The organism is Enterobacter sp. V89_11 (assembly GCF_029967775.1).
In the GTDB taxonomy this organism is placed as follows: domain Bacteria; phylum Pseudomonadota; class Gammaproteobacteria; order Enterobacterales; family Enterobacteriaceae; genus Enterobacter; species Enterobacter ludwigii.
Window position 1 is genome coordinate 1 of record NZ_JASCAN010000005.1, and the last position, 57,671, is coordinate 57,671.

Genomic DNA, 57,671 nt, shown 5'->3' on the forward strand with positions numbered 1-57,671 from the left:
ACGCTTAGTCGCTTAACCTCACAACCCGAAGATGTTTCTTTCGATTCATCACCGGTTTGCGAAAATTTGAGAGACTCGAACACACATTAACTGTGTGTCGTTTCAATTTTCAGCTTGATCCAGATTTTTAAAGAGCAAAATTTCACAATGCACTTCGCAGTACATTTTGAAATTTATCATTCATCAGACAATCTGTGTGAGCACTACAAAGGCAGGTTCTTTAAGGTAAGGAGGTGATCCAACCGCAGGTTCCCCTACGGTTACCTTGTTACGACTTCACCCCAGTCATGAATCACAAAGTGGTAAGCGCCCTCCCGAAGGTTAAGCTACCTACTTCTTTTGCAACCCACTCCCATGGTGTGACGGGCGGTGTGTACAAGGCCCGGGAACGTATTCACCGTAGCATTCTGATCTACGATTACTAGCGATTCCGACTTCATGGAGTCGAGTTGCAGACTCCAATCCGGACTACGACGCACTTTATGAGGTCCGCTTGCTCTCGCGAGTTCGCTTCTCTTTGTATGCGCCATTGTAGCACGTGTGTAGCCCTACTCGTAAGGGCCATGATGACTTGACGTCATCCCCACCTTCCTCCAGTTTATCACTGGCAGTCTCCTTTGAGTTCCCGGCCGGACCGCTGGCAACAAAGGATAAGGGTTGCGCTCGTTGCGGGACTTAACCCAACATTTCACAACACGAGCTGACGACAGCCATGCAGCACCTGTCTCAGAGTTCCCGAAGGCACCAATCCATCTCTGGAAAGTTCTCTGGATGTCAAGAGTAGGTAAGGTTCTTCGCGTTGCATCGAATTAAACCACATGCTCCACCGCTTGTGCGGGCCCCCGTCAATTCATTTGAGTTTTAACCTTGCGGCCGTACTCCCCAGGCGGTCGACTTAACGCGTTAGCTCCGGAAGCCACGCCTCAAGGGCACAACCTCCAAGTCGACATCGTTTACGGCGTGGACTACCAGGGTATCTAATCCTGTTTGCTCCCCACGCTTTCGCACCTGAGCGTCAGTCTTTGTCCAGGGGGCCGCCTTCGCCACCGGTATTCCTCCAGATCTCTACGCATTTCACCGCTACACCTGGAATTCTACCCCCCTCTACAAGACTCTAGCCTGCCAGTTTCGAATGCAGTTCCCAGGTTGAGCCCGGGGATTTCACATCCGACTTGACAGACCGCCTGCGTGCGCTTTACGCCCAGTAATTCCGATTAACGCTTGCACCCTCCGTATTACCGCGGCTGCTGGCACGGAGTTAGCCGGTGCTTCTTCTGCGGGTAACGTCAATTGCTGTGGTTATTAACCACAACACCTTCCTCCCCGCTGAAAGTACTTTACAACCCGAAGGCCTTCTTCATACACGCGGCATGGCTGCATCAGGCTTGCGCCCATTGTGCAATATTCCCCACTGCTGCCTCCCGTAGGAGTCTGGACCGTGTCTCAGTTCCAGTGTGGCTGGTCATCCTCTCAGACCAGCTAGGGATCGTCGCCTAGGTGAGCCGTTACCCCACCTACTAGCTAATCCCATCTGGGCACATCTGATGGCAAGAGGCCCGAAGGTCCCCCTCTTTGGTCTTGCGACGTTATGCGGTATTAGCTACCGTTTCCAGTAGTTATCCCCCTCCATCAGGCAGTTTCCCAGACATTACTCACCCGTCCGCCACTCGTCACCCGAGAGCAAGCTCTCTGTGCTACCGTTCGACTTGCATGTGTTAGGCCTGCCGCCAGCGTTCAATCTGAGCCATGATCAAACTCTTCAATTTAAGTTTGATGCTCGTGAATTAAACTTCGTAATGAATTACGTATGTTCACTCAGAGACTTGGTATTCATTTTTTGTCCGAAGACATTAAGAATCCATGTCACTTTGAGTGCCCACACAGATTGTCTGATAAATTGTTAAAGAGCAGTTGCGACGCGGCTTACAGCTCACCGTCGCGAGGTGGCGTATATTACGCTTTCCTCTTTCAGAGTCAACCCTGAAGTTCAGGATTTTTTCTCTTCAACCGACCGGGTTAACTGTGAAGTGATTCACATCTGCCGTGTCGATGGAGGCGCATTATAGGGTGCCGCCGAGGAATGACAAGCGGAAATATGCATTTTTATTTCGACCGCTCACCTTTTCACCAAAAAGGCTATTTTTGGTGCTTTTTAATCTCTTTTGGCAGCTCTGCCAGGCTATTAATCACCCAATCCGCGGCACTCTCTGCTTCAGGGGTCACAGGTTTGCCGGTGCGCACAAGTATTTTAGTCCCCACACCTGCGGCGGTTGCTGCCTGCATATCTTCCAGTTTATCGCCCACCATATAAGAAGCAGCCATATCGATATGCAGGAATTCCTGCGCAGAGATAAACATTCCCGGATGCGGCTTGCGGCAATCACACGTCTGGCGAAACTCTTCTACAGTTCCCTGCGGGTGGTGCGGGCAATAGTAAATGCCATCAAGTTCGACACCGCGGTCAGCCAGCGACCAGTCCATCCATTCCGTCAGCGTCTCGAATTGCGCCTCGGTGAATTTTCCACGTGCGATACCGGACTGGTTGGTCACGACCACCAGCGCATAGCCCATCTCTTTCAGCTGGCGCATGGCATCGATAACGCCCTCGATAAACTCGAACTCATCAATCTCGTGGACATAACCGTGATCCACATTAATAGTGCCATCACGATCGAGAAAAATTGCGGGTACTGATTTTGCCACCGGTTTGCTCCTGAAAAAGGCATGTACAGCTAGTATCTCATGAATCGCAGCGCAATAAAGTGCTCATCGTACAGAGTTGGATTGATTTAGACGTCTGGATGCCTTAACATCCGTTTTGTTTACGGTCATCACCCGTATCTGGCAGAAGAAAATGCCACGGCTAACTTACATACGATAAAAATAATCTAATGATTAAACTTTCCAATATCACCAAAGTGTTCCAGCAGGGGAACCGAACCATTCAGGCGCTGAACAATGTCAGCCTGCATGTTCCTGCTGGTCAAATTTATGGCGTCATTGGCGCATCGGGTGCAGGTAAAAGTACGCTGATCCGTTGTGTTAACCTGCTTGAGCGCCCAACCCAGGGTCGTGTAGAAGTAGGCGGGCAGGAACTGACCGCCCTTTCAGAGAAAGAACTGACGAAAGCACGCCGCCAGATTGGCATGATCTTCCAGCACTTTAACCTGCTGGCCTCCCGTACGGTATTTGGCAACGTTGCCTTGCCGCTGGAACTGGACAACACGCCAAAAGAAGAAGTTAAGCGTCGCGTAACCGAACTGCTGGATCTCGTCGGTCTGGGTGATAAACACGATAGCTACCCGGCAAACCTGTCCGGTGGACAAAAACAGCGTGTGGCCATTGCCCGCGCGCTGGCAAGTAACCCGAAAGTGCTGCTGTGCGATGAAGCCACCAGCGCATTAGATCCCGCCACTACGCGTTCCATTCTGGAGCTGCTGAAGGACATCAACCGTCGCCTCGGCCTGACCATTCTCCTTATTACACATGAAATGGACGTGGTGAAACGCATCTGTGATTGCGTCGCGGTAATCAGTAACGGTGAGTTGATTGAGCAAGACACGGTCAGCGAAGTGTTTTCCCATCCGAAAACCCCACTGGCACAACAGTTTATTCAGTCCACGCTGCACCTGGATATTCCGGAAGATTATCTGGAGCGTTTAAAAACAGAATCGACCGCGGACAGCGTCCCGATGCTGCGTATGGAGTTCACTGGCCAGTCCGTCGATGCGCCACTGCTGTCCGAAACCGCGCGCCGCTTTAATGTGAATAACAATATCATCAGCGCGCAAATGGATTACGCCGGTGGCGTGAAGTTCGGCATCATGCTGACGGAAATGCACGGCACACAAGCAGAAACCCAGGCGGCAATTGCCTGGCTGCAAGAACATCACGTAAAAGTAGAGGTACTGGGTTATGTCTGAGCCGATGATGTGGCTGCTGGTTCGCGGCGTTTGGGAAACGCTGGCAATGACCTTTGTATCAGGCTTCTTTGGTTTTGTGATTGGTCTGCCGGTCGGCGTGCTGTTGTATGTGACGCGCCCGGGACAAATCATTGAGAACGCGAAGCTGTATCGCACCCTGTCTGCACTGGTGAATATCTTCCGTTCTATCCCGTTCATTATTCTGCTGGTGTGGATGATTCCATTTACCCGTGTGATCGTGGGAACGTCTATCGGTTTGCAGGCAGCCATCGTTCCGCTGACCGTGGGAGCTGCGCCGTTTATCGCCCGTATGGTGGAAAACGCCCTGCTGGAAATCCCGACCGGTTTGATCGAGGCTTCCCGCGCGATGGGGGCAACGCCAATGCAGATCGTGCGTAAAGTCCTGCTGCCTGAAGCGCTGCCAGGGCTGGTGAATGCGGCAACCATTACGTTGATTACTCTGGTGGGTTATTCCGCGATGGGCGGTGCCGTTGGCGCCGGCGGTTTAGGCCAGATTGGCTACCAGTACGGCTATATTGGTTATAACGCTACCGTAATGAATACCGTTCTGGTATTGCTGGTTGTGCTGGTTTACTTAATCCAGTTCTCTGGCGATCGCATCGTCCGGACTGTTACTCACAAATAACGTTACACACAACACAAACTCGACGAGTTAAGGATATAACATGGCGTTTAAATTAAAGACCTTTGCAGCGGTAGGCGCGCTGATCGGCTCTCTGGCACTGGTGGGTTGCGGTCAGGACGAAAAAGATCCAAACCACATCAAAGTGGGCGTTATCGTGGGTGCAGAACAGCAGGTTGCTGAAGTCGCGCAGAAAGTCGCGAAAGAGAAGTATGGTCTGGACGTTGAGCTGGTGACCTTTAACGATTACGTTCTGCCGAACGAAGCGCTGAGCAAAGGCGATATCGACGCCAATGCCTTCCAGCACAAACCTTACCTGGATCAGCAGATCAAGGATCGCGGCTATAAACTGGTGGGTGTGGGTAACACCTTTGTTTACCCTATTGCCGGTTACTCCAAGAAAATTAAATCTCTGGACGAACTGCAGCCAGGCTCTCAGGTTGCCGTCCCTAACGACCCAACCAACCTTGGCCGTTCCCTGCTGCTGCTGCAGAAAGTGGGCCTGATTAAACTGAAAGACGGTGTTGGCCTGCTGCCAACCGTTCTGGATGTCACCGAGAATCCGAAAAATCTGAAAATTGTTGAGCTGGAAGCCCCACAGCTGCCACGTTCTCTCGACGACGCGCAGATTGCCCTGGCCGTTATCAACACCACGTACGCCAGCCAGATTGGCCTGACGCCAGCAAAAGACGGTATCTTCGTTGAAGACAAAGATTCCCCGTATGTAAACCTGATCGTGACTCGCGAAGACAACAAAGATGCGGAAAACGTGAAGAAGTTTGTACAGGCTTATCAGTCTGACGAAGTTTACCAGGAAGCCAACAAAGTGTTTAACGGCGGCGCTGTTAAGGGCTGGTAATCTCACCTCAGTGTAATATCATCAAGACGGGCTTATGCCCGTCTTGTCATTTGTGCAGTCAACTGATTCAATATCTGACGTTTTGATTATCCATTGAGGAATTATTATGCGTGCTTTACCGATCTGTCTTTTAGCACTCATGCTGAGCGGCTGTTCTATGCTAAGCAGATCTCCTGTTGAACCTGTCCAAAGCACGGAAACCCCGCCAAAAGCAGAACCCGTAAAACCGAAAGCGCCTCGCCCTGCGCCGGTTCGCATTATTACCAAAGCTGACGAACTCGTGGGTAAACCTTTCCGTGAACTGGGTGAAGTAAGCGGCGAATCCTGTCAGGCTACCAATCAGGACTCTCCACCGAATATCCCAACAGCGCGTAAACGCATGCAGATCAACGCGGCAAAAATGAAAGCCAACGCGGTTCTGCTGCATAGCTGCGAAGTGACCAGTGGAACACCGGGTTGCTACCGTCAGGCGGTTTGCATCGGCTCGGCGCTGAACATTACGGCGAAATGAGTTCATTTCAGTTCGAACAGATAGGCGTTATTCGCTCTCCCTATAAAGAGAAGTTCGCCGTGCCACGCCAGCCAGGTCTGGTCACCAGCGGTGGCGAGCTTCACTTGATCGCGCCCTACAATCAGGCCGATGCCGTACGCGGGCTCGAAGCATTCAGCCACTTATGGGTTGTGTTTGTGTTTCACCAGACGATGGAAGGTGGCTGGCGTCCGACCGTACGCCCTCCTCGCCTGGGAGGCAACGCCAGGATGGGCGTGTTTGCGACGCGCTCAACCTTCCGTCCAAACCCTGTCGGGATGTCGCTGGTCGAACTGAAAGGTATACGCTGTCAGAAGGATCAGGTCATACTGGAGTTAGGCAGCCTTGACCTGGTTGATGGCACGCCAGTTATCGATATCAAGCCGTATCTCCCCTTTGCCGAAGCGTTACCCGACGCCCGCGCAAGCTATGCCCAGGAAGCACCGCAGGCAGATATGCCTGTTCACTTCACGGCTGAGATAACCACGCAGCTTCAGCAGCTGGAAACACGCTATCCCCGCCTTCGTGACTTTATCACCGAAGTGCTGGCTCAGGACCCCCGTCCGGCCTATCGTAAAGAAGAGGACGCCGGGAAAACCTACGCCGTCTGGCTGCTGGATTTTAACGTTCGCTGGCGCGTGACCGGGGCAGGTTTTGAAGTGTTTGCCCTTGAACCCAGGTAATTTTGTCCTCCTCTCTTTTGGCATCTTTGCCACACTGGTAAACTAAACCACTTTTTTTGTCTCAGGCTGGTGTTTCAGCCTGTTCCAATCGTCGAAATGGAACCGTAACAACATGCGTACTAGCCAATATCTGCTCTCCACTCTGAAGGAGACGCCTGCCGACGCCGAAGTGATCAGCCATCAGCTGATGCTGCGCGCCGGGATGATCCGCAAGCTGGCCTCCGGGTTATATACCTGGCTGCCGACCGGCGTGCGCGTCCTGAAAAAAGTCGAAAACATCGTGCGTGAAGAGATGAACAACGCCGGTGCTATCGAGGTGTCCATGCCTGTGGTTCAGCCCGCTGACCTGTGGCAGGAGAGCGGCCGTTGGGAGCAATATGGCCCTGAGCTGCTGCGTTTCGTTGATCGTGGCGAGCGTCCATTCGTCCTCGGCCCAACGCATGAAGAAGTCATTACCGACCTGATTCGTAATGAGCTGAGCTCTTACAAACAGCTGCCGCTGAACTTCTTCCAGATCCAGACCAAGTTCCGTGATGAAGTTCGCCCACGTTTCGGCGTCATGCGCTCACGCGAATTCCTGATGAAAGATGCTTACTCTTTCCATACGTCTCAGGAATCGCTGCAAGAGACCTACGACAAAATGTACGAGGCTTACAGCAAAATCTTCTCCCGTATGGGTCTGGATTTCCGTGCTGTGCAGGCTGATACCGGTTCTATCGGCGGAAGCGCGTCTCATGAGTTCCAGGTTCTGGCTCAGAGCGGTGAAGACGATGTCATCTTCTCTGACTCTTCTGATTACGCCGCGAACATCGAGTTTGCAGAAGCGCTGGCCCCTAAAGCGCCACGTGCTGCTGCAACCGAAGAGATGACGCTGGTTGATACACCTCACGCAAAAACCATTGCCGAGCTGGTTGAGCAGTTCAACCTGCCCGTCGAAAAAACGGTAAAAACCCTGCTGGTGAAATCCACCGAAGGTAGCGCGTACCCGCTGGTTGCCCTGCTGGTGCGTGGCGATCACGAACTGAACGAAGTGAAAGCTGAGAAGCTGCCTCAGGTTGCCAGCCCGCTGACGTTCGCAACGGAAGCGGAAATCCGTGCCGTCGTGAACGCAGGTCCTGGCTCTCTGGGCCCGGTGAATATGCCGGTTCCGGTGGTTATTGACCGTACGGTAGCCGCAATGAGCGACTTCGCCGCTGGCGCTAACATCGACGGTAAACATTACTTCGGCATCAACTGGGATCGCGATGTCGCGACGCCGGAAGTGGCTGATATCCGTAACGTGGTGGCAGGCGATCCAAGCCCGGACGGCCAGGGCACCCTGATGATCAAACGCGGTATCGAAGTGGGCCACATCTTCCAGCTGGGGGATAAATATTCCCGCGCGCTGAATGCCGCCGTTCAGGGGGAAGATGGCCGCAACCAGATCCTGACCATGGGTTGCTACGGTATCGGTGTGACGCGTGTGGTTGCAGCCGCCATTGAGCAAAACTACGATGAACGTGGCATCGTCTGGCCAGACAATATCGCCCCGTTCCAGGTGGCTATTCTGCCAATGAACATGCACAAGTCTTACCGTGTGCAGGAGCTGGCCGAAAAACTTTACTCCGAGCTCCGCGCTCAGGGTATCGAAGTGCTGATGGATGACCGTAAAGAGCGTCCAGGCGTGATGTTTGCCGATATGGAACTGATCGGTATCCCGCACACCGTAGTCATCGGCGACCGTAACCTCGACAGCGACGACATTGAATACAAATACCGTCGCAGTGGTGAAAAGCAGATGATCAAGACTGGCGACATTCTTGATTACCTGGTGAAAGCCATCAAAGGTTAACGTTCAACAAAAAACCCCGCTCAGGCGGGGTTTTTTAATGGGTCGATATCGGCTTATTTGCTGTTACAGTCTTTGCCCGCAACAAACTTCGCGTCTTTATCTGCCACCAGCGTTTTCACCAGCTCTCCGCTATCCGGATTCGGCTCCAGCGTAAAGTGACCATCTACCGTCAGCAGGACAGGCTTGCTGTCATTGCCACGCGCAACAGCGTAATCACGCTCCAGCTGCGCATTGTTCGCCACGCTGATTTTCTTGCCGGTGGCGCAGTCGGTAAAGATCGCCGCATCCGCCATATAGAAATACATCCCACGCATTGGCATTGGCGTTGCAGGCAGGGCCGCTTTCACCGGGGCCAGCGTATAGTTGAACTGGGACTCAATCGGATTGCCTTCGCGGTCGAGCATCTCCATCCCTTCACCTTTGGCGCGGAAATAGGTTTTCTCACCGGTGGTATCCGTCAGTACCAGCTTCTCAGCCGTACGCGCCCATGTCCCGTAGCTCGCAAAGGAAGATGGTTCTTTCGCGCCCTGATAACGCTGGTTCATAACCCAGGTACCATCTTTCTGCAGGAACAGTGACGTTTCAATGCCCTCGCAGTCGGCACACGGTAAAACGCCGCGCCAGCTCTGCTGCATTGGTTTTAACTCTTCATTCTGCGCAGGCTGCACGACCTGCGTTTCAGAACGGTTGTTACACCCGAAAAGCGCAAACAGCGTACTCACTGCCAGCGCTGACAATAATGCTTTTTTCACAATGAATTCCTTATGAAATTGTGTTCCTTTTCGTCACTCCGTAGGGCGACGAACTTTACCGCGTAGTGCTTTCACTGTGGATTTTTGGGCCTTCGACGATAGCCGACGCTCTTTCGATGCGCGGGTCGGTCGCGTTGCCCGACGGCTTTTTTGCACTGCTGTTAATTCTTTAATCATCGACACCAGTCTGGCAATCGCCGCTTCGCGGTTCAACTCCTGGCTGCGGTACTCCTGCGCTTTAATCACAATCACGCCATCACTGGTGATCAGGTGATGGCTGGCAGCGAGCAGGCTTTCTTTGTAATACTCTGGCAGGCTGGAGGCCCGAATGTCAAAGCGCAAATGGATAGCCGTTGAAGCCTTGTTAACGTGCTGTCCACCCGCCCCCTGAGCACGGATGGCGGTGATCTCCAGCTCATTGTCAGGGATGCTAACGTTTCGGGACAAGACAATCATGGCGCTGGCTGCCACGCCGTCAAATGAATTTCCAGATTATTCTGAGAATCAGAAAGCCAGATAGCACCGTCCTGAATTGTGGCCTGCAGGACCATCGTCCGGCTGGCAAACTCGCTCAGCTTCGCCAGTTGCTCATCGTCCAGATACCAGACGGTAAGGTTGGCAAACTGCCCGCACTTGCTCTTGCTTTGCTGCCACCAGATTTCCGCAGCACGTTGATTATACGCGAATAACGCCACGTTAGCGGACTGCGTGCAGGCCTTTTTAATGCGGCGCTCATCCGGCAGGCCGAGTTCAATCCATAAATCGATACCCAGATGATCGTTGTGCAGCCAGGCCTCTGGCTCGTCCTCAGCGCTTAAGCCACGGCTAAATTGCAGACGCTCGTCAGCATACTTTATCCACGCCAGCAGGCGCAGCATCATGCGCTCCTGGGTTTCAGAGGGGTGGCGTGCCAGAGTGAGTGACGCATCCAGGAACTGGTTGCGGTCAAGATCTGCCACATTGACCACAGCTTTATAAATTGTCGCTTTCAGCGCCATGAGAGAACTCCTTTCGAATCAGGCGCACATTGTAGCGAAAAAGGAATAAAAAGGCTGTTCCCGGGTGAACATTCACCGGCTATCAAGGCGCTGATATTGCTTAAATGAGTATGGTATAGTCACCTTGCTAAACCGAGTTTATCTTCGTAGGCTTAATGATATCTCACAGTAAGTCAGTGCGCTGGCGGGAGGGGATGTGAATAATTATTGTGAGTTAATTCGCAAACGGTATGCGGAAATCGCCAGCGGAGATCTGGGGTATGTCCCGGACGCGTTGGGCTGTGTATTGAAAGTGCTTAATGAAGTGGCCTCTGATGAGGGCCTTTCAGAATCGGTCAGGGAAAAAGCAGCGTATGCTGCGGCGAATTTACTGGTGAGCGATTATGTCAATGAATGAAACTTATCAACCCATCAATTGTGATGACTATGACAACCTCGAACTCGCCTGCCAGCATCATTTAATACTGACGCTGGAGCTAAAAGATGGCGAAGTGTTGAGGGCAAAAGCCAGCGACCTGGTTTCGCGAAAGAATGTGGAATATCTGATAGTGGAAGATGCCGGGGCGACGCGTGAGCTACGTCTGGACAAAATTGCCAGCTTCAGCCACCCGCAAATCGGCACCGTTGTGGTGAGCGAATCCTGATGACACTAACGGGCAGCCCGGCTGCCCGTTACGCTTTCCACTCAAACTGCACGCCCGTTTCTGCCCACCCCTCTTGCGTAATGAATACCCCCGCAGCAGCAATCAGCGTTTCACCGTAGAAAAGTAGCGGCGTGGTATCGCGTCGCCAGGGCGGCACATTGCTCTCCTGCCAGATTTTCTTCAGCTTCCGCCCTCCGTTGCGCCCGACAATATGCAGCAGACCACCCGCCTTAAAGCGCACGGTTACCGGCTCCCCAGGTTCAGGCAGACGTACATGGCCGGTTGGCACCAAAGACACACGACCGGCATCACAGGGCAACAGCAGCGGTTCCGCAAGCGACGGCCAGTCGAGTACCCTGTCGGCGAGCGAGGGGGATGATTTAACCCACCAGAGCGCCCCTTTATAGCGTCTGACATCGAAACCGTTCAGGTGCACACACGGCGTAGCATCTTCCCGTGCCAGGGCGACTTCATCCCAGAGACGAGCCAGCATTGCCCGCGACGGCATAGCGGCACCGTGAGAGGCCAGCCAGCGTCGTAACAATGCGGCCCGACGCGCCGGGCTCATCGCTTCCAGCGGTGCGATGGTAAGCGATCCCTGCTCGGTAATCAGTTCCGCCAGCACTTCGCTCAGCAGCTCATCCAGCAGACTCTCCTGTTCAGCGCACAGCATGGCGCTGCGTGCTGCCGCTTCTGCAAAGTGCGGCCAGCGCTCGCTCAGAAGCGGTACGACACGCAGACGCAGGAAGTTACGGTCATAGCGGTCATCCTGGTTGCTTTCATCTTCAATCCAGCTCAGCCCGTGTTCCCGTGCCCACGTTTCCAGCGAGGCTCGCGTCTCGCCAAGCAGTGGGCGAAGGAGGTGCGATCCGGCGAAATCAGCCCGTTCTGGCATCGCGGATAATCCCGCCGGGCCGCTTCCTCGTTTGAGGGCCAGTAATAACGTCTCGCACTGGTCATCGAGATGCTGCGCCGTGACCAGCGCTTCGTCAGGCTGTAATTCAGCGGCAAAAGCGGCATAGCGTGCTTTACGCGCCTGCGCCTCAATGCCCAGCCCCTCATCATGGAGATGTACACGTTCAACAGTCAGCGGGATCGCCCATGCTGCACACACCGCCTCGCAGTGTGCCACCCACGCATCCGCGTGCGGGCTTAACCCGTGATGAATGTGCATCGCCCGAAGCTGAATATCAGGCTCGTTGTCACGCCAGAGTTTGAGACGGTGGAGCAGAACGGTGGAATCCAGGCCACCGCTAAACCCCACCAGCAGCTGGCGGTACGGTGAAACGGCTTGAGCAATCGCGGGTAGGGTCATAGAAAATCACACATAAAAATGCCCGAACTGAGCGGGCATTATCACACAGGGTGGAAATTACTGCTGGTAAAGCTCCAGCGGAAGGCCATCCGGATCGCTGAAAAAGGTAAAACGCTTGTCGGTGAACGGATCGATACGAATCGCTTCGCACTTCACGCCGTGGGTCTCCAGATGTTTTACGGCGCGATCAATGTCGTCGACGCTAAAGGCAAGGTGGCGCAGGCCGCAAGCTTCCGGACGGGACGGACGTGCTGGCGGAAAAGGAAAAGAGAACAGCTCAATCACATATTGCCCGTTTAAAGCGAGATCGCCTTTCCAGGAGTCACGCTCCTCACGGTAAGCCTCGCTTAACAACGTAAAGCCCAGAATATCGCAGTAGAAGGCCTTACTTTTTGCGTAATCGGTGGCAATGATCGCAATATGGTGAACCTGTTTTAAACCCAGCATAGCTTCTCCTTTTTATGATGCCTGAACGTTACAACCGAAAACCCGGGCCTGGCAAGCTGTCGCCCTTATTTTAGGACTCGCACCCAGTAACCCCCTTGCTCATCACGCTTCGCCCCGTGAATATCGGTCTCAAAGCCCGGATAGTGGCGCCCCACTGAGCAGAGCATCAGCAGAAAATCGAGCACCGCCCGACTCTCTTCGGTGATCATCTCCCCCGGCATCAATAACGGTACGCCCGGCGGATAAGGCAGGATCATGTTAGCCGACACGCGCCCGACCAGATTTTCCAGCTCAACGGTTTCAACCTCCCCTTTCACCTGACGTTGCCAGGCCTTGTGTGGGGTCAACTTCATCTCTGGTAGCACGTCAAACGCCTGCAGCATCAGGCGCGGCAGATCGTGCTGACGAATCAGCCGATGGATCCCCTGGGCCAGATCCTGAATGCGCATATTGCGGTAGAAGTCAGGATCTTCAGCATAAAGATCCGGCAGCATATTTTTCACCCGCAGGTTGAGATCGTAAGCGCGCTTAAACTCCATCAGTCCGCGCAATAAACCCATCGCACGGGTTTTATCAATCCCGATACTGAACAGGAACAAGAGGTTATACGGGCCGGTTTTCTCCACCACTACGCCACGTTCATCAAGGAATTTTGCCACCAGAGCAGCAGGAATGCCTTCGTCACTCATCGTGCCCTGTTCGTCCATCCCCGGCGTCAGGATCGTTACCTTCACCGGGTCGAGGAACATATGGTCGGCGTCGGCATCGCGAAAACCGTGCCAGCTCTCGCCGGGTGAGACAGGCCAGCACTCGGCCTCATCAATCTCTTCGGGTTGCCAGATATCGAAGAACCAGCCGTCCGCTTCATCTTTAAGCCGCTGAACTTCTTTACGGAAATGCAGCGCCCGCTCTACAGACCGATTGATCAGACGCTTGCCCGGATTCCCGCGCAGCATTGCCGCCGCCGTTTCAATAGAGGCCACCAGCGGATAGCTTGGCGAGGTGGTGGTGTGCATCATAAAGGCTTCGTTAAACGTCTCTTCGTCGTACTCGCCTTTGATGTGAATAAGCGAGGCCTGAGAAAACGCGGCCAGCATTTTGTGCGTCGACTGCGTTTCGAAAAACACTTTGCCCGGCACGCGCTCACCGCTCATGCCGCTTTTTCCCGCGTAAATCGGGTGAAAGTTGGTGTATGGCACCCACGCGGAGTCAAAGTGGATCGACGGCACATCCAGCGTCTGCTTAATCCAGTTGGTGTTATAGAGCAGACCGTCATAGGTGGAGTTAGTGATGACCGCATGGATCGGCCAGCTTGCCCCCGGGATCGCCGCGACCTTATGTTCAATCGCGGCGTGGCTAAATTCACGACGCGGGATCCCGCCGAGGATCCCAAGCGCGTTTCGCGTCGGGGAGAGCCATAACGGCACGACATCGCTCATCATCAGCAGATGAGCCAGCGACTTGTGGCAGTTACGGTCAATCAGCAAGGTGCTGCCGGCGGGTGCGGCGTACATTCCGACGATTTTGTTTGATGTCGAGGTACCGTTGGTCACCATATAACTCTGCTCGGCCCCAAAAGTCCGGGCAATGTATTCTTCAGCTTCCAGGTGCGGTCCGGTGTGATCGAGCAGCGATCCGAGTTCAGTGACGGAAATCGACACGTCCGCTTTGAGCGTGTTGCCCCCGAAGAAATCATAGAACAAACAACCCACCGGGCTTTTTTGATAGGCCGTCCCGGCCATATGGCCAGGCGTGCAGAAGGTGTATTTACCTTCTTTGACGTAAGTGAACAGCGCGCGGGTAAACGGTGGCGTGATGTTATCGAGATATTCACCGGTGTACTGCTGAATACGGGTCGCAATATCTTCCGCGACACCGAGTGAGTATTCAAAGAACCACAGCGCCATTCGCATATCATGAGCGCTCACGTCCATTGTCGAGTGGGTATTAATAAAAGCGTACAGCGGGAGATATTCGTTCAGCTTATTGATATCGCTGCACAACTCCATGTCGTACTCGTCCCAGTCGAAGATCACGCCACAGATGCGAGGGTTGTGCTCGATAAATTTCAGCAGGTCGGCGCTATTGTGCGGCCAAATCAGCTGGTACCCGCGGGACTGAAGGGCTTGCTCCAGCTCCTTAATGGGCTCGTCTTTATAAAAGACGCCGTGCGGCCCCATAATGGCGATGATGTTCACGGGTTACCTCCTTGAAAAACATTAGCTAAGCATAGTTAAGGTAAACGGCAGGCATAAAAAAAGCCGCAACAATGTGCGGCTTTTAGGATAATTGTGAAGCTTACGCGTAACCGTAGGTCATCAGACGCTGGTAACGACGGTTGAGCAGATCTTCTGTGCTCAGGACATCCAGGTCCGCCAGGTCTGCCAGCAACTGCGCTTTCAGGGAAGCCGCCATCACTTCCGGCTTACGATGCGCGCCACCCAGAGGTTCAGGGATCACGGAGTCGATCAGCTTCAGCTCTTTCAGACGTGGGGCAATGATGCCCATCGCTTCTGCAGCCAGAGGCGCTTTATCGGCGCTCTTCCACAGAATAGAGGCACAACCTTCCGGGGAGATAACGGAATAGGTGCTGTACTGCAGCATATTCACTTTATCGCCCACGCCAATCGCCAGCGCACCACCGGAACCCCCTTCACCGATAACGGTACAGATGACCGGCACCTTCAGGCGAGACATCTCGCGAAGGTTACGCGCGATGGCTTCTGACTGGCCACGCTCTTCCGCGCCCACGCCAGGATACGCACCCGGGGTGTCGATGAAGGTGATGATTGGCATCTTGAAACGCTCAGCCATCTCCATCAGACGCAGGGCTTTACGGTAGCCTTCTGGTGCCGGCATACCAAAGTTACGACGAATTTTCTCTTTGGTTTCACGGCCTTTCTGATGACCAATGATCATCACCGGGCGCCCGTCCAGACGTGCGATGCCGCCGACGATAGCTTTGTCGTCAGCGTAAGCGCGATCGCCTGCCAGTTCGTCAAATTCGTCAAACGCCAGGCGGACATAATCCAGGGTGTACGGACGCTGTGGATGACGCGCCAGCTGGGCGATCTGCCATGCGCCGAGATCGGCAAAGATTTTGCGCGTCAGTTCTACGCTTTTCTCACGCAGACGATGCACTTCTTCATCGATGTTAATATCCAGTTTTTCATCCTGACGGCTTACCGCTGTCAGAGAATCGATTTTCGCTTCCAGCTCAGCAATCGGCTGTTCGAAATCAAGGAAATTCAGACTCATAGTATTCCTGTATTAGTCAAACTCCAGTTCCACCTGCTCCGAACCAATGAGGCCACGGAGATCGTTAAGTAAACGATCGCTCGGAGAGACACGCCACGTTGCACCAAAGCGCAACCGCGCACGTGCATCCGCCCTCTGATAGTAGAGATGTACTGGAATTGTCCCCGAGCGGTGGGGTTCCAGAGACTGACGGAGTCGGTTTAAAAGCTGGTCATCAATTTGCCTGTCCGTCAGCGAGATAGCAAGCCCGCGAGCATATTTTTCCCGGGCTTCGTCAATGTCCATCACTTCGCGGGCGGTCATTTTAAGCCCCCCACTGAAGTCATCAAAGCTGACCTGTCCGCTGACGATAAGTATGCGGTCTTTTTCCAGCAAATGCTGGTATTTATCCAGCGCGTCGGTGAACAACATCACCTCCAGACGCCCGGAACGGTCATCCAACGTACAGATGCCGATACGATTGCCGCGCTTGGTGACCATAACCCTTGCAGCAATCACGAGCCCCGCAGCCGTGGTGATTTTACCACGTTCTGTCGGATGCATGTCTTTCAGCCTGTAGCCTCCGACATAGCGCTCAATTTCTTTGATGTACTGGGTGATGGGGTGCCCCGTCAGGTATAAGCCTAACGTTTCACGCTCTCCATCCAGCACCACCTGTTCTGGCCACGGCTGGCAGCTGGCATAAGACTGCTCTATCTGCTCTGGCTCTTCCGCCAGTACGCCAAACATATCCGCCTGACCGATTGCTTCCGCTTTGGCGTGCTGATCCGCCGCTTTCAGCGCATCGCCGAGAGAGTTCATCAGCGCGGCACGATGCGGCCCCAGCCTGTCGAACGCGCCGGACATGATCAGTTTTTCGAGCACGCGGCGGTTCAGTTTTTTGGTGTCCGTACGGGCGCAAAGATCGAACAACTCGCGGAAATAACCGCCGTTGTTACGCGCTTCGAGGATCGCCTCAATCGGGCCTTCACCCACGCCTTTGATCGCGCCAATCCCGTAAACAATTTCCCCGTGCTCGTTGACGTGGAAATGATAGAGACCGGAGTTGATATCCGGCGGCAGGATCTTAAGCCCCATGCGCCAGCACTCATCGACCAGACCAACCACCTTCTCGGTGTTGTCCATATCGGCAGTCATAACCGCCGCCATAAATTCAGCAGGATAGTGCGCTTTCAGCCACAGCGTCTGGTAAGAGACCAAAGCATAGGCAGCAGAGTGGGATTTGTTAAATCCGTACCCGGCGAATTTCTCTACCAGGTCAAAGATTTTGATCGCCAGCTCGCCATCAATACCGTTTTTTCTTGCGCCTTCTTCGAAAGTGCCGCGCTGCTTGGCCATCTCTTCCGGCTTTTTCTTACCCATCGCACGACGCAGCATGTCCGCGCCGCCAAGGGTGTAGCCAGAGAGCACCTGGGCAATCTGCATAACCTGTTCCTGGTACAGGATAATGCCGTAGGTTGGCTCCAGAACGGGCTTCAGGCACTCGTGCTGCCACTGCACATCCGGATAGGAAATCTCTTCACGCCCGTGCTTACGGTCGATAAAGTTATCTACCATCCCTGACTGTAGCGGGCCCGGACGGAACAGGGCCACCAGTGCGATCATATCTTCGAAGCAGTCAGGCTGCAGGCGCTTAATCAAATCTTTCATGCCGCGGGATTCAAGCTGGAAGACGGCGGTGGTCTCCGAGCGCTGCAGCATGTCGAAACTTTTCTTATCATCAAGCGGGATGGCCGCGATATCCAGCGGCGGCTCGCCGTTCTTCTCACGACGGGCGTTGATCATCTCCAGCGCCCAGTTGATGATGGTGAGCGTACGCAAACCGAGGAAGTCAAACTTCACCAGCCCGGCGTATTCGACGTCGTTCTTGTCAAACTGGGTGACCGGATGCTGGCCCGCTTCATCGCAGTATAGCGGCGCAAAATCGGTGATTTTGGTCGGCGCGATAACCACCCCACCCGCATGCTTACCGGCGTTACGCGTGACGCCTTCCAGCTTGCGGGCCATGTCGATCAGCGCTTTAACTTCTTCATCGGCTTCGTAGATTTCTGGCAGCTGTGGTTCAGCTTCAAACGCTTTTGCCAGCGTCATACCTGGGTCAGGTGGCACCAGTTTAGAGATACGATCGACAAAACCGTACGGATGCCCCAGTACACGGCCAACGTCGCGAATAACCGCTTTCGCTGCCATCGTACCGAAGGTAATAATCTGCGATACCGCGTCGCGGCCGTACATGTCCGCCACGTGTTCAATAACCTGGTCGCGTTTCTCCATGCAGAAGTCGACGTCAAAGTCGGGCATCGAGACACGTTCCGGGTTAAGGAAACGTTCGAACAGCAGGTCAAATTCCAGCGGGTCGAGGTCGGTAATTTTGAGTGCATAGGCCACCAGCGAGCCCGCACCGGAGCCACGCCCCGGTCCAACCGGTACGCCGTTATCCTTCGACCACTGGATAAACTCCATAACGATCAGGAAGTAGCCAGGGAAACCCATCTGGTTGATCACCTGGAGTTCAATATCCAGGCGCTCGTCATATTCTGGACGACGCTTTTTACGCTCTTCTTCATCCGGGAAGAGGAATTCCAGACGCTCTTCGAGGCCTTCTTTTGACTTCATGACCAGGAAGTCTTCCGTGGTCATGTCCCCGGTCGGGAACTGCGGCAGGAAGTATTCGCCAAGGCGCACGGTGACGTTACAGCGTTTGGCTATCTCTACGCTGTTCTCCAGCGCTTCCGGGATATCGGAGAAGAGTTCGCACATCTCCTCTTCATTGCGCATGTACTGCTGCGTCGAGTAGTTACGCGGACGCTTCGGATCGTCAAGCGTGAAGCCATCATGGATCGCGACGCGAATCTCATGCGCGTCAAAATCGCCAGGCTCAAGGAAACGCACGTCATTGGTTGCCACCACGGGCAGGCCACGTTCTTCAGCCAGCGCAACCGCGGCGTGCAGGTAACTCTCTTCGTCCTGCCGACCGGTGCGGATCAGCTCAAGGTAGTAACGATCCGGGAAATGTTCTTCATAGAACGACACGCACTGATCCACCAGCGCACTGTTGCCACGCAGCAGACATTTGCCGACATCACCCATACGGCCGCCGGAGATCAGCAGCAGCCCGTCGTTCAGCTCAGCCAGCCAGTCCCGGTCGATCCACGGCCCCAGTGCGCCATAGCCGCGCTGATAGGCTTTGGAGATAAGCAGAGTAAGGTTTTGATACCCCACATTATTCATCGCTAACACGGAGATTTGCGTCAATTCATCGCCGATAAGATCGCTTTGGACGTGAAAATCCGCGCCAACGATGGGTTTCATCCCCGCGCCATGTGCCGCTCCGTAGAACTTCACCAGGCCACACAGGTTGGTAAAATCGGTGATCGCCAGCGCAGGCATGCCAAGCGAGGCCGCCTTTTTTACCAGCGGCCCGGTCTTCGCCAGCCCATCGATCATGGAGTAGTCGCTATGCACCCGCAGGTGTACGAAACGTGGTTCAGCCATCTTCAGATTCCGCGTTACTTAATTGCTTGCGTATTGATTCAGGACACCAGTCCCAGCGCGCGTTTCACCGGGCCAAAGCTGCGTCGGTGATGTTCAGTTGCGCCATGTTCAGCCAGCCTTTCCAGATGAAAGGCCGTTGGATAACCCTTATGCTGGGCGAAGCCATACTGAGGGTAAGTGAGGTCCAGCGCGGCCATTTCGGCATCACGCGTCACTTTGGCAATGATAGAAGCCGCACTGATTTCTGCGACCCGGCTATCGCCTTTCACCACCGCCATTGACGGCATCGGCAATGCAGGGCAGCGGTTTCCGTCAATCAGGACATACTCCGGGGTAATTTTCAGACCCGCCACCGCACGCTGCATCGCCAGCATAGTGGCATGCAAAATATTGAGTTCGTCGATCTCATGCGGCTCTGCACGCCCCAGGCTCCAGGCCAGCGCCTTTTCCTGAATCTCACTAAACAGCGCCAGACGGCGCTTTTCAGACAATTTTTTAGAGTCGTTTAACCCGATAATCGGGCGAGCAGGATCGAGGATCACCGCAGCGGTCACCACTGCACCCACTAACGGGCCACGACCGACTTCGTCCACACCCGCCACGAGGTGGGTGTGAGGGTAAATAAATTCCATCATTTTGCTAACTCCAGCACCGCTTCAGCCGCTTGTTCATCGGCATTACAGCGGATCTGCTGATGCAGTTCGCGGAACGTATCATGCATTTGGTGGCTGGTTTTGCCGTCGGCCAGTAGCGGTAACAACGCATCGGCCAGCGCCTGCGGCTCGCACTCATCCTGCAGAAGCTCTTTCACCAGCTCGCGCCCGGCAAGCAGGTTTGGCAGAGAGACATAGTCCGTTTTCACCAGACGTTTCGCCAGCCAGAAGGTGAACGGCTTCATGCGATAGCCTACCACCATCGGGCATTTCGCCAGCATACACTCCAGCGCAGCGGTGCCCGAGGCCAGAAGTGCGGCGTCGCTTGCGACCATCGCCTCACGGCCCTTCCCGTCCAGCAGATGAACATGGAGATCCGGAGCAACGTCCGCCTTGATGCGCTCAAACTGCTCGCGACGTTTTGCATTCACCAGCGGCACAACCACTTCGAGGTCAGGATAGGTCTTGCGAAGGATTTGCGCCGTTTTCAGGAAGTCCGCGCTGAGCATCTCGACTTCTGCACCACGGCTACCGGGCAGCAGTGCCAGACAGTGCGCATCATGAGGAATACCCAGCACATCGCGCGCCGCGTTTTTATCCGGATCCAGCGGCATTGCATCCGCCATGGTATGACCGATAAAACGGCACGGGACATTAAATTTGTCGTAAAACGCTTTTTCGAAAGGCAGAAAAGCCAGCACCAGGTTGGTTGACCGTCCGATTTTGAAAACGCGTTTCTGTCGCCACGCCCAGACGGATGGACTGACATAATGAATGGTTTTGATGCCCTTCTGCTTCAGATTCCCTTCGAGGGTAATGTTGAAATCCGGTGCATCGATACCGATAAACACATCAGGTTTGAGTTCGGTAAAGCGACGGGTGAGATCGGCACGAATGTGCAGCAGACGGCGCAGGCGACCCAGCACCTCAACGATGCCCATCACAGCCAGCTCTTCCATTTCATACCAGGCTTCACAGCCTTCGGCCTGCATCAGCGGGCCAGCAACGCCTACAAAGCGCGCATTGGGTACCCGGGCCTTGAGCGCACGGATAAGACCTGCACCAAGAATATCGCCGGAGGTTTCTCCGGCGACCAGGGCTATCGTAAGCGGACGACTGTCGACCATTAACGAATCAGACCCCTTGTGGAACGGTCAAAGAACGTCATGAACTCGTTCACTTCAGGGTGCTTCTCCGCCAGCTCGGCAATTTCCGGCTTCGCCTCTTCCAGCGTTTTACCGCTACGGTACAACAGTTTGTACGCGTTGCGGATTGCAGTAATCGCTTCGCGGCTAAAGCCACGACGCTTGAGGCCTTCGATGTTCACGCCAAACGGCGTGGCATGGTTACCCTGCGCAATGACGAACGGTGGGACATCCTGCGCCACACCGGAGCATCCGCCGACCATCACGTGTGCACCAATGATGCAGAACTGATGGACTGCGGTCATGCCGCCAATAATTGCGAAATCATCTACCGATACGTGTCCTGCCAGCGTTGCGTTGTTGGCAAGAATACAGCGGTTACCTACCGTACAGTCGTGCGCGATATGCGCATTAACCATAAACAGGTTGTCGCTGCCCACCTTCGTCAATCCACCACCCTGTACTGTTCCACGATGAATGGTGACGCTTTCGCGAATGCGGTTACGATCGCCGATTTCCAGACGGGTCGACTCACCAGCATATTTAAGATCCTGGTTTACTTCGCCGATGGAAGCGAACTGATAGATCTCGTTATTGCAGCCAATAGTCGTATGACCATTCACGACAACGTGAGATTTCAGTACTGTACCCTCACCAATTTCGACATGGGGTCCAACAATACAAAATGGGCCAATATGGACGTTAGCACCAATGATGGCACCGACTTCCACAATGGCGGTAGGATGAATAAAGGCGGATTTATCAATCACGTATCAAGACTCCCGGCTACGAGCACACATCATAGTCGCTTCGCAAACAACTTTGCCGTCAACCAGAGCTACGCCTTTGAAGCGAGTCAGGCCGCGACGCGTTTTTTCAAAAGTGACTTCCATGATCATCTGATCACCAGGCACGACAGGACGCTTGAAGCGCGCTTCATCGATACCCGCGAAGTAGTACAGCTCACCCGGCTCCAGTTTGCCCACGCTTTTAAACGCAAGAATACCGGTAGCCTGTGCCATCGCTTCCAGAATCAACACACCCGGGAAGATAGGTTTACCCGGGAAGTGTCCCTGGAAGAACGGCTCGTTCACGGAAACATTTTTCACTGCGCGCAGAAAACGACCTTCTTCAAAATCCAGCACACGGTCTACCAGCAAAAACGGGTAGCGGTGCGGCAGAAGTTCTAAAATCTCTTCAATATGCAGAGTATGAGTGTCAGTAGTCAAAATACTCTTCCTGTCAAAATGTACTGATAAAAATAATAACACGGCCTGCCGGTTTATAAGAAAGCCGACAGGCCGGGGAATATAGCATTAAACGGATGAACGCTTAGTCTTGTTGATCGATTTTGCGCTCAAGAGACTTGAGTCGCTTGCTCATATCATCAATATTCATCACCAGAGCAGCTGTTTTACGCCATACCTTGTTGGGTTGCAGCGGGATACCAGAGGAATAGACGCCAGGTTCGGTGATAGGACGCATTACCATGCCCATTCCTGTCACGGTCACCTTGTCGCATATTTCCATATGGCCATTAATCACGCTCGCACCGCCGATCATGCAGTAACGGCCAATTTTCAGGCTGCCCGCCATGATAACGCCACCCGCAACCGCGGTATTGTCGCCAATCACAACGTTATGCGCAATCTGGCACTGATTATCGATGATAACACCATTGCCAATAATCGTATCGTCAAGTGCACCACGGTCAATGGTGGTACAAGCACCGATCTCAACACGATCGCCGATAATCACGCGACCAAGCTGTGGGATCTTAACCCAATTACCACGATCGTTAGCGTAGCCAAAGCCATCAGAACCAATCACTGTGCTGGACTGAATGAGGCAATTTTCGCCAATTTCTACTTCATGGTAAACAGACACGTTGGCCCATAAACGGGTCCCGGCGCCGATTTTCGTATTTTTCCCAACGAAGCAACCTGGGCCAATGACAACGTTATCGCCCAGCACCACGCCAGATTCGATAACGGCATTTGCGCCAACTGCCACGTTGTGACCAAGCTGAGCCGTCGGATCAATCGCTGCACTGGCAGCAATGTCCTGCGCCGGCTGCGGCGTGGAATCAAGAATTTGTGCCATGCGTGCATACGTCAGGTAGGGATTTTTCACTACCAACGCGCTTCCAGTGGCAAACGGAAGATCGTCCTGCGTCAGAACAACAGCTGACGCCTGGCATTGAGCCAGTTGCTCACGGTACTTAGGGCTTACCATGAAGGTAATAGTGCCGGCTTTAGCAGATTGCATGGACGCAACAGCGGTGATGACGAGATCGCCATCACCGTGTAATTCTGCATCCAACTGCTGAGCTAAATCAGCCAGTCGAATTGAAGGCATTACTTATTTAACCTGTTTCAGAACATCAGCGGTGATGTCTTTAACATCGCTGCTGTTGAAAGCAACGGCATTCGCATCAACAACCAGATCGATGCTCTGATCGGCAGCAACTGCTTTAACAGCAGTCTGAATGCGAGTCACCAGCTTGCCACGCTCTTCGTTAGAACGACGCTGACGATCCTGCTCGAAAGCCTGCGCTTTCTGGGAGAATGTCTGACGCTGAGCCATTACGTCTTTTTCCAGCTTGCTACGGTCGCTCGCTTTCATGGTAGAACCATCACGCTGCAGACGCTGCATTTTGGACTGAAGATCGTTTTCCATACCCTGCAGTTCGCTTGCACGGCCTTTGAATTCGTTTTCCAGCGTCGCAGAAACACCTGTTTTCTGTGCAACCTGCTGGAACAAATTACCCATGTTGACGATTGCAATTTTGTCTGCTGCCTGAGCAGAGGTTGCCATCGCTAAACCGAGACCTGCAGCTAATAACCACTTTTTCACAATTAACTCCTTACCATCCCATTGGCACCAGAAGGTACCGTTCTTTGCGTGGCAAGGCGATCGTGTTACCGATCGCCAGTTGTCAGCGCTACACTGCCAACGCATTCCATTGCAGCGGATTATTACCAGGTTTTACCAATGTTAAACTGGAATTGCTCCGCTTTGTCTCCATCGTATTTCTTAAACGGCTGGGCGTAAGAGAAGACCAACGGCCCCAGCGGTGACATCCATTGTAATGCGATACCTGCAGACATGCGAATATTGCTCGGATCGCTGTAGTCTGGTACGCCTGCCGCACGCATCTGGGCTGTATTCTCCCAGTTGGTATCCCATACAGTACCGGCATCCCAGAAGATGGATGTACGGACTGAGTTTGCGTATTTATCACTGATGAACGGCGTAGGCGTGATGAACTCCAGGCTGGCAACGGCCATGGCGTTACCGCCCACCGCATCATCAGAGCTACAGACTTCAGAAGACGACGATTTATTACAGTTATCGGTGTCGTTACCGCCGTAATAGACCGCTTTCGGCCCAATGTTGTTGGACTGGAAGCCACGAACGGTGCTGGAACCACCGGCGTAGAAGTTCTCATAGAATGGCAGTTCTTTGCCACCTAAACCATCGCCATAGCCCCAACGGGTACGACCCAGGACTACCCACTTGTGGTCGTCATCAATTGGGAAGTAGGACGCGGTGTCCAGCGTTACCTTATAGAACTCGTTATCAGACCCCGGAACGGTCACTTTACCGTTCAGGTTGACACGAGAACCTTCCGTCGGGAAGTAACCGCGGTCGAGACGGTTATAGGTCCAGCCATAGTTGAAGGTGAAGTCATCAGCAGCAAAGCCGTTGTTGTCCCCATTTTTACTGGTTGACTGACCAATAGAGTCCAGATAACGCCACATCGCCACCTGCGGTTGCATGTTGGACAGGTCGTTATGCACGTAACCTAAACCAGCGCGCAGCGAGTTGTATTCGTTAACCGGGAAGCCGAGCGTGCCATCTACACCGTAGCTCTTGTTGGTGTAAGAGGACAGATCCGCGTCATCTGCTTTAAAGTCGTTATAGAAGATACGACCGCCCAGGCTCACACCATCTACGGTGAAGTATGGGTTGGTAACAGAGAACTCAGAGTAGGTCTGGTAGTCGTTTTTGGTACCGTTGATACCTACGGAGTAACCCGTACCCAGCCAGTTATCCTGCTGTACGCCGACCTGGAAGCTGACGCCACTTTCAGTACCGTAGCCCACACCGAAGTTAAAGCTACCGGTGTTACGCTCTTTGACTTTATAAACGACATCAACCTGATCCGGGCTGCCCGGAACACGCTGGGTATCGGTATCAACCGTTTCGAAATAGCCCAGACGGTTCAGACGCTCTTTACCCTGGTCAACAAGGTCGCTACCTAACCATGCGCCTTCCATCTGACGCATCTCGCGACGCAGGACGGAATCTTTGGAGGTGTCATTACCTTCGAAGCGGATCTTACGCACGTAGAAACGGTTACCCGCATCAACGTTAACGTGAAGCTTCACAGTTTTATCCGCGTCGTTGATTTCAGGCTGAGTTTGTACACGCGGATAAGCATAACCATAGCGGCCGAGCAGCTTCTTAATGCTGTCTTCCATTTTGGTCACTTTAGACCCGCTATACAGCTCGCCCGGCTGAATTTTGGTCAGCGATTCGATCTCAGCAGAATGGCCTGCCAGGTTACCACTCACGTCAACACCAGAAAGCTTGTACTGATCGCCTTCTGTGATGTTAATCGTAATGTAGATGCCTTTCTTGTCTGGCGTCAGACTGACCTGAGTCGAGTCGATGTTGAAACGGGCATAACCGCGATCCAGATAGTAGCTGCGCAGGGTTTCAAGGTCGCCCGCCAGTTTCTGCTTCTGGTATTTACGATCGCCCACCACGTTCCACCATGGCACTTCGTCGCGCAGCTGGAACGTAGAGATCAGTTCATCGGTGCTGAACGCGTGGTTACCCACGATGTTGATCTGCTGGATCTTCGCAGAAACACCTTCCTGGAAGACCAGTTTCAGATCAACACGGTTACGTGGCAACGGCGTCACAACCGCTTTCACGCTGGCACTGTATTTACCCACGCTGTAATAGAAATCTTCCAGACCTTTTTCTATGTCTGAAAGGGTTGTGCGGTCCAGGGATTCCCCCACACGTACGCCAGATGCTTCAAGGTTCTGCTTGAGCATGTCATCTTTCACCGACTTGTTACCGGAGAAGGTGATACTGGCGATCGTCGGACGTTCTTTTACCTGAACCAGAAGCGTATCACCATCGCGCAGGACGCGGACATCCTCGAAGTTGCCAGTGGCAAACAGAGCACGGATGGTGTTACTGATGTCATCATCATTAACCGTATCGCCGGGGCGCACAGGCATACTGAGGAGGGCCGCACCAACGGCGACACGCTGAAGGCCTTCGAAATGAATGTCTTTCACTACGAACCCGTCAGCACCGTATACGGTGGCGCTGCTAAACAGCAGCGACGCTATGAGCAACTTTTTCATCGCCATCGTTATTATGCGTTCTTCCTAACTAACTCTCTTACAACCGAGAGAAATCATTGAAAAGTGCAAGCCCCATTAACAGCACCAGCAAAATCGAGCCAATGCGATAACTAAAGTCTTGAACTCGCTCGGATACCGGCCCGCCTTTTAGCTTTTCAATCGCCAAAAACAGCAGATGACCCCCGTCTAAAACGGGAAGCGGGAACAGGTTGATTATCCCAAGGTTCACGCTAATGAGCGCAAGAAACATGAGATAGTAAATCACCCCGAACTCCGCTGACATCCCAGCCCCCTGAGCTATTGAAATTGGCCCACTGAGGTTGTTCAGTTTCACATCACCGGTTATCAATTTCCCCAACATGTTTACCGTCAGCTTCATCAGTTGCCATGTTTTATCCGTGGCTTCAAGGATGGCGCTGAACGGCCCATACTGGCGTATTGTCTTGTACTCATCTGGCAGCGGGATGACTTTCGGCACAACGCCTGCAAACCCTTCTGCCTTTTTGCCGACCGACTTCGTATCCGGAGTCAGCGTCAGCGAAAGCGGACTGCCCTGCCTTTCAACTTCCAGCGCGAGCGACGTGCCCGGATTATCGCGCACCAGAGTAACAAAGGTCATCCACTCTGTTAATGGTTGACCATCGACTTTAACGATCCTGTCGCCCGCTTGCAAACCTGCTTTGCTGGCAGCCGAGTTTGCCTGTACTTCGGCTAATACCGGCTCAATCTGCGCACCGCGTGGACGAATGCCCAGCGCAGAGACGGGATCTTCTTTGTCTGGCTCGAAACGCCAGTGACGTAAATCGAGCACTTTGTCCTGCCGCTGGTCAGAACCAAACGGCGACACGCTGAATGTTGTCTGCCGATCGCCAATTTTGGCTACCAGCTGCAGACGCACGGCATCCCAATCAGGGGTTTCGATGCCATCAATCGCTTTAAGTTCCATCCCCGGCGTAATTTGCGCACTCGCCGCGATGGAATCAGGCGCAATTTCACCCACAACCGGACGCACGCCAGGCACGCCGATGATAAACACCAGCCAGTAGGCGAAAACAGCAAAGATGAAGTTGGCTACCGGCCCGGCAGCGATGATGGCGGCGCGTTGTCCAACGGTTTTGTTGTTGAATGCGCTGTGTCGTAGCTCAGGGGCGACAGGCTCAACGCGTTCGTCGAGCATCTTAACGTAGCCGCCAAGCGGGATAAGAGCGATGACAAATTCTGTGCCGTGGCGGTCAGTGCGCGTCCAGAGTGATTTACCAAAACCGATGGAAAACCGCTCTACCCGCACACCGCAACGGCGAGCAACCCAGAAATGGCCAAATTCATGCACGGTAATCAGTACACCCAGTGCAACAATGAACGCCGCCAGATTCCAGAGAATGCTCAGCATAAAACCTTCCGTTAAATCGTCCCGAATACCAGTAAAAGCAAGCACGCAAACACTGGAACAGCCGCTGTCAGGCTATCAATGCGATCCAGTATACCGCCATGTCCTGGAATCAGGTGTCCGCTGTCCTTAATCCCTGCTTCACGCTTAAACATACTTTCGGTTAAATCACCGAGTACCGAGGCCAGCGCAGCAAAAATAGAGCACACCAGCAGTATTGACGGTGCCACTTCCAGATTCGCCCAGACGCCATAGCCCCAGGAAATGATTGCTGCCGTAAACAGGCCGCCGATGAATCCTTGCCAGGTTTTGCCCGGAGACACTTTTGGCGCCAGTTTATGTTTGCCAAACAGTTTACCAAACATATAGGCCCCAGAGTCAGCCCCCCAGACGAGAATCATCACATAAAGCAGCCAGATCGCGCCGCTGTAGTGGTTTTCGTCATAGTGCCAGGCGCGCAGTGCGACCATACCCCAGAAAAAAGGAACAATTGTGAGCAGGCCAAAAATAAGACGCAACACTTTTGAATTACGCCAGAATGCCGCGGAACCTGGGTAAAAAAGCACCAGCAGCAGCGCGGCAACCCACCAGCCCAGCGATACCCAAAGGGAACCGGCAACCAGCGGTTGGTGAATATCATGGTGATATTCAGGCAAGGTAAACAGCATCAGGGCCAGGATAAAGCCACAGAGTACCGCCAGCCATACCCGCTGAGTGCGTGAGGTAAAGCCGCTAAACTGACCCCATTCCCACGCGGCGAGCATGCAGACCACCAGCGTCAAAATAGCGAATCCCACCGGGGGCAGTAAAAACAGCGCCGCAATGACAATGGGTATTAATACAAAAGCGGAAATCAGGCGATACTTCAGCAAAAGCTACCCCCATCAGGCTTTGTCGCCACCTGGCTCGGTGCCGCCGAAACGACGCTCTCGATTGGCAAAGGCATGCAGCGCACCTTCAAAGTCTTGTTCATCAAAATCGGGCCAAAGAACATCAGTAAAGTAAAGTTCGGCGTAGGCAATTTGCCACAGCAAAAAGTTACTGATGCGATGTTCTCCCCCTGTCCTAATTACCAAATCCACAGGTGCCAGTTCATTCATGCAGATTTGCTTACTCAGCGCCTCTTCATCAATTTGGTCGGGTCTCAACAGCCCTTCCTGAACCTGTTCGGCCAGATGCCGAACGCCCTGGATAATATCCCAGCGTCCACCGTAATTCGCCGCGATATTGAGCGTCAGACCGGTATTATTTTCAGTCAGCGCTTCTGCTTTACGAATCCGTTCCTGCAAACGTGAGTTAAAACGACTGGTTTCGCCGATAATACGCAGACGGACGTTGTGGCGGTGCAGGCTTTTTACTTCGCTATCGAGCGCCCACACAAACAATTCCATCAACGCGGTCACTTCCTGCGGCGGTCGATTCCAGTTTTCACTGCTAAAAGCATAGAGCGTTAACGCATCAATGCCGTTATTGGCGGCAAAAGAAACGGCGCGGCGAACAGATTTCGCCCCAGCTTTATGCCCAAAGGCTCGTATCTTCCCTTGTCTTTTCGCCCAGCGGCCGTTGCCATCCATAATGATTGCTACATGACGGCAGCCATGAGCTGGCAAGTTTTCGCTTATTGGTTGATTCGCAGACAACATAACGCGTTTTTGGTCCCTGAAAAGGATTTAACGGTACTCAGGAATACTGAAGCCTATACATAAAAAAGCCGTGTCAAACCACGGCTTACCTGACCACGTAAAGTCAAATACCTGCGATCAGGTGGCGCAGACTATATCACTGAAGCCCAACGCTAACAAATAGCACAACCACTAGTGCTTGCTTTATCACCAGCTTGCGAGGCGTGTCACCTGCTTACGTGCAATAACGCGAGCCTGTGCATCCACCGCCAGCACCTCTTCCACGCTTTGTGGTTCGCGCAAATCCATCATCTCCAGTACCGATAAATTCAACGTCGCAATATCGGTAAAGCGGATCTGCTGATTCAGAAATGCCTCAACGGTAATTTCATTAGCTGCATTAAGTGCCGTCGTCGCCGCCTGCCCCTGGTCAAAGGCTTTCATCGCAAGCTTCAGACACGGATAACGATCGTAGTCCGGTTCGCTAAAGGTCAGTGAACTCAGCTTGCAAAAATCGAGCGGTTTCGCCCCGGACTTCACCCGATTCGGCCACGCCATGGCATGCGCGATAGGCGTGCGCATGTCCGGTTCACCCAGTTGCGCAAGGACGCTGCCATCCTGATAGCGCACCATCGAGTGAATCACCGATTGCGGGTGGATCAGCACTTCCATCTGTTTCGCCGACGCATTGAACAGCCAGCGCGCTTCAATGTATTCCAGACCTTTGTTCATCATGGTGGCGGAGTCAACGGAGATTTTACGCCCCATTGACCAGTTCGGATGACGGCACGCCTGCTCAGGCGTCATTGCGCTCAGTTCAGACAGTGGCGTTTCACGGAACGGGCCACCTGACCCGGTAAGCAAAATCGATACAACGCCATTCTGCTCCAGGTCAGCGTACCCCAGGTTCTGTTGAAAAGGTTGCGGTAAACTCTGAAAAATCGCGTTGTGCTCGCTATCGACCGGTAAAAGACGCGCCCCGCGCTGTTTCACCGCCTCCATAAAGAGACGTCCGCAGGTCACCAGCGACTCTTTGTTAGCCAGCAGAACCTCTTTACCGGCATCAATAGCGGCAAGCGTCGGTAGCAGCCCTGCAGCCCCGACGATTGCCGCCATGACCTGATCAACCTCATCCAGCGCAGCCATGTCGCAGGCCGCCTGCTGGCCACTCAGGACTTCGGTACGACAGCCTTTCTCACGCAACTGCGCGGTGAGCAGGCGGGCGCTCTCTTCGTCATCCATAACCGCATAGCGAGGCGTAAACTCCAGACACTGTTCGATCATACGCTGCACATTCTTACCGGCCACCAGCGCGGTCACGGTGTAATGTTCAGGATTATGGCGAACAACGTCGAGAGTGCTGCAACCGATAGAGCCGGTTGAGCCAAGGAGTGTTAAATGCTTCATGAGATGCCCGAAAAAAGTTAGACCAGATAAAAGCAAAACGCCGCCAGCAAGACCCGAAGTCCTTCTGAACGGCGTTTATCAGTGTACGACAGAAATCAGAACTGCATCAGTTCCGCTTCTTTATCTGCCAGCGCCGCATCAATTTTCTTGATTGCAGCATCCGTCATCTTCTGAATGTCGTCCTGAGAACGACGATCGTCATCTTCACTGATCTCTTTTTCTTTCAGCAGCGCTTTGAGTTTATCGTTCGCATCACGACGTACGTTACGCACGGATACGCGACCCTGCTCAGCTTCACCACGAACAACTTTGATCAGGTCTTTACGACGTTCTTCAGTCAGTGGAGGCAGTGGAACGCGAATGTCAGCGCCCGCAGAGCTTGGGTTCAGACCCAGGTCAGACGCCATGATCGCTTTCTCAACCGCTGGGCTCATAGAACGATCGAAGACGTTGATTTTCAGCGTACGGGTATCTTCAACGGTAACACTCGCCAGCTGACGCAGTGGCGTTGGCGTGCCGTAGTATTCTACGATGATGCCATCCAGCAGGCTTGGGGAAGCACGGCCAGTACGGATTTTGCTGATTTGGGTTTTGAACGCTTCTACGCATTTTTCCATGCGTACTTCAGCATCTTTTCTGATTTCGTTAATCACGTTACGAATCCTTGAAAACTTGTCTCAGGCAGACTATCCGCCAGCACAGCGCTACAGGTGTGCTAAGTATAGTCGCGTTTAATTCTGACAACGCCAAAGGCGCGCCCAGGTAAGATACCACTACAAAATAAAGCGGAATCTTACCTGTATTTATCGCCGACGGAAATTATTCCGTGATCAAAGTGCCTTCTTTTTCACCCATGACCACGCGACGCAGTGCGCCAGGTTTGTTCATGTTGAAGACACGGATCGGCAGTTTGTGGTCACGAGCCAGCGTAAAGGCGGCAAGATCCATCACTTTCAGCTCTTTTTCCAGCACTTCGCTGTAGCTCAGCTGATCGTACATGGTGGCAGACGGATCTTTTGCCGGGTCGGCAGTAAACACGCCATCCACTTTGGTCGCTTTCAGAACCACATCGGCTTCGATCTCGATACCGCGCAGGCAGGCAGCGGAATCGGTAGTAAAGAACGGGTTACCCGTACCGGCGGAGAGGATCACCACGCGGTTGTTGCGCAGCAGGCTAATCGCCTCTGCCCAGCTGTAGTTATCGCAGACGCCATTCAATGGGATTGCGGACATCAGGCGGGCGTTCACATAGGCGCGATGAAGCGCATCACGCATTGCCAGGCCATTCATCACGGTTGCCAGCATACCCATGTGGTCGCCCACAACGCGGTTCATCCCCGCTTTCGCCAGACCAGCACCACGGAAAAGGTTGCCACCGCCAATGACCACGCCAACCTGAATACCCAGTTCGACCAGTTCTTTGATTTCCTGTGCCATGCGGTCAAGGATGCTTGCGTCAATACCGAAGCCTTCCGATCCCTGCAGCGCTTCGCCACTCAGCTTAAGCAGAATGCGTTTGTACACGGGTTTTGCATTGGTAGCCATGTTTCTTTCCTGAGACTGTCAACGATTAAGATGGGGGTTAATTCTGGCGACATGATATGTCGCATATCAGCACAGGGATACTGGAGCCTGTCTGATTTCGTGTGACGGGTGACAAAAAGAAGCCGCCCTCAGGCGGCTCCTTTTCAATCATTAAGACTGCTTGGACATTGCAGCAACTTCTGCTGCGAAGTCAGTCTCAACTTTCTCGATGCCTTCGCCCACTTCGAAGCGGATGAAGCCAGTCACGTCAGCGTTGTGCTCTTTCAGCAGCTGAGCAACAGACTTGCTTGGATCCATAACGAATGGCTGGCCAGTCAGAGAAACTTCGCCGGTGAATTTCTTCATGCGGCCTTCAACCATTTTCTCTGCGATTTCTTTTGGCTTACCAGACTGCATCGCGATGTCCAGCTGAACCTGGTACTCTTTCTCTACCACTTCAGCAGACACGTCTTCTGGCTTAACGAATTCTGGTTTGCTTGCAGCGATGTGCATAGCCAGCTGTTTAACCAGCTCTTCATCAGCGCCTTTAGCCGCAACCAGAACACCGATACGTGCACCGTGCTGGTATGAACCCAGAACGTCGCCTTCCAGAGAAGCAACACGACGGATGTTGATGTTCTCACCGATTTTAGCAACCAGAGCAACACGTTCTTCTTCGAACTGTGCTTTCAGAACTTCAACGTCAGTGATTTTGCCCGCAACAGCTGCGTCCAGAACTTTGTTAGCAAATGCCTGGAAACCACCATCTTTAGCAACGAAGTCAGTCTGGCAGTTAACTTCCAGGATGATGCCGTAGTTGCCGTCGATCTTAGTGATGATCACGCCGTCAGCAGCAACGTTGCCTGCTTTTTTAGCTGCTTTGATCGCACCGGATTTACGCATGTTTTCGATTGCCAGCTCGATGTCGCCGTTCGCTTCAGTCAGCGCTTTTTTGCAATCCATCATGCCTGCGCCAGTACGCTCGCGCAGCTCTTTTACCAGGGATGCGGTAATTTCAGCCATTCTTAAATCCTCGGGAGATGTGAACTGCCCGGCCTGCGGCCAAACAGTGTAAATTGAAAAAAGGGGCCGATAATTGGCCCCTATTCATACACGGTACTAATAAGGGGTGAAACCTTATTATTCAGCTTCTACGAAGCTTTCTTCCGCCTGAGAAGCCAGATCCTGGGAACGGCCTTCACGAACGGTAGCAGCTACAGCGCTCAGGTACAGGCTAACAGCACGGATTGCGTCGTCGTTACCCGGGATAACGAAGTCAACACCGTCCGGATCGGAGTTGGTATCAACGATAGCGAATACCGGGATACCCAGGTTGTTAGCTTCTTTGATTGCGATGTGCTCGTGGTCTGCATCGATTACGAACAGCGCGTCTGGCAGGCCGCCCATATCTTTGATACCGCCCAGGCTGTTTTCCAGCTTGTCCAGTTCACGAGTGCGCATCAGCGCTTCTTTCTTAGTCAGCTTGTCGAAAGTACCGTCCTGAGACTGGGTTTCCAGATCTTTCAGGCGCTTGATGGACTGACGAACGGTTTTCCAGTTAGTCAGCATGCCGCCCAACCAGCGATGGTTCACGAAGAACTGATCGCAGCTGTTAGCAGCATCTTTCACAGCTTCGCTTGCAGCGCGCTTAGTACCAACGAACAGAATCTTACCTTTACGGGAAGAGATCTTGTTCAGCTCAGCCAGGGCTTCGTTGAACATTGGTACAGTTTTCTCAAGGTTGATGATGTGAACTTTGTTACGTGCGCCGAAGATGAAAGGCTTCATTTTCGGGTTCCAGTAACGGGTCTGGTGACCGAAGTGAACACCAGCCTTGAGCATGTCGCGCATGGAAACAGTTGCCATGTTTAAAACCTCTATATTAAAAGTTGGGGTTATGCCTCCACGTATCCCATATTACCGACCCCGAAGGGCACCCCGGAATATGTGCCGATACGTGTGTGTTGTTACACAAAGTGAGATTTGTCGCTTCCGTCCAGCCTGTGTATCTGAAATGGATCGGAAGTCCGGCGCGCTTTATACCACAAAACACGACCAGAAACCAACAGTTGTTGGCCGAGTGTGCTGTTAATGATTCTCAATTTGGCACGGGGTGCGCCTGACTGATACCATTAACGACACTTAGACTAGTATTGTCGAAAAAATCGACACTGATGGACAGATTACATGGCTATCTCTATTAAGACACCTGAAGAAATTGAAAAGATGCGCGTCGCCGGTCGTCTGGCCGCAGACGTGCTGGAAATGATCGAGCCGTACGTGAAGCCGGGCGTGAGCACGGGTGAACTGGACCGCATTTGTAACGACTATATCGTCAATGAGCAGCACGCGGTCTCCGCCTGCCTTGGCTACCATGGTTTCCCGAAATCCGTCTGCATTTCGATTAACGAAGTGGTTTGTCACGGTATTCCGGACAACGAAAAACTGCTCAAAGATGGCGACATCGTCAACATCGACGTGACGGTCATTAAAGATGACTACCACGGTGACACCTCTAAGATGTTCATCGTGGGCAAGCCGACGATTCTGGGCGAGCGTCTGTGCAAAGTGACGCAAGAAAGCCTCTACCTGGCGCTGAAAATGGTTAAACCCGGCATTCGCCTGCGCACCATTGGGGCCGCTATCCAGAAATTCGTTGAAGCGGAAGGTTTCTCCGTTGTGCGTGAATACTGCGGCCACGGCATTGGCCGTGTCTTCCACGAAGAGCCACAGGTTCTGCACTATGATGCGGATGACGGCGGCGTAGTACTGCAAAAAGGCATGACGTTCACCATCGAGCCGATGGTCAACGCCGGTGATTACCGCATCCGCACCATGAAAGATGGCTGGACGGTGAAAACCAAAGACAGAAGCTTGTCTGCACAGTACGAGCATACTATTGTGGTAACAGACAACGGCTGCGAAATTATGACGTTGCGCAAGGATGACACCATCCCGGCGATACTCACGCACGATGAATGATAAAAAAGCCGGCAGATGCCGGCTTTTTTAATGGCTATAGCTTTTTCTTATGGGTGGCGCACGATGAGTAATCTTTTACCCGAACAGTATGCTAACACAGCACTTCCCACCCTACCCGACCAGCCCGATAACCCGGGCGTCTGGCCCCAGCAGGATCTCACCTGCGCCGGTATCAAGGCGCATATGGATGTCTTCCAGCGCTGGCTCGGAAGCGCATTTGATGCCGGTATCTCCGCGGAGCAGCTCATTGAAGCTCGCACCGAGTTTATCGACCAGCTCCTGCAGCGTCTGTGGATTGATTACGGGTTTGGGCAGATCAGTGACGTGGCACTGGTCGCCGTCGGGGGCTATGGCCGCGGTGAGCTTCATCCGCTTTCCGATATCGACTTACTGATTTTAAGCCGCAAAAAACTGCCGGATGAACAGGCGCAGAAAATTGGTGAACTGCTGACGCTGCTGTGGGATGTAAAGCTTGAAGTGGGCCACAGCGTGCGCACGCTGGAAGAGTGCCTGCTCGAAGGATTATCTGACCTGACCGTCGCCACCAACCTGATTGAAACCCGCCTGTTGATTGGCGACGTTGCGTTGTTCCTGGAGCTGCAAAAACACATTTTCAGCGACGGCTTCTGGCCTTCAGAAAAATTCTTCGCCGCGAAGGTCGAGGAGCAGAATCAGCGTCACCAGCGCTACCACGGCACCAGCTATAACCTGGAGCCGGATATAAAAAGCAGTCCGGGCGGACTGCGCGACATTCACACGCTGCAGTGGGTGGCCCGCCGCCACTTTGGCGCCACCTCAATGGACGAGATGGTTGGCTTCGGCTTTTTAACCGAGGCTGAGCGAAACGAGCTGAATGAGTGTCTACACCTGCTCTGGCGGATCCGTTTTGCCCTGCATCTCGAGCTTAGCCGCTACGATAACCGTCTGCTGTTTGACCGTCAGCTCAGCGTGGCGCAGCGCCTCAACTACCGCGGTGAAGGTAACGAACCGGTTGAGCACATGATGAAGGATTTCTTCCGCGTTACCCGTCGCGTCACTGAACTGAACCAGATGCTGCTGCAGCTGTTCGACGAAGCGATCCTGGCCCTGACGGCGGACGAAAAACCGCGGCCGATCGATGATGAATTCCAGCTGCGCGGCACGCTTATCGATCTGCGCGACGAAACGCTGTTTATCCGTGAGCCGGAAGCGATCCTGCGGATGTTCTACACCATGGTTCGCAACAGCACGATCACCGGGATCTACTCCACAACGCTGCGTCATCTGCGCCATGCGCGCCGTCATCTGACGCAGCCACTGTGCTATATCCCGGAAGCCCGATCCCTTTTTCTCAGTATGTTGCGCCATCCGGGTGCCGTCAGCCGAGGGCTTCTGCCGATGCATCGCCACAGCGTGCTGTGGGCCTATATGCCGCAGTGGTCACATATCGTCGGGCAGATGCAGTTCGATCTGTTCCACGCCTATACGGTGGATGAACACACGATCCGCGTCATGCTCAAGCTGGAGAGCTTTGCCAGAGAAGAGACACGCTCACGTCACCCACTGTGCGTCGAACTGTGGCCACGTCTTACCCACCCGGAACTGATCCTGATTGCCGCCCTGTTCCACGACATCGCCAAAGGTCGCGGCGGTGACCACTCGGTGCTCGGCGCGCAGGACGTGCTGAAATTTGCCGAACTGCATGGACTGAACTCTCGCGAGACGCAGCTGGTTGCCTGGCTGGTACGCCACCACCTGCTGATGTCCGTCACCGCGCAGCGTCGTGACATTCAGGATCCGGAGGTCATCAAGCAGTTTGCAGAAGAGGTTCAGACGGAAAACCGCCTGCGCTATCTGGTCTGCCTGACGGTAGCCGATATTTGTGCCACCAACGAAACGCTGTGGAACAGCTGGAAGCAAAGCCTGTTGCGCGAGTTGTACTTTGCCACCGAAAAACAGCTGCGCCGCGGGATGCAAAACACCCCGGACATGCGCGAGCGTGTACGCCATCATCAGCTGCAGGCGCTGGCGCTGTTGCGGATGGATAACATTGATGAAGAAGCGCTGCATCAGATTTGGGCGCGCTGTCGTGCCAACTATTTTGTCCGCCACAGCCCAAACCAGCTTGCCTGGCATGCGCGACATCTGCTTCAGCATGATTTATCGCAGCCGATGATCCTCCTCAGTCCGCAGGCCACGCGCGGCGGTACCGAGATCTTTATCTGGAGTCCGGATCGGCCTTATCTGTTTGCTGCGGTTTGTGCCGAACTGGACAGGCGTAACCTGAGCGTTCACGACGCGCAGATTTTCACCACCCGGGACGGCATGGCGATGGACACCTTTATTGTGCTGGAGCCAGACGGAAGCCCGCTGTCGTCGGACCGCCATGAAGGGATACGTTTTGGCCTGGAACAGGCGATCACCCAGCGCAGCTGGCAGCCACCGCAGCCGCGTCGTCAGCCGTCGAAATTACGCCACTTTACCGTCGATACCGAGGTCAATTTCCTGCCGACCCACACCGATCGTAAATCGTTCCTGGAGCTGATCGCGCTCGACCAGCCAGGGCTGCTCGCCCGCGTCGGCCAGGTTTTTGCCGATCTGGGAATTTCGCTTCACGGGGCCAGAATTACAACCATTGGCGAACGAGTAGAAGATTTATTTATAATCGCCACCGCCGACCGGCGTGCCCTTAATAATGACCTGCAACTTGAAGTGCAACAACGGTTGACAGCAGCCCTCAATCCAAACGATAAAGGGTGACGTGTTTTTTAGTGAAATGGAAAGAGTAAACAATGCAGCAGTTACAGAACGTTATTGAGTCCGCTTTTGAGCGTCGCGCCGAGATTACTCCGGCAAATGTGGATACCGTTACCCGTGAAGCGGTTAATCAGGTTATTTCTCTGCTGGATTCCGGCGCGCTACGTGTAGCAGAAAAAATCGACGGTCAGTGGGTAACTCATCAATGGCTGAAGAAAGCCGTGCTGCTCTCTTTCCGTATCAATGATAACCAGGTTATCGACGGAGCAGAAAGCCGCTACTTCGATAAAGTCCCTATGAAATTCGCTGACTACGACGAAGCTCGCTTCCAGAAAGAAGGCTTCCGCGTAGTACCGCCAGCGGCCGTACGTCAGGGTGCGTTCATCGCGCGTAACACCGTGCTGATGCCCTCCTACGTTAACATCGGTGCTTACGTAGACGAAGGCTCCATGGTGGATACCTGGGCAACCGTCGGCTCCTGCGCGCAGATCGGTAAAAACGTTCACCTGTCCGGCGGCGTGGGTATCGGTGGTGTACTGGAGCCACTGCAGGCTAACCCAACCATCATCGAAGATAACTGCTTCATCGGCGCGCGCTCTGAAGTGGTGGAAGGCGTGATCGTTGAGGAAGGCTCCGTTATCTCGATGGGCGTTTACATCGGTCAGAGTACCCGTATTTACGATCGTGAGACCGGTGAAATTCACTACGGTCGCGTGCCGGCCGGTTCCGTTGTGGTCTCCGGCAACCTGCCGTCAAAAGATGGCAAGTACAGCCTGTACTGTGCGGTTATCGTGAAAAAAGTTGATGCGAAAACCCGCGGTAAGGTGGGCATCAATGAGTTGCTGCGCACCATCGATTAATCGGATATAACAAAAAGCGGGGGCCACCCCGCTTTTTTCATATCTGAGGGTGGCGAAAATAGATTTTTTCGTTAATTATTCAAAGGTTATGTTGAGATCAAGGGTACCGCTATGTACGATAATCTGAAAAGTCTGGGCATTACCAATCCTGATGAAATTGATCGTTACAGCCTTCGCCAGGAAGCTAATAACGACATTCTGAAAATCTATTTTCACAAGGACAAAGGAGAGTTTTTCGCCAAGAGCGTGAAGTTTAAATATCCACGCCAGCGTAAGACCGTCGTCGCTGACGGTGTAGGACAGGGATACAAAGAAGTTCAGGAAATCAGCCCTAATCTGCGCTATGTGATCGATGAACTCGATCAGATCTGTCAGCGCGACCGCACTGAAGTCGATCTCAAACGTAAGATCCTCGACGATCTGCGTCACCTTGAAAGCGTAGTCACCAACAAGATTAGCGAAATCGAAGCGGATCTTGAAAAGCTTACCCGGAAATAAACTTAAAACGGCAATCTTTGATTGCCGTTTTAGTGTTTGCGCCCTCTCCCGTGGAAAGGGATGGAGTAAGGACATCAGGCCGTATTTCACTCATCTCTGCTCATCGAGCTGTAACGCCACATAAAGCAGCAGCCTGTCGTCAAAGCTCCCCAGATCCAGCCCTGTCAGCTCCGAAATCCGGTTCAGTCGATATTCCAGCGTATTGCGATGTATAAACAACGCTTTCGACGTTGCCAGCGGCTGTACGTTATGACGGAACCACGCCTGCAGCGTCCGACGCAGCAGACCGTTATTGTCCATCGCCTTCAGGCGCGCTAACGGACGTGCCAGCTCATTGGCCTGCCAGCCACCGCGCAGGCTGTCGAGCAGTACCGGCAGCATCAGATCCTGGTAGAAATAACTGCGGCTTTCCGGCATCCGCTGCTTACCCACCATCATGGTGGTGCGGGCAGTACGCCAGGAACGGGCAATACTGCCCGGACCGGTGAAGTAATTGCCCAGCGCGACGCGAAAACGAAGCTGACCATTCTCCTTCATGCGGGCTATCAACTGCTCCACGCGACGACGATGATCTTCTGCATCCCAGCGCCCGAACGCGTTCAGCGCGGGCTTGAGCACCACCATTTCCGTCAGAGAGACAATCGCCACCAGGTTATCGCGTTCCGGTGTCGCCAGCGCATTTTGCAGCTGCTGCAGCTCAGCCATCGCACTGTCGACGCCAAGCTGGCCGCTGTCCACCTCAATTACCGCCACGACGCGCGGTTGATTCAGATCGATTCCCAGGCGCTGCGCCCATTCATTGAGTGCAGGGGTATGCTCATCCGCCTGAATCAGGTTCATCACCAGCTCTTCACGCAGACGGCTGTCCTGGGCGAGCAGATGCATCAGGCGCGACTGCTCAAGCATCATCTCCGCCGTCATACAGACCAGTTCGCCATATTTTCGCAGCGACTCCGGCTCGCCGGTCAGGCCGATAACGCCAACAATTTCCCCCTCAAGACGCAGCGGTAAATTGATACCCTGACGAACACCGTGCAGGTGTTTCGCCACCGCATCGTCGATGTCCACCACCCGCCCCTGGGAGAGCACCAGCAGCGCCCCTTCGTGCAATTCCCCAATACGCTCACGATCGCCACTGCCAATAATGCGCCCACGGGCATCCATTACGTTGATATTGGTATCAATGATGCGCATGGTGCGTGCCACAATATCCTGCGCCATTTTGGTATCGAGATGCCAGCCAGCCATGTAACCCTCCTGTGAGCAGAGCTCAAGCATAGGGAAGTTCAGCTACCGCTGCATTGTGCGAATGCACAAAGTGAAAGGGAGAAGTATGGAGTTGTGGAAAAGGTCACAGAAAGGTGAAAAGCCCCTGCTCATCTGAAACAGGGGCCTGAGAGGATTACTGCATCAGCAGGTAAATTGAGGTATCACCACGCTGAATATTCAACGCCAGCACGGAAGGTTTGCTGTCCAGAATTTTGCGCAGTTCAGCAATGTTTTTCACTGGCTGCTGGTTCGCACCCATGATCACATCGCCTTTTTTCAGGCCAATGCGCGCAGCCGGGCTGTTCGCTTTAACGTTGTTCACCACAACGCCTTTGTCCTGACCTTTATTGCTCATCTCGGCACCTTCAATGCCGCTGAAGATGGTGCTGGAATCAACCTGATTCTGGCTGCTCTGCTGCAGTTCCAGGCTCACGTTAACCGGTTTACCGTCACGCAGCAGGCCGAGGGTGACTTTGCTGCCAATCGGCATGGAGCCCACTTCAGCACGCAGCGCGGCAAAGCTGCTGATAGGTTTCCCGTTCAGGGAGGTGATGACATCACCTGCTTTAATGCCCGCTTTCGCCGCGGAGGAGTTCGGCATCACCTGGCTGACAAATGCGCCGCGCTGGGCGTCAACTTTCATCGCCTTAGCCAGTTCGGAATTCAGTTCGGTACCCAGAATCCCCAGTTCACCGCGTTTCACCTGGCCATACTGCACCATCTGCGCGGTCAGGTTTTTCACCATGTTACTTGGGATAGCAAAGCCGATCCCGATATTGCCGCCGTCTGGTGCAAGGATCGCGGTGTTGATACCAATCAGCTCACCGTTCAGGTTCACCAGCGCACCGCCGGAGTTACCCCGGTTGATGGCGGCATCCGTCTGGATGAAGTTTTCATAGTTTTCGGCGTTGAGGCCGCTACGACCCAGCGCGGAAACAATCCCCGAGGTTACGGTTTCACCCAGACCGAACGGGTTACCGATAGCGACGGTATAATCACCGACACGCAGCGCATCGGAGTCGGCAATTTTAATCGCCGTCAGGTTTTTCGGATCCTGAATCTGGATCAACGCGATATCGGAGCGCGGGTCTTTCCCGACCACTTTGGCATCAAATTTACGCCCGTCGCTCAGCTGAACCTTAATGCTGTTGGCGTTATCAACAACGTGGTTGTTGGTCACGACGTAGCCTTTCGCCGCATCGATAATCACACCCGAGCCAAGCGCCATGAATTTCTGCTGCTGGCCACCCCCCTGGGTGTCATCCCCTGCACCACCGCCCTGACAGAACGGGGAGCTCTGGAATGGCGAACCGTCCTGGCAGAAAGGTGAGTTATCACCAAAGAACTGCTGGAAGTTACGCGGCATACGCGGCGTATTGACGGTTGTGCTGCCCTCAACGTTAATACTCACCACCGATGGCATCACTTTTTCGAGCATCGGTGCCAGGCTTGGCATCTGCTGCGCGGTCGCTGCCGACGATGCGGTCTCAGCTGCAGTAGCAGTCAGAGGAGACAGCGCTAAACCTAAACTCAGAGCCAGTGCACTCATTGCTAATGTGGTTTTTTTCATGTGTCTTAATCTCGATTTACAGATAACGCAAAATTGCTGTGTAACTCAGATTCATTTTATACCGCTTAGTTCCGGCCATAAGTTTATGGAAAAGGTAAAAATTTATTGGCCGTCTTTACAAAACTCCGTGCTTATTCCACCGCCATGAGCTTGCGGTATTCATCCCAGGCATACAAATCTGTCATCCCGCTGATATAGTCCTGGATAAGACGGCAGCGATAATAATATTCCAGCACCGGCCACTGGGACGACTGACGATCCAGCTTGCCGATGGCTTCGACATAAGCCAGACGGTGGCGGGTTGAAAGCTTCTGATAAAGCCGGGATTCGATCGGTATTCGCCGCACGCGCTCTTTTTCCACCAGCTCGCTGAACTCGTCGACGGATAACTGCAGCAGAGGCCGATAGATTTCGAGTAACCCACTGATAACCCTGTATCCCTGCAGCTCAAGCTGTTCGACATCCGGATGGCTGAAAACATGACGCACGGCCACGTTTTTATAGAGCTCAAGAAGCTGGCTAAAGCTGCTGTCATCTTCCAGCAACGCATGGTTGAATTCGCCGCTATAAATTAACGGCAGGTTGTCAATAAAGCGCGAGGCGGCATAAGGCACCAGTTTATTTAATGTATTGACCCGTAAATACATAAAGAACTGATCTTCCGTGCTGCGGCTTAATGTATTTGAACGCGATTTCTCCCAGGCATTTTCGACAACCTGAGCAAACAGCGAGCCTTTTTCATGCGTTCCCCAGGCCTCATAAAGATGCTGATAAAGTTCTTCGACGCTGAATATTCTTTTCTCAACGGCGTCTTCCAGGTCGGCAACACAATATGAAATGTCGTCGGCAGCTTCCATAATCCAGGTTAAGGGGAAACGGCCGTTTGGTGTCAGAGAAAGTTCTTTACGCAGGCGCTCAATATAGGCTTCTTCAGAAAGATAATAGCCCGGCTTTTTCATCAAATAACTGTGCGACGCGGGCGTCTCGCCCATCCACCAGGCCGGTCGCGTATATTTCAGGATGCACCCCACCTGTGCCCAGGTCAGGTTCATACGCATCAGGGAGTGTACCAGCCGGATCCCCTGCGCATTGCCTTCGAAGTGACAGAGGTCGTGACGGACTTTACGCCGCAGGTCGTTCAGCGCATCTTCACCTTCGCGCAGGCGTAAATCCCGCACCAGGCAGCGGTCATCGCTCAGAGGCTGGCTTACCGCATCAGCAGGATAAAGCCGCTGTTTAAACCAGTCATTTATGGCGGCTTCACCAAAATGACCAAAGGGCGGGTTACCGATGTCATGCATCAGGCAGGCCATCTCAACGATGCTCTCAAACGGCCCAGTCAGCTCATTCAGCCCATAGGTTTCGAGAAGCTGCTGCTCTTTGAGACGGCTTAAAATCTCTTTGGCAATATAGCGGCCAACCTGCTGAACTTCCATAGAATGCGTTAAGCGCGTGCGCACCGCAGCGTTACGTTCAAGCGGAAACACCTGGGTTTTTTGCTGTAAACGACGGATTGCCGGCGAGTTTATGATCCGCCCGCGATCGCTTTCGAAGATACGCAGGATCTCATGCTCGCTCTTGTCGCCCTGCGGCGAACGGAAACGTCGGTGCCAGTTAATTTTGGTGCGAAAATCGATTGGTGACATGTGCTCCCCCGCGTGAGAATGCGTTTCCTCTTAACCGCATGATAGACTATGCATCTTAACAAGGCACATCGCGAGTAAATCTATGAAAATCGGCATTATTGGTGCAATGGAAGAAGAAGTTACGCTGCTGCGTGACAAAATTGAGAACCGTCAGACTCTCTCCCTCGGTGGCTGTGAGATCTATACCGGCCAGTTGAATGGCGTTGACGTCGCTCTGCTGAAATCAGGCATCGGTAAGGTTGCTGCTGCGCTGGGCGCGACCCTGCTGCTCGAACGCTGCAAGCCGGACGTTATCATTAACACCGGTTCTGCAGGCGGCCTGGCGTCGACGCTGAAAGTGGGTGATATCGTTGTTTCCGATGAAGCGCGTTACCACGATGCAGACGTTACCGCATTCGGCTACGAATACGGTCAGCTTCCGGGTTGCCCGGCCGGGTTTAAAGCCGATGACAAACTGATTGCGGCGGCTGAAAGCTGCATCGCTGAGCTGAACCTCAACGCGGTACGCGGCCTGATCGTCAGCGGTGATGCGTTCATCAATGGCTCCGTCGGCCTGGCGAAAATTCGTCATAACTTCCCTCAGGCCGTTGCGGTTGAAATGGAAGCGACCGCCATTGCTCACGTTTGCCATAACTTCAACGTTCCGTTCGTGGTGGTTCGCGCCATCTCCGACGTGGCTGACCAGCAGTCTCATATCAGCTTCGACGAGTTCCTGACCGTTGCGGCAAAACAGTCCACCGTGATGGTGGAGCGCATGGTGCAGAAACTGGCTCGTGGGTAACCCATACATCAGGGCGCTGGTCGCCCTGCTTTTTCTCGCACCGGCATGGCTATTTGCCGCGCCGCGTGTGATTACGCTCTCTCCGGCAAACACTGAACTGGCCTTTGCCGCCGGGATCACGCCTGTCGGGGTGAGCAGCTTTTCGGATTACCCTCCGCAAGCGGCCCATATTGAACAGGTGGCGACCTGGCAAGGGATGAACATTGAGCGCATCGTGGCGCTTAAACCCGATCTCGTGCTCGCCTGGCGCGGCGGTAACGCCGAGCGGCAGGTCAACCAGCTCTCCTCGCTTGGGATCAAGGTGATGTGGATTGATGCGGTGAGCATTGAGCAGGTCGCTCAGGCACTGCGTTCTCTGGCCCCCTACAGCCCTACCCCAGCAAAAGCCGAGAATGCCGCGAAACAGATGCTCAGCGACTATGCCGCGCTGAAATCCCGCTACGATGTCCCCGTCAAAAAACGCATCTTCCTGCAATTTGGCAGCCAGCCGCTGTTCACCACCGGGAAAGGATCCATTCAGAATCAGGTGCTGGAAATCTGCGGCGGTGAAAACATCTTTGCAGCCAGCCGGGTGCCGTGGCCTCAGGTCAGCCGGGAACAGGTGCTCGCACGCCAGCCACAGGCCATCGTGGTGGTCGGAAATGCGAGCGAGATTCCTAAAATTGAACAATTCTGGCAACGTCAGCTAAAAATACCGGTGATCCCCCTCACCAGTGACTGGTTTGAACGCGCCAGCCCGCGTATTATCCTCGCCGCAAAACAGCTCTGTGCCGCGCTGGCAGAGAGTCACTAACTACATACCCCGCTCGAGGATTTAACGATGCTCGTTTATTGGCTGGATATTCTTGGCACAGCCGTTTTTGCTATCTCCGGCGTTTTACTCGCCGGAAAACTGCGCATGGATCCGTTTGGCGTACTGGTGCTGGGCGTGGTCACCGCCGTGGGTGGCGGGACAATCCGTGATATGGCCCTGGCGAATGGCCCGGTATTTTGGGTAAAAGATCCAACCGATCTGGTGGTGGCGATGGTCACTTGTCTGTTGACCATCGTGTTGGTTCGCCAGCCCCGCCGGTTACCGAAATGGATACTCCCGGTGCTGGATGCCGTCGGTCTGGCCGTCTTTGTGGGCATCGGGGTCAATAAAGCCTTCAATGCGGGAACGGGCCCGATGGTGGCCATCTGCATGGGCGTGTTAACCGGGGTCGGCGGCGGGATTATTCGCGACATTCTGGCGCGTGAAGTTCCTATGATCCTGCGTACCGAAATCTATGCCACGGCGTGTATTATTGGTGGGATTGTTCACGCGACGGCGTATTACACCTTTGCGATGCCGCTAGAAAATGCAGCCATGCTGGGTATGGTGGTCACGCTGGGGATACGGTTAGCGGCGATACGCTGGCATCTGAAGCTGCCGACGTTTGCGCTGGATGATAATGCACGATAAGCGTTGTTTATAAGCCCGGTGGCGCTACGCTTACCGGGCTTACGACTGCATCCCTGTCAGATGCTGAACGAAGAGCCACATCCACAGGTACTTGTCGCGTTCGGGTTAGTCACAACGAAGCGCGAACCTTCCAGGCCTTCAGTGTAATCCACCGAACCACCCACCAGGTACTGCAGGCTCATCGGGTCAACCACCAGCGCAACGCCCTGCTTCTCGATAGTCATATCGCCGTCGTTGACCTGATCGTCAAAGGTAAAACCATACTGGAAGCCGCTGCAGCCGCCACCGGTAATATAGACACGCAGTTTCAGATCCGGATTGTCCTCGTCGGCAATCAGGGTTTTCACTTTGTTGGCTGCTGCTTCGGTAAATTCCAGCGGCAACGCTACGTCATCACTCATCTTATGCTCCCATGAATACTGCTACTGCTATTGGGTAAAATTCACCCAATTCTTTATGTCATTATCTAATACCCTGGTAATTCATTCAAGTATTCTGCGTCGGGGCCCGCTCGGCCTCTTGTTTTGCCAGGGTACGAGCAAGAATGGTGGAGTATAGCGGTTTTCCACCCAGGAATTGGGCTAATAGTGTCGCGCCGAGACAGGTAATGATCATTGGCAAAATGAGCTGGTAATTATCCGTCATCTCCAGAACCAGCACGATGCCGGTCAACGGCGCGCGCAGGGACGCCGCCAGCAGCGCGCCCATTCCGGCAATAGCAAAGGTCCCGGCGTCCAGATGATAGGCCGGGAATCCGGCAGCAGCGACCATGCCAAACGCGGTTCCCAGAAGCGTACCCAGCGCCAGCATCGGGGCAAAAATACCGCCAGGCGCACCGGAGGAGAAGCACAATACGGTGGTAATCACCCGCGAAATAAACATGAACAGCAACAGACCAATGCTGAAATTACCCGCTGCGGCAATCGGTATCAGCCCGAAGCCACCGCCTGCGGCATTGGGCTCAATGAAGCCGAGCACGCCGCAGGCGCCGCCCAGCAGTCCGCCGATCAATACCCAGCGGGTGGTATTCCCACCGTGAATGCGCTGGAACATATCCTGAGCGCGTAAGATAAGCGTGTTAAACAGCGGGCCAACCACGCCAAAAATCATGCCGAGGATCAGGTACAGCCACAGCGTATTCACTGGCGCATTGGTCAGTTTCCCCACCTCAATCACCGCCCCTTCGCCATTAAAAATGCGAAAGACAATGCTCGACATAATGACGCCGGTGAATACCGCTTTTATCGAGATCAGGTTGTAGCGAAACTGTGCCCGCATCTCTTCAATAATGAACAGGATCCCCGCCAGCGGTGCGTTGAACGCCGCCGAAAGGCCGGCCGCCGCCCCCGTTGCCAGCAGCGTATGTCGCGCCTCCGCGCTGCGCATGCGAAACAGATCGCCGACCATACGCCCAACGTTTCCGCCCAGCTGCACCGTTGGCCCTTCGCGCCCGAGCACCATGCCTGCCCCGAGCGTTCCCATGCCACCGATAAATTTTACCGGGATGACGCGCCACCAGCGAACCGGCCTCAGCTCTTCCAGTGCGCCTTCTATTTCAGGGATCCCGGAACCGCCCGCTTCCGGCGCAAATTTACGAACCAGGAAATAGCCCACCATGGCAAACAGCGCAGATAAGCCAAAGGCCCACACCCATACCCATCCACCGCTATAGGCAAAACCCGCCACGGTTCCAATTCGCCAGTTCATTATCGCGTTAACCGCTTTTTCGAAGGCGATACCCACCAACCCGGCAACGGCGCCGACCACGGCTGCAGCCAGCAGGATAGCCAGCGGCGTTTTATCACGATTAAGCAAGCGCCGAATGCTAATACGGTGCTGCGCACGTCTGAACTGCTGTTCAGTATAAGAATGAGTGTCTGCTTTCATTACCGTTTCTTTTCGTCATACAAATAACCGCAGGGATTTTACCAGAGTGCGTAATATCATCCCGTGAAAAATACTTAACAATTGTTTGGGCATGAAAGGGGGCAAAAATTTCATTACCTTCCGAGGATCACTTAGAATAGTGTGCTTAATCATTTTATACGAACCAGGAACGACGCCATGAGCAAGTCTGAAAACCTCTACAGTGCAGCCCGCGAGCTTATCCCAGGTGGCGTGAATTCGCCTGTTCGCGCCTTTACCGGCGTAGGCGGTACGCCGCTGTTTATCGAACGTGCTGACGGCGCGTATCTGTATGATGTCGATGGCAAAGCCTATATCGATTATGTCGGCTCCTGGGGTCCGATGGTGCTGGGTCACAACCATCCTGCTATCCGCAATGCGGTGATCGAAGCCGCCCAGCGCGGCCTGAGCTTCGGCGCGCCAACCGAGATGGAAGTGAAAATGGCGGAACTGGTCACCGAACTGGTCCCGACTATGGACATGGTGCGTATGGTGAACTCCGGTACCGAGGCCACCATGAGCGCGATCCGCCTGGCACGTGGTTTTACCGGCCGTGACAAGATCATCAAATTTGAAGGCTGCTACCACGGTCATGCGGACTGCCTGCTGGTAAAAGCCGGCTCCGGCGCGCTAACCCTCGGTCAGCCGAACTCACCGGGCGTACCGGCTGACTTTGCGAAGCATACCCTGACCTGCACCTATAACGATCTGAACACCGTTCGGGCAGCCTTCGAGCAGTATCCGCAGGAGATTGCCTGTATCATCGTTGAACCTGTCGCAGGCAACATGAACTGCATTCCACCGCAGCCGGAGTTCCTGCCGGGTCTGCGCGCCCTGTGCGATGAGTTTGGCGCTCTGCTGATCATCGACGAAGTGATGACCGGCTTCCGCGTCGCGCTGGCGGGGGCACAGTCTTACTACGGCGTAGAGCCGGACCTGACGTGCCTTGGCAAAATCATCGGCGGCGGCATGCCTGTCGGTGCATTCGGGGGACGTAAAGAGGTGATGGAAGCGCTGGCGCCGACTGGCCCGGTCTACCAGGCGGGTACCCTTTCCGGCAACCCGATTGCAATGGCCGCAGGTTTCGCCTGTCTGACCGAAGTCGCGCAGCCGGGTATTCACGAAACCCTGACCGATCTGACAACTCAACTGGCCAACGGCCTGCTGGAGGCCGCGCAAGAAACCGGTATTCCTCTGGTGGTAAACCACGTTGGTGGGATGTTCGGGATTTTCTTCACCGATGCGAAAACCGTGACCTGCTATCAGGATGTGGTGAAGTGTGACGTTGAACGCTTCAAGCGCTTCTTCCATCTGATGCTGGAAGAAGGCGTCTACCTGGCACCATCCGCGTTTGAAGCAGGCTTTATGTCCGTCGCGCACAGCGAAGACGATATCAATAAGACTATCGATGCTGCGCGCAAGGTCTTTGCGAAGTTGTAAGACAGAAACGATCTGCTGCCCTCTCCACCCGGAGAGGGCAATACCCCACCGCCCTTCTACCTGCTTTGCTTTCTCAACAAATAGATAAAGTACGGCGCACCGATAAACGTCGACAGCAACCCGGCAGGTATCTGGTACGGGAACAACACCATCCGCCCCAGCCAGTCAGCAACCACCAGTATTACGCCCCCCGTCAGCGCCGACATCACAATGTGCGGCATCGTGCGACGAAAGCCCATCATTCTGGCAATGTGTGGCGCCATTAAGCCGACAAAGCTCAGCGGGCCGATGGTCATGGTGGCCGTTGCCGTGAGGCATGCGGCCAGCAGCAGTAACCCGATACGGGACGGCGCCAGGGCCATCCCCACCGCACGCGCGGTCTCGCCGCCCAGCGGCAGAATGGTCATCCAGCGACGGCACAGCGGCACCATCGCCAGCAATACGATCATTGCAATCCCGGAATGCACGACCTGGCTGGCGGTGGCGCTGTACGTTGAACCGGAGATCCAGGTCAGGATCTTGGCCATACGCGGATCGCCACTCGCCTGCAGCATCATCAGCAGCATGGTAAATGCCGTACTGAGCGCCATCCCGGCAAGCAGCATTCGGTGAGGGGAAAACCCGCCACGCCCGGAGGCAATGAGGATGATCAGCAGCGTCACCGCCGCGCCAACGCTCCCGGCAGGCATCAACCAGCCGAAGGCATTTCCCGGCACCAGGAACAGCATCAGGACCACGCCAAAGGCGGCACCAGAACTGATACCCAGAACCTCCGGGCTGGCCATCGGATTACCGGTCAGACGCTGGATAATACAGCCCGCCACCGCCAGCATGATCCCGGCGATTAACGCCGAGAGAATGCGCGGCCAGCGCCACTGCATGAGTTCGTTGAGCAGATCCCCAGACGCCCAGTGCCAGCCCACCGCATCGCGTCCGAAAGCGAGCGCGGCAAATGAGATAACAATCAGCACTGCCAGCCCGGCAAGGCTGAACCCCAGCACTGACTGGCGCTCAGCATAGACCTTATCGCCAGCATCCATCGCTGGCGCGCTGATACTGCGCAGACGCGGCAGCAGCCACAGCAGCAGCGGTGCACCGATAAGCGCCGTCATCGAACCGGTAGACACTTCCATCCAGACGCGTGCCAGCCAGAGAATGATTTGATCGGAAAGCCAGAGGATCAACGCGCCAATCAGCGGGGCTAACATCAGGCGCGCCAGCAGGCGGCGCGCACCGAGCATTTTTGCCAGCAGCGGCGCAAATAGCCCGATAAACCCGATGATGCCTACCGCATTAACCAGCAGGGCACTGAGCACAATCGCCAGCGTCAGCGCCCCCAGACGGGCCAGCGACAGCGCCAGCCCCAGATTACGCGCCACGCCATCGTCAAGACCCATCAACGTCAGCGGGCGCAAGAGCAGCAGCGTCAACACGACGCCACCGGCGAGCTGCGGCCACAGACGCTGCACGACGCTCCAGTCGGTCTGGGTGAGCGTACCGGTGCTCCAGAGGAACATGCTTTGCAGCTGATCGTGATGGAACAGCACCAGCAGCTGATTAATCGCGCCGCAGTACAGGCTCACCACCAGCCCCGCAAGAATAAGCGTAACGGGGGAGAGACGTTTGCCCCAGGCGACGCCGAATACCAGCGCGCCCACCACACACGCACCGGCGAGGGCAGCAAACTGCGAGGTCAATGCCCCAGGCAACGCCCAGAGTGTGGTAATCGTGATCCCAAGCTGTGCCCCGGTCGCCACGCCAAGCGTCGTCGGCTCGGCCAGTGGGTTACGCAGTACCTGCTGGAATAAAACGCCCACCAGCCCTAATCCCGCACCGACCAGCAGCGAAATCGCAAGCCGCGGCAACAGACTGTAGTGGAACAGCATTTGCTGAATATTATCGATATCTGGCGTCACCAGCGCCCCATGCCACTGGTCGCGCGGTAAGGCCGTCGACAGATTGAACCAGGTCAATGCCAGCGCGCACAGGAAAATGAGGCAAAGTAACAGTGCCGGGAAACGGGCAATACGCGTACTCATGCCTGGCCTCCCAGCGCGTTGTCCAGCACGCGGGCAAAGTGCATGGCAGAAAGCGTCGCGCCGTAGAACCATACCGCAGGTGCGCGCAGGAACCGTTTTTCACGCACAAACGGCATTGCCTGCCAGAGCGGCGTCGCCATCAGGGTTTGCATCTCCCGCTCGTTGCCGTGGTCAAAGCACAACACATCCACATCGCGAAATGCCGCAAGACGGTCAATCCCCACGGCGGTGCTGCCCCAGAAGGTCATCTCCCCTTCCCAGGCATTACGAATACCAAAACTGTCGAGCACGTCCTGGAACAGGCAGTTTTTCCCAAAGACCAGCATATGGCGGGCATCCAGCAGCGTCACCATCAGCAGCGGGCGATCGCCCCGGTGAGCAAAACGCGGCTTCAGGGCGTTAATCAGGGCATCAAAATCGTCGAGATGTTTTTTGGCCTCAACCTCACGGTTAAGGAACAGTGCCATCTCGTGGAGGGAGTTTTTCGCCATCGCCAGCGGATTTTTACCGTCGCTGAAGGAGAAACCACGGCCGGGCGCAATCCGTGCCATTGTCTCTTCTGACGGGCCGTAACCTGCAGACCAGAACAGGAATGACGGCTTCATCTGGGTGAGCAGTTCGAGGTTTGGCTCGGTGCGCAGGCCGATGTCGATTACCGAGTCCGGTAGCCTCGGCTCATTCACCCACAGCCTGTAGTTGGGAATATCCGCCACGCCATAGGGCGTAACGCCCAGCGCCATCATCAGCTCTACCGGCAACCATTCCAGCGCCACAATGCGGTGTGGATCGACCGCAGCCGCACGCGCGGTATTCATTTTTAACAGCAGCGGTGAAAGCGCCATTGCCGTCAGCAGACGACGGCGACTCATCAACATAGAATCCAGCATCAGTACACAAAGCTCACCGGTGCTGCCCCGGCAGGGTGAGGCAAAATCCCCATTGGAATACCGTAAATGTGTTCCAGCGTTTCACTGCGCATCAGTTCAGACGGCGTCCCCTGGGCGATCATTTCACCGCCGCGCAGGGCAACGAGGTAATCGCAGTAACGCGCGGCCATGTTGATATCATGCAGGACCGCGATAACCGTCAGACCGCGCTGCTGGCTTAAACGATGCACCAGCGCAAGCACGTCGACCTGATGGGCAATGTCCAGCGCAGAGGTCGGTTCGTCGAGCAGCAGGCAGCGGCTGTCCTGGGCCACCAGCATTGCTATCCACGCGCGCTGACGTTCCCCTCCTGACAGGCTGTCTACCAGACGGTGGGCCAGCGGTTTTAGCCCCACCAGCGCAATCGCCTCTTCCACTTTCTCTCTGTCGGCCACGCCGAAACGGCCAAGCGCGCCGTGCCACGGATAACGCCCAATCGCCACCAGTTCACGCACGGTCATCCCCTCCGCCTGCGGCAACTGCTGCGGCAGATACGCCACTTTGCGGGCAAAGGCTTTACTGCTCCAGCTCTCCAGCGGCTGACCGTCCAGCAGGATATCGCCTTCTGACGGCGGCTGATGGCGGCCAAGCATTTTGAGCAGCGTTGATTTACCAGAGCCGTTGTGACCAATCAGGCCTGTCACTTTACCTGCAGGGAAGGTCAAAGAGAGCGGATGCAGCAGGGTGCGTCCGGGCACGCGAAAGGAGAGATTATTGAGCGTGAAGGTGGTGTCGGATTGCGTTTGATTATCCTGCATATCGGCCAACTTAAATAAAAAGGGCACGGCGAACCGTGCCCGAAGAGAGATTAGAAGCGGAAGGTCGCGGTGGCGACAACCTGACGTTCAGCACCCCAGTAGCATGCATAATCCTTGTAGCAGCTGGAGACATATTCCCGATCGAACAGGTTATTCACGTTCACCGCCACAGATGACCCCGGCAGACCCAGACGGGCCAGATCGTATTTCACCATCGCATCGGCAAGGGTGTAGCTCGCGACGTTAAACGGCTGATCTTTTTTGTCGCCGCTTGAGTAGTAGCTCACCGTGTTACCGATGTAACGGGTACCGGCACCAATCGTCAGGCCGCTTAAGGCCGTGTCGGTGAAGGTGTAATCTGCCCATAATGACGCCTGATTACGCGGCACTTCCGCCGGACGTTTACCTTCAAAGGTGCTGTCATGGGTGTACTCAGCATCAATAAAGCTGTACGCCGCGGTCACGTTAATATTGGCGTTAACCGCTGCTTTCGCTTCCAGTTCGAAACCACGAGAACGGATCTCACCGGTCTGGATACTGTGAGTATTCGTTGGATCGTTCGGATCCGCCGTCAGGTTTTTATCCTTCGTCAGCTGGAACAGCGACGCGGTGACCACAACCGGCAGGTCTTTCGGCGCGTATTTCACACCCGTTTCATACTGCTTACCGCGGGAAGGGTCGAACGGTGTGCCGTTACGATCGGCGCCCGATACCGGCTCAAACGACTCGCTGTAGCTGAAGTAAGGTGAAATACCGTTATCAAAGAGATAGTTAATCCCCCCGCGCCAGGTGAAAGCCTGGTCGTGGTTTTCAGCCAGCGAATCGGCCGTACCGCGCGTCAGCGTTGAGGCCATCACGTAGTCGTAGCGTCCGCCCAGCGTCAGCACCCACTTATCCCACTCCGCCTGATCCTGAGCATAGAGCCCGGTCTGTTCATTACGGTTAATGACGGAATAGTTAGACCATGGCAGGTTGGTGTTGATGTTCGCGTTGCCGTAATCCGGGTTCTGGATATCAATAGGGTCGGCGGAACCGTACAGCGCATTGATATCATTACGCATACGCGAGTAATCAACGCCCGTCAGCAGCGTGTGGTCTACGGCGCCCGTCGCGAATGTCGACTGCAGCTGAGTATCCACGGTGAACATATTCAGATCTTCATCTGAACGCACGTAAGCGCGGTTAATCTTGCCAGGCTCAGCGTAGCCATTGCCGTAAACAGAGCGGTAGAGCGTATGCACTTTTGCGTAACGCAGATTCTGACGCACGGTGAACGTGTCATCAAACTGATGCGAGAAGCTGTAACCAATCAACTGCTGGCGACGAGCCATCTTATTATCCGCTTCACCTTCGTTGAAATCGGTTGGGATCTTATGCTCATTGCCGTTTGCGTCACGGTATGGCACCACGGTCCCTTCCCGTGGCAACCAGCCGTAGTAGCCCGCTTCCGGATCGTTCTGGAAATTGCTCAGGAAGGTGAAATCGGTTTTGTCATCCGGACGCCAGCTAAAGGAGGGCGCAATCGCATAGCGGGTTGATTTTGACATCTCCTGCTGTGCATTCTGACTACTGCCAAGACCGGTCAGGCGGTACGACCACACGCCATCTTCATCGATTGCATCACTGAAATCGAAGCCCGTTTGCCACAGGTTATTGGTCCCCATTTTAAACTGGACTTCTTTCAGCGGCTCGGTCAGTGGGCGTTTGCTCACCATACTGACGATACCGCCTGGATTGCTGTTGCCGTAGAGCACAGACGTAGGTCCGCGCATCACTTCTACGCGCTCAAGGAAGTACGGATCCATGGAAGCTTCGGAGTAGTTATTCCCCATCAGCTTCATGCCATCGAGATACTGGTTGGTGTTTACCGTCGAAGGCGCGGTAAAACCACGAATTGAGACCACATCATAGGTGGTGGAACTGCCGCGGGTCGCAAACACGCTCGGCGTATAGCCCAGCGCCTCTTTTACGGTCGCTGGCTGGCGGCGTTCCATTTCATCACGCGTTACCACGGAAATAGACTGCGGGGTCTTTTCAATCGCGGTATCGGTTTTGGTCGCCGTTGCCGTGCGTTTTGCTGCGATCGTTGGCGCAGGCCCCCACGGACTTTCCTGGGCGGCAGGCGCGGCAGTGACGGTGATGGTTTCTTCTTTTTTCTGGGTTTCAGCCGCATGTGCATACGTAGACATGCCGGCAACCGCTGTGGCTACGACGACCGCGATTTTTCGCAGCGACGTGTGAATTGGCTGAGCAGTATTGGAAAGCGCCATGTTTATCTCTGATGGAAAAGTGAATGATAACGTAAACGAGAATTATTATTATGACCGCAGAATAATATGCGAAACGCTGGCTGCATAGCAAGCAGTAAGCGGCCCTACGAGAATTAAGGGTTTAAGAAATAAACAAGAGAAAACGAAGGGTTAATCAGAATGAAAACGAGGGTTAAGGAAATGGAAAGTACAGGTAAAAAAATCCCCCCTTTCGGGGGGATGTGAAGCGTTAGTTACCGCCGAACATATCTTTAATCCAGCCCGCGACACCGTCGCTGTCTTTTTTCTCATTCTGCTGCTGCGGCTGTTGTTGCGGCTGCTGCTGAGGCTGAGAAGACTGCTCGAACGGGTTACCCGTCGGTTGCTCTGGCTGGCTTTGCTGGCACAGCGAATCCGGGTTGGTGGTCCAGACAGGCAAGGTACGCATACCGCCGCCACAGACAAAGTTACCGGAACCGTCCACGCCCATATCGACAATATCTTCCGGCGCCACCAGATTCAGCGGTACCGGAGACTGATTCGCCAGATAGCGCTGGTAAATCGACATCGCCCCGCTCGCACCGTACAGTTTGGTTGGCTGGTTGTTATCGCGGCCTACCCAGGTGATCACCACTTCACGGCCATCGATACCGGCGAACCAGGTATCCACGTTGTTGTTGGTGGTCCCGGTTTTACCTGCCAGATGCAGGCCCGGATACTTCGCACCCAGTTGACGTCCGGTCCCCCGCTGCACAACCTGCTGCATCGTCCACAACGTCATATAGGCCGCCTGCGCTGGCACGGCACGTTCCGCTTGCGGGAAGCTCTGATACAACACGGAGCCGTCCTCAGCAATCACTGAACGCAGAGCAGAGAGCGGTGCACGGTTACCCCCGCTGGCAATGGTCTGGAACGCCTGAGCCACTTCGATCGGCGTCAGGTTAAGCGCCCCCAGGATCATCGCCGGAACAGGATGGAGCTGATCTTTCGGCACACCCAGTTTCTGCCAGGTGTCGACAATCGCCGGCAGACCGAGCGCCATACCCAGGTTCACCGTTGGCACGTTCATCGAGCGGGTCAACGCATCCACCAGCATGACCTGGCCGCTGAACTGTTTATCGTCGTTCTGCGGAGACCATACCTGGCCGTTAGGCTGGCGCAGGGAAATCGGCGCATCGGCAATCCAGGTATTCAGGCGATACTGGTTAGGCTGACTCAGGGCGGTAAGATAGGTTGCCGGTTTTGCCAGTGAACCAATCGAACGTCGCGCCTGCATTGCACGGTTGTAGCCTGCGAACTGCGGCTCAGCACCGCCCACCATGGCGCGAACTTCGCCGGTGTTACGGTCAACCACCACCATCGCGGTTTCAAGATCGCTCAGCTTACGCTGTTTCTTCAGCGCCGGGATGCCTTCCACCGCAGCTTTTTCAGCGGCTTCCTGCGCCACGGAATCGAAGGTGGTAAAGATCTTCACGCCGGAGAGATCTTTCACCTTATCACCGAGCTTGCTTTGCAGCTCCTGACGCACCAGTTGCATAAACGCAGGCTGAGGCGAGATCACGCCACCGCGCGGCTGAACGCCGAGTGGACGTGCGCTCAGCATGTCGTACAGCTCCTGGTCAATCACCTGCTGCTGTTGCAGCAGACGCAGCACCAGGTTACGACGTTCCAGCGCCAGTTTCGGGTTACGCCACGGGTTATAAATGGACGCCCCTTTCACCATGCCCACCAGCAGCGCCTGCTGGTCAAGGCTCAGCTCTTCCACCGGACGACCAAAGTAGTACAGACTTGCCAGCGGGAAGCCGCGGATTTCGTTATCCCCGCTCTGACCGAGGTACACCTCGTTCATGTACAGCTCAAGGATACGATCCTTGCTGTAACGCGCATCCATCAGTACGGCCATGTACGCTTCGTTGGCTTTACGCCAGTAAGAGCGTTCACTGGAGAGGAACAGGTTCTTCACCAGCTGCTGGGTCAGCGTACTCGCCCCCTGCACCGTCCGTCCGGCGGTCAGGTTAGCCAGCACCGCACGGCCAATCGAGTAAAGGCTGATGCCATCATGC

The 57,671-nt window shown here is 54.4% G+C and carries 50 protein-coding genes and 1 rRNA gene (1 of these 51 running past the window's edge); 16 read left to right on the forward strand and 35 right to left on the reverse strand.

Going from position 1 to position 57,671, the window contains the following annotated elements:
• Nucleotides 1–226: 226 nt before the first annotated feature.
• Together QLG09_RS04860 and gmhB are read right to left on the reverse strand one after the other, a co-directional pair.
• A 16S ribosomal RNA gene (locus QLG09_RS04860) occupies nucleotides 227–1,766 on the reverse strand.
• Between the two features lie 370 nt (nucleotides 1,767–2,136).
• A complete protein-coding gene (gmhB, locus tag QLG09_RS04865) occupies nucleotides 2,137–2,703 on the reverse strand; it encodes a D-glycero-beta-D-manno-heptose 1,7-bisphosphate 7-phosphatase (protein WP_014168732.1) in 567 nt (188 codons plus the stop codon).
• A gap of 188 nt (nucleotides 2,704–2,891) precedes the next feature.
• On the opposite strand from gmhB, the gene metN reads away from it, so the two are divergent.
• From metN to proS, 6 genes are all read left to right on the forward strand, one after another.
• Nucleotides 2,892–3,923 (forward strand): methionine ABC transporter ATP-binding protein MetN, encoded by a 1,032-nt coding sequence (gene metN / locus QLG09_RS04870; RefSeq protein WP_014168731.1) that lies wholly within the window; start codon nucleotides 2,892–2,894, stop codon nucleotides 3,921–3,923.
• Nucleotides 3,916–4,569 (forward strand): methionine ABC transporter permease MetI, encoded by a 654-nt coding sequence (locus QLG09_RS04875; protein WP_014168730.1) that lies wholly within the window; start codon nucleotides 3,916–3,918, stop codon nucleotides 4,567–4,569. The genes metN and QLG09_RS04875 overlap by 8 nt, the downstream gene beginning before the upstream one ends.
• 40 nt (nucleotides 4,570–4,609) lie before the next feature.
• A complete protein-coding gene (gene metQ, locus QLG09_RS04880; protein ID WP_014168729.1) occupies nucleotides 4,610–5,425 on the forward strand; it encodes a methionine ABC transporter substrate-binding lipoprotein MetQ in 816 nt (271 codons plus the stop codon).
• Nucleotides 5,426–5,531: 106 nt separating this feature from the next.
• Nucleotides 5,532–5,936 (forward strand): Rcs stress response system protein RcsF, encoded by a 405-nt coding sequence (gene rcsF / locus QLG09_RS04885; protein ID WP_282488757.1) that lies wholly within the window; start codon nucleotides 5,532–5,534, stop codon nucleotides 5,934–5,936.
• A complete protein-coding gene (gene tsaA, locus QLG09_RS04890; RefSeq protein WP_041162435.1) occupies nucleotides 5,933–6,637 on the forward strand; it encodes a tRNA (N6-threonylcarbamoyladenosine(37)-N6)-methyltransferase TrmO in 705 nt (234 codons plus the stop codon). Before rcsF ends, tsaA begins: the two co-directional genes overlap by 4 nt.
• Nucleotides 6,638–6,749: 112 nt before the next feature.
• Nucleotides 6,750–8,468 (forward strand): proline--tRNA ligase, encoded by a 1,719-nt coding sequence (proS, locus tag QLG09_RS04895; RefSeq protein ID WP_014168725.1) that lies wholly within the window; start codon nucleotides 6,750–6,752, stop codon nucleotides 8,466–8,468.
• Nucleotides 8,469–8,521: 53 nt separating this feature from the next.
• Here proS and nlpE read toward each other — a convergent pair whose 3' ends face one another.
• Genes nlpE through QLG09_RS04910 form a run of 3 tightly spaced genes read right to left on the reverse strand, consistent with a single transcriptional unit; the run spans nucleotide 8,522 to nucleotide 10,218 of the window.
• Nucleotides 8,522–9,220, reverse strand: a complete 699-nt coding sequence (gene nlpE / locus QLG09_RS04900; RefSeq protein WP_014168724.1) for an envelope stress response activation lipoprotein NlpE — start codon at nucleotides 9,218–9,220, stop codon at nucleotides 8,522–8,524.
• 33 nt (nucleotides 9,221–9,253) lie between these two features.
• Nucleotides 9,254–9,676: an alternative ribosome rescue aminoacyl-tRNA hydrolase ArfB gene (gene arfB, locus QLG09_RS04905; protein ID WP_020882624.1), complete on the reverse strand. Its 423-nt coding sequence runs from the start codon at nucleotides 9,674–9,676 to the stop codon at nucleotides 9,254–9,256.
• Nucleotides 9,673–10,218 (reverse strand): YaeQ family protein, encoded by a 546-nt coding sequence (locus tag QLG09_RS04910; RefSeq protein WP_014168722.1) that lies wholly within the window; start codon nucleotides 10,216–10,218, stop codon nucleotides 9,673–9,675. Before QLG09_RS04910 ends, arfB begins: the two co-directional genes overlap by 4 nt.
• Nucleotides 10,219–10,414: 196 nt before the next feature.
• On the opposite strand from QLG09_RS04910, the gene QLG09_RS04915 reads away from it, so the two are divergent.
• Entirely contained in the window at nucleotides 10,415–10,615 is a 201-nt protein-coding gene (locus tag QLG09_RS04915; protein WP_014168721.1) for a YaeP family protein, read from the forward strand.
• Nucleotides 10,602–10,862: a Rho-binding antiterminator gene (gene rof, locus QLG09_RS04920; RefSeq protein ID WP_049023089.1), complete on the forward strand. Its 261-nt coding sequence runs from the start codon at nucleotides 10,602–10,604 to the stop codon at nucleotides 10,860–10,862. The genes QLG09_RS04915 and rof overlap by 14 nt, the downstream gene beginning before the upstream one ends.
• A gap of 28 nt (nucleotides 10,863–10,890) precedes the next feature.
• Here the strand turns inward: rof and tilS are convergent, their stop codons facing one another.
• The 20 genes from tilS to rpsB form a co-directional block, all read right to left on the reverse strand.
• Nucleotides 10,891–12,177, reverse strand: coding sequence for a tRNA lysidine(34) synthetase TilS (gene tilS, locus QLG09_RS04925; RefSeq protein WP_282488758.1), 1,287 nt, complete (start codon nucleotides 12,175–12,177; stop codon nucleotides 10,891–10,893).
• A gap of 57 nt (nucleotides 12,178–12,234) precedes the next feature.
• Complete coding sequence (locus QLG09_RS04930) at nucleotides 12,235–12,624, reverse strand: VOC family protein (RefSeq protein WP_063156918.1); 390 nt, start codon at nucleotides 12,622–12,624, stop codon at nucleotides 12,235–12,237.
• A 65-nt stretch (nucleotides 12,625–12,689) separates the two neighbouring features.
• A complete protein-coding gene (locus QLG09_RS04935; protein ID WP_196356120.1) occupies nucleotides 12,690–14,822 on the reverse strand; it encodes a lysine decarboxylase LdcC in 2,133 nt (710 codons plus the stop codon).
• 100 nt (nucleotides 14,823–14,922) lie between these two features.
• Nucleotides 14,923–15,882, reverse strand: coding sequence for an acetyl-CoA carboxylase carboxyl transferase subunit alpha (gene accA, locus QLG09_RS04940; protein ID WP_014168716.1), 960 nt, complete (start codon nucleotides 15,880–15,882; stop codon nucleotides 14,923–14,925).
• 12 nt (nucleotides 15,883–15,894) lie between these two features.
• Complete coding sequence (dnaE, locus tag QLG09_RS04945; protein ID WP_014168715.1) at nucleotides 15,895–19,377, reverse strand: DNA polymerase III subunit alpha; 3,483 nt, start codon at nucleotides 19,375–19,377, stop codon at nucleotides 15,895–15,897.
• Nucleotides 19,378–19,415: 38 nt separating this feature from the next.
• On the reverse strand, nucleotides 19,416–20,012 hold the full coding sequence (rnhB, locus tag QLG09_RS04950) for a ribonuclease HII (protein ID WP_014168714.1): 597 nt from the start codon (nucleotides 20,010–20,012) through the stop codon (nucleotides 19,416–19,418).
• On the reverse strand, nucleotides 20,009–21,157 hold the full coding sequence (lpxB, locus tag QLG09_RS04955) for a lipid-A-disaccharide synthase (RefSeq protein WP_049023086.1): 1,149 nt from the start codon (nucleotides 21,155–21,157) through the stop codon (nucleotides 20,009–20,011). Before lpxB ends, rnhB begins: the two co-directional genes overlap by 4 nt.
• The gene (gene lpxA, locus QLG09_RS04960) at nucleotides 21,157–21,945 is read right to left on the reverse strand and encodes an acyl-ACP--UDP-N-acetylglucosamine O-acyltransferase (RefSeq protein ID WP_020882620.1); all 789 of its coding nucleotides are present in this window, start codon (nucleotides 21,943–21,945) and stop codon (nucleotides 21,157–21,159) included. The genes lpxB and lpxA overlap by 1 nt, the downstream gene beginning before the upstream one ends.
• A 3-nt stretch (nucleotides 21,946–21,948) precedes the next feature.
• Nucleotides 21,949–22,404, reverse strand: a complete 456-nt coding sequence (fabZ, locus tag QLG09_RS04965; RefSeq protein WP_010426706.1) for a 3-hydroxyacyl-ACP dehydratase FabZ — start codon at nucleotides 22,402–22,404, stop codon at nucleotides 21,949–21,951.
• Between the two features lie 103 nt (nucleotides 22,405–22,507).
• Nucleotides 22,508–23,533, reverse strand: coding sequence for a UDP-3-O-(3-hydroxymyristoyl)glucosamine N-acyltransferase (lpxD, locus tag QLG09_RS04970; protein ID WP_014168709.1), 1,026 nt, complete (start codon nucleotides 23,531–23,533; stop codon nucleotides 22,508–22,510).
• A gap of 3 nt (nucleotides 23,534–23,536) precedes the next feature.
• A complete protein-coding gene (gene skp / locus QLG09_RS04975) occupies nucleotides 23,537–24,031 on the reverse strand; it encodes a molecular chaperone Skp (protein ID WP_020882619.1) in 495 nt (164 codons plus the stop codon).
• A gap of 122 nt (nucleotides 24,032–24,153) precedes the next feature.
• On the reverse strand, nucleotides 24,154–26,571 hold the full coding sequence (bamA, locus tag QLG09_RS04980; protein ID WP_014168707.1) for an outer membrane protein assembly factor BamA: 2,418 nt from the start codon (nucleotides 26,569–26,571) through the stop codon (nucleotides 24,154–24,156).
• A 31-nt stretch (nucleotides 26,572–26,602) separates the two neighbouring features.
• On the reverse strand, nucleotides 26,603–27,955 hold the full coding sequence (gene rseP, locus QLG09_RS04985; protein ID WP_020882618.1) for a sigma E protease regulator RseP: 1,353 nt from the start codon (nucleotides 27,953–27,955) through the stop codon (nucleotides 26,603–26,605).
• Nucleotides 27,956–27,966: 11 nt separating this feature from the next.
• On the reverse strand, nucleotides 27,967–28,824 hold the full coding sequence (cdsA, locus tag QLG09_RS04990) for a phosphatidate cytidylyltransferase (protein ID WP_032679640.1): 858 nt from the start codon (nucleotides 28,822–28,824) through the stop codon (nucleotides 27,967–27,969).
• A gap of 12 nt (nucleotides 28,825–28,836) precedes the next feature.
• Complete coding sequence (gene ispU / locus QLG09_RS04995; protein ID WP_014168704.1) at nucleotides 28,837–29,595, reverse strand: (2E,6E)-farnesyl-diphosphate-specific ditrans,polycis-undecaprenyl-diphosphate synthase; 759 nt, start codon at nucleotides 29,593–29,595, stop codon at nucleotides 28,837–28,839.
• A gap of 186 nt (nucleotides 29,596–29,781) precedes the next feature.
• Nucleotides 29,782–30,981: a 1-deoxy-D-xylulose-5-phosphate reductoisomerase gene (gene ispC / locus QLG09_RS05000; RefSeq protein ID WP_020882617.1), complete on the reverse strand. Its 1,200-nt coding sequence runs from the start codon at nucleotides 30,979–30,981 to the stop codon at nucleotides 29,782–29,784.
• Between the two features lie 95 nt (nucleotides 30,982–31,076).
• Nucleotides 31,077–31,634, reverse strand: a complete 558-nt coding sequence (frr, locus tag QLG09_RS05005; RefSeq protein WP_014168702.1) for a ribosome recycling factor — start codon at nucleotides 31,632–31,634, stop codon at nucleotides 31,077–31,079.
• A gap of 166 nt (nucleotides 31,635–31,800) precedes the next feature.
• Nucleotides 31,801–32,526 carry a UMP kinase gene (gene pyrH, locus QLG09_RS05010; protein WP_003856194.1) on the reverse strand — a complete coding sequence of 242 codons (726 nt, stop codon included), beginning with the start codon at nucleotides 32,524–32,526 and terminating at the stop codon, nucleotides 31,801–31,803.
• 150 nt (nucleotides 32,527–32,676) lie between these two features.
• Entirely contained in the window at nucleotides 32,677–33,528 is an 852-nt protein-coding gene (gene tsf / locus QLG09_RS05015; RefSeq protein ID WP_008501911.1) for a translation elongation factor Ts, read from the reverse strand.
• Between the two features lie 117 nt (nucleotides 33,529–33,645).
• Nucleotides 33,646–34,371, reverse strand: a complete 726-nt coding sequence (gene rpsB, locus QLG09_RS05020) for a 30S ribosomal protein S2 (RefSeq protein ID WP_003856207.1) — start codon at nucleotides 34,369–34,371, stop codon at nucleotides 33,646–33,648.
• 321 nt (nucleotides 34,372–34,692) lie between these two features.
• On the opposite strand from rpsB, the gene map reads away from it, so the two are divergent.
• From map to QLG09_RS05040, 4 genes are all read left to right on the forward strand, one after another.
• Nucleotides 34,693–35,487: a type I methionyl aminopeptidase gene (map, locus tag QLG09_RS05025; RefSeq protein WP_014168699.1), complete on the forward strand. Its 795-nt coding sequence runs from the start codon at nucleotides 34,693–34,695 to the stop codon at nucleotides 35,485–35,487.
• A gap of 63 nt (nucleotides 35,488–35,550) precedes the next feature.
• The gene (gene glnD / locus QLG09_RS05030; RefSeq protein ID WP_020882615.1) at nucleotides 35,551–38,226 is read left to right on the forward strand and encodes a bifunctional uridylyltransferase/uridylyl-removing protein GlnD; all 2,676 of its coding nucleotides are present in this window, start codon (nucleotides 35,551–35,553) and stop codon (nucleotides 38,224–38,226) included.
• Between the two features lie 32 nt (nucleotides 38,227–38,258).
• On the forward strand, nucleotides 38,259–39,083 hold the full coding sequence (gene dapD / locus QLG09_RS05035) for a 2,3,4,5-tetrahydropyridine-2,6-dicarboxylate N-succinyltransferase (protein WP_020882614.1): 825 nt from the start codon (nucleotides 38,259–38,261) through the stop codon (nucleotides 39,081–39,083).
• Between the two features lie 111 nt (nucleotides 39,084–39,194).
• Entirely contained in the window at nucleotides 39,195–39,581 is a 387-nt protein-coding gene (locus tag QLG09_RS05040; RefSeq protein ID WP_014168696.1) for a DUF3461 family protein, read from the forward strand.
• A 90-nt stretch (nucleotides 39,582–39,671) separates the two neighbouring features.
• Here the strand turns inward: QLG09_RS05040 and cdaR are convergent, their stop codons facing one another.
• The 3 genes from cdaR to dgt all read right to left on the reverse strand — a co-directional run bounded on the left by cdaR (nucleotide 39,672) and on the right by dgt (nucleotide 44,066).
• On the reverse strand, nucleotides 39,672–40,829 hold the full coding sequence (gene cdaR, locus QLG09_RS05045; RefSeq protein ID WP_020882613.1) for a DNA-binding transcriptional regulator CdaR: 1,158 nt from the start codon (nucleotides 40,827–40,829) through the stop codon (nucleotides 39,672–39,674).
• A gap of 154 nt (nucleotides 40,830–40,983) precedes the next feature.
• Entirely contained in the window at nucleotides 40,984–42,420 is a 1,437-nt protein-coding gene (gene degP, locus QLG09_RS05050; RefSeq protein WP_032679638.1) for a serine endoprotease DegP, read from the reverse strand.
• Between the two features lie 131 nt (nucleotides 42,421–42,551).
• Nucleotides 42,552–44,066 carry a dGTPase gene (dgt, locus tag QLG09_RS05055; protein ID WP_149376205.1) on the reverse strand — a complete coding sequence of 505 codons (1,515 nt, stop codon included), beginning with the start codon at nucleotides 44,064–44,066 and terminating at the stop codon, nucleotides 42,552–42,554.
• A gap of 82 nt (nucleotides 44,067–44,148) precedes the next feature.
• Between dgt and mtnN the strand changes: the two genes are divergently transcribed.
• From mtnN to QLG09_RS05070, 3 genes are read left to right on the forward strand one after another with little or no spacing between them, the layout of a single operon-like run.
• Nucleotides 44,149–44,847: a 5'-methylthioadenosine/S-adenosylhomocysteine nucleosidase gene (gene mtnN / locus QLG09_RS05060; RefSeq protein ID WP_282488759.1), complete on the forward strand. Its 699-nt coding sequence runs from the start codon at nucleotides 44,149–44,151 to the stop codon at nucleotides 44,845–44,847.
• Nucleotides 44,840–45,640 (forward strand): vitamin B12 ABC transporter substrate-binding protein BtuF, encoded by an 801-nt coding sequence (gene btuF, locus QLG09_RS05065; protein WP_020882611.1) that lies wholly within the window; start codon nucleotides 44,840–44,842, stop codon nucleotides 45,638–45,640. The genes mtnN and btuF overlap by 8 nt, the downstream gene beginning before the upstream one ends.
• Before the next feature lie 27 nt (nucleotides 45,641–45,667).
• Nucleotides 45,668–46,291 carry a TRIC cation channel family protein gene (locus QLG09_RS05070; protein ID WP_014168690.1) on the forward strand — a complete coding sequence of 208 codons (624 nt, stop codon included), beginning with the start codon at nucleotides 45,668–45,670 and terminating at the stop codon, nucleotides 46,289–46,291.
• A gap of 56 nt (nucleotides 46,292–46,347) precedes the next feature.
• Here QLG09_RS05070 and erpA read toward each other — a convergent pair whose 3' ends face one another.
• Both erpA and clcA read right to left on the reverse strand, forming a co-directional pair.
• Entirely contained in the window at nucleotides 46,348–46,692 is a 345-nt protein-coding gene (gene erpA, locus QLG09_RS05075; RefSeq protein WP_013095643.1) for an iron-sulfur cluster insertion protein ErpA, read from the reverse strand.
• Nucleotides 46,693–46,777: 85 nt separating this feature from the next.
• Nucleotides 46,778–48,178 (reverse strand): H(+)/Cl(-) exchange transporter ClcA, encoded by a 1,401-nt coding sequence (clcA, locus tag QLG09_RS05080; protein WP_025205197.1) that lies wholly within the window; start codon nucleotides 48,176–48,178, stop codon nucleotides 46,778–46,780.
• Nucleotides 48,179–48,355: 177 nt separating this feature from the next.
• Here clcA and hemL point away from each other — a divergent pair, with 177 nt between their 5' ends.
• Nucleotides 48,356–49,636 (forward strand): glutamate-1-semialdehyde 2,1-aminomutase, encoded by a 1,281-nt coding sequence (gene hemL, locus QLG09_RS05085; protein WP_113656568.1) that lies wholly within the window; start codon nucleotides 48,356–48,358, stop codon nucleotides 49,634–49,636.
• A gap of 56 nt (nucleotides 49,637–49,692) precedes the next feature.
• Here the strand turns inward: hemL and fhuB are convergent, their stop codons facing one another.
• The 5 genes from fhuB to mrcB form a co-directional block, all read right to left on the reverse strand.
• The gene (gene fhuB / locus QLG09_RS05090; protein WP_282488760.1) at nucleotides 49,693–51,675 is read right to left on the reverse strand and encodes a Fe(3+)-hydroxamate ABC transporter permease FhuB; all 1,983 of its coding nucleotides are present in this window, start codon (nucleotides 51,673–51,675) and stop codon (nucleotides 49,693–49,695) included.
• Complete coding sequence (gene fhuD, locus QLG09_RS05095; RefSeq protein ID WP_014168686.1) at nucleotides 51,672–52,562, reverse strand: Fe(3+)-hydroxamate ABC transporter substrate-binding protein FhuD; 891 nt, start codon at nucleotides 52,560–52,562, stop codon at nucleotides 51,672–51,674. The genes fhuB and fhuD overlap by 4 nt, the downstream gene beginning before the upstream one ends.
• Complete coding sequence (fhuC, locus tag QLG09_RS05100; RefSeq protein ID WP_020882606.1) at nucleotides 52,562–53,359, reverse strand: Fe3+-hydroxamate ABC transporter ATP-binding protein FhuC; 798 nt, start codon at nucleotides 53,357–53,359, stop codon at nucleotides 52,562–52,564. The genes fhuD and fhuC overlap by 1 nt, the downstream gene beginning before the upstream one ends.
• A 50-nt stretch (nucleotides 53,360–53,409) precedes the next feature.
• Complete coding sequence (gene fhuA / locus QLG09_RS05105; RefSeq protein WP_049023083.1) at nucleotides 53,410–55,629, reverse strand: ferrichrome porin FhuA; 2,220 nt, start codon at nucleotides 55,627–55,629, stop codon at nucleotides 53,410–53,412.
• A gap of 229 nt (nucleotides 55,630–55,858) precedes the next feature.
• Nucleotides 55,859–57,671, reverse strand: the 3' portion of a protein-coding gene (mrcB, locus tag QLG09_RS05110) for a bifunctional glycosyl transferase/transpeptidase (protein WP_025205202.1). 713 nt of this gene lie beyond the right edge of the window; the window shows 1,813 of its 2,526 coding nt (coding positions 714–2,526); the start codon falls outside the window, past its right edge; the stop codon is at nucleotides 55,859–55,861.

What these genes read in the sequence shown, in the direction of transcription:
- fhuA (WP_049023083.1), bottom strand. Translation starts at nt 55,629, where the DNA reads ATGGCGCTTTCCAATACTGCTCAGCCAATTCACACGTCGCTGCGAAAA.
- tsf (WP_008501911.1), bottom strand. Translation starts at nt 33,528, where the DNA reads ATGGCTGAAATTACCGCATCCCTGGTAAAAGAGCTGCGCGAGCGTACT.
- rcsF (WP_282488757.1), top strand. Translation starts at nt 5,532, where the DNA reads ATGCGTGCTTTACCGATCTGTCTTTTAGCACTCATGCTGAGCGGCTGT.
- cdaR (WP_020882613.1), bottom strand. Translation starts at nt 40,829, where the DNA reads ATGGCTGGCTGGCATCTCGATACCAAAATGGCGCAGGATATTGTGGCA.
- fhuC (WP_020882606.1), bottom strand. Translation starts at nt 53,359, where the DNA reads ATGCAGGATAATCAAACGCAATCCGACACCACCTTCACGCTCAATAAT.
- dapD (WP_020882614.1), top strand. Translation starts at nt 38,259, where the DNA reads ATGCAGCAGTTACAGAACGTTATTGAGTCCGCTTTTGAGCGTCGCGCC.
- QLG09_RS05040 (WP_014168696.1), top strand. Translation starts at nt 39,195, where the DNA reads ATGTACGATAATCTGAAAAGTCTGGGCATTACCAATCCTGATGAAATT.
- mtnN (WP_282488759.1), top strand. Translation starts at nt 44,149, where the DNA reads ATGAAAATCGGCATTATTGGTGCAATGGAAGAAGAAGTTACGCTGCTG.
- glnD (WP_020882615.1), top strand. Translation starts at nt 35,551, where the DNA reads ATGAGTAATCTTTTACCCGAACAGTATGCTAACACAGCACTTCCCACC.
- dgt (WP_149376205.1), bottom strand. Translation starts at nt 44,066, where the DNA reads ATGTCACCAATCGATTTTCGCACCAAAATTAACTGGCACCGACGTTTC.
- fhuB (WP_282488760.1), bottom strand. Translation starts at nt 51,675, where the DNA reads ATGAGTACGCGTATTGCCCGTTTCCCGGCACTGTTACTTTGCCTCATT.
- arfB (WP_020882624.1), bottom strand. Translation starts at nt 9,676, where the DNA reads ATGATTGTCTTGTCCCGAAACGTTAGCATCCCTGACAATGAGCTGGAG.
- ispC (WP_020882617.1), bottom strand. Translation starts at nt 30,981, where the DNA reads ATGAAGCATTTAACACTCCTTGGCTCAACCGGCTCTATCGGTTGCAGC.
- bamA (WP_014168707.1), bottom strand. Translation starts at nt 26,571, where the DNA reads ATGGCGATGAAAAAGTTGCTCATAGCGTCGCTGCTGTTTAGCAGCGCC.
- QLG09_RS04875 (WP_014168730.1), top strand. Translation starts at nt 3,916, where the DNA reads ATGTCTGAGCCGATGATGTGGCTGCTGGTTCGCGGCGTTTGGGAAACG.
- QLG09_RS05070 (WP_014168690.1), top strand. Translation starts at nt 45,668, where the DNA reads ATGCTCGTTTATTGGCTGGATATTCTTGGCACAGCCGTTTTTGCTATC.
- map (WP_014168699.1), top strand. Translation starts at nt 34,693, where the DNA reads ATGGCTATCTCTATTAAGACACCTGAAGAAATTGAAAAGATGCGCGTC.
- metQ (WP_014168729.1), top strand. Translation starts at nt 4,610, where the DNA reads ATGGCGTTTAAATTAAAGACCTTTGCAGCGGTAGGCGCGCTGATCGGC.
- rseP (WP_020882618.1), bottom strand. Translation starts at nt 27,955, where the DNA reads ATGCTGAGCATTCTCTGGAATCTGGCGGCGTTCATTGTTGCACTGGGT.
- hemL (WP_113656568.1), top strand. Translation starts at nt 48,356, where the DNA reads ATGAGCAAGTCTGAAAACCTCTACAGTGCAGCCCGCGAGCTTATCCCA.
- pyrH (WP_003856194.1), bottom strand. Translation starts at nt 32,526, where the DNA reads ATGGCTACCAATGCAAAACCCGTGTACAAACGCATTCTGCTTAAGCTG.
- tilS (WP_282488758.1), bottom strand. Translation starts at nt 12,177, where the DNA reads ATGACCCTACCCGCGATTGCTCAAGCCGTTTCACCGTACCGCCAGCTG.
- rpsB (WP_003856207.1), bottom strand. Translation starts at nt 34,371, where the DNA reads ATGGCAACTGTTTCCATGCGCGACATGCTCAAGGCTGGTGTTCACTTC.
- erpA (WP_013095643.1), bottom strand. Translation starts at nt 46,692, where the DNA reads ATGAGTGATGACGTAGCGTTGCCGCTGGAATTTACCGAAGCAGCAGCC.
- accA (WP_014168716.1), bottom strand. Translation starts at nt 15,882, where the DNA reads ATGAGTCTGAATTTCCTTGATTTCGAACAGCCGATTGCTGAGCTGGAA.
- lpxD (WP_014168709.1), bottom strand. Translation starts at nt 23,533, where the DNA reads ATGCCTTCAATTCGACTGGCTGATTTAGCTCAGCAGTTGGATGCAGAA.
- QLG09_RS04910 (WP_014168722.1), bottom strand. Translation starts at nt 10,218, where the DNA reads ATGGCGCTGAAAGCGACAATTTATAAAGCTGTGGTCAATGTGGCAGAT.
- ispU (WP_014168704.1), bottom strand. Translation starts at nt 29,595, where the DNA reads ATGTTGTCTGCGAATCAACCAATAAGCGAAAACTTGCCAGCTCATGGC.
- proS (WP_014168725.1), top strand. Translation starts at nt 6,750, where the DNA reads ATGCGTACTAGCCAATATCTGCTCTCCACTCTGAAGGAGACGCCTGCC.
- metN (WP_014168731.1), top strand. Translation starts at nt 2,892, where the DNA reads ATGATTAAACTTTCCAATATCACCAAAGTGTTCCAGCAGGGGAACCGA.
- rof (WP_049023089.1), top strand. Translation starts at nt 10,602, where the DNA reads ATGTCAATGAATGAAACTTATCAACCCATCAATTGTGATGACTATGAC.
- fhuD (WP_014168686.1), bottom strand. Translation starts at nt 52,562, where the DNA reads ATGCTGGATTCTATGTTGATGAGTCGCCGTCGTCTGCTGACGGCAATG.
- QLG09_RS04930 (WP_063156918.1), bottom strand. Translation starts at nt 12,624, where the DNA reads ATGCTGGGTTTAAAACAGGTTCACCATATTGCGATCATTGCCACCGAT.
- lpxB (WP_049023086.1), bottom strand. Translation starts at nt 21,157, where the DNA reads ATGGTCGACAGTCGTCCGCTTACGATAGCCCTGGTCGCCGGAGAAACC.
- rnhB (WP_014168714.1), bottom strand. Translation starts at nt 20,012, where the DNA reads ATGATGGAATTTATTTACCCTCACACCCACCTCGTGGCGGGTGTGGAC.
- clcA (WP_025205197.1), bottom strand. Translation starts at nt 48,178, where the DNA reads ATGAAAGCAGACACTCATTCTTATACTGAACAGCAGTTCAGACGTGCG.
- tsaA (WP_041162435.1), top strand. Translation starts at nt 5,933, where the DNA reads ATGAGTTCATTTCAGTTCGAACAGATAGGCGTTATTCGCTCTCCCTAT.
- dnaE (WP_014168715.1), bottom strand. Translation starts at nt 19,377, where the DNA reads ATGGCTGAACCACGTTTCGTACACCTGCGGGTGCATAGCGACTACTCC.
- degP (WP_032679638.1), bottom strand. Translation starts at nt 42,420, where the DNA reads ATGAAAAAAACCACATTAGCAATGAGTGCACTGGCTCTGAGTTTAGGT.